General features: G+C 47.1%; 50 protein-coding genes (2 of these 50 cut by a window edge). 17 read left to right on the top strand and 33 right to left on the bottom strand.

Going from position 1 to position 57,671, the window contains the following annotated elements; all coding sequences use genetic code 11:
* Positions 1 to 543, bottom strand: the 5' portion of a protein-coding gene (locus ICN27_RS09105; protein ID WP_046330786.1) for a response regulator transcription factor. The gene continues 81 nt to the left of window position 1, outside the view; only the first 543 of its 624 coding nucleotides appear in the window; it begins with the start codon at positions 541 to 543; its stop codon lies beyond the left edge, outside the window.
* Positions 543 to 1,370: a diguanylate phosphodiesterase gene (locus ICN27_RS09100; RefSeq protein WP_216269802.1), complete on the bottom strand. Its 828-nt coding sequence runs from the start codon at positions 1,368 to 1,370 to the stop codon at positions 543 to 545. The genes ICN27_RS09105 and ICN27_RS09100 overlap by 1 nt, the downstream gene beginning before the upstream one ends.
* Positions 1,371 to 1,688: 318 nt before the next feature.
* Between ICN27_RS09100 and ICN27_RS09095 the strand changes: the two genes are divergently transcribed.
* Together ICN27_RS09095 and groL are read left to right on the top strand one after the other, a co-directional pair.
* Complete coding sequence (locus ICN27_RS09095; protein WP_215308403.1) at positions 1,689 to 1,979, top strand: co-chaperone GroES; 291 nt, start codon at positions 1,689 to 1,691, stop codon at positions 1,977 to 1,979.
* 26 nt (positions 1,980 to 2,005) lie between these two features.
* Entirely contained in the window at positions 2,006 to 3,658 is a 1,653-nt protein-coding gene (gene groL / locus ICN27_RS09090; protein WP_216269801.1) for a chaperonin GroEL, read from the top strand.
* Positions 3,659 to 3,744: 86 nt separating this feature from the next.
* Here groL and ICN27_RS09085 read toward each other — a convergent pair whose 3' ends face one another.
* From ICN27_RS09085 to ICN27_RS09070, 4 genes are all read right to left on the bottom strand, one after another.
* Entirely contained in the window at positions 3,745 to 4,710 is a 966-nt protein-coding gene (locus ICN27_RS09085; protein WP_216269800.1) for a tripartite tricarboxylate transporter substrate binding protein, read from the bottom strand.
* A gap of 109 nt (positions 4,711 to 4,819) precedes the next feature.
* Complete coding sequence (locus tag ICN27_RS09080) at positions 4,820 to 6,187, bottom strand: NAD(P)(+) transhydrogenase (Re/Si-specific) subunit beta (RefSeq protein ID WP_215308400.1); 1,368 nt, start codon at positions 6,185 to 6,187, stop codon at positions 4,820 to 4,822.
* A gap of 34 nt (positions 6,188 to 6,221) precedes the next feature.
* Positions 6,222 to 6,560 carry a proton-translocating transhydrogenase family protein gene (locus tag ICN27_RS09075; RefSeq protein WP_215305241.1) on the bottom strand — a complete coding sequence of 113 codons (339 nt, stop codon included), beginning with the start codon at positions 6,558 to 6,560 and terminating at the stop codon, positions 6,222 to 6,224.
* Between the two features lie 24 nt (positions 6,561 to 6,584).
* Positions 6,585 to 7,715: a Re/Si-specific NAD(P)(+) transhydrogenase subunit alpha gene (locus ICN27_RS09070; protein ID WP_216269799.1), complete on the bottom strand. Its 1,131-nt coding sequence runs from the start codon at positions 7,713 to 7,715 to the stop codon at positions 6,585 to 6,587.
* A gap of 173 nt (positions 7,716 to 7,888) precedes the next feature.
* Between ICN27_RS09070 and mnmA the strand changes: the two genes are divergently transcribed.
* Positions 7,889 to 9,004 (top strand): tRNA 2-thiouridine(34) synthase MnmA, encoded by a 1,116-nt coding sequence (mnmA, locus tag ICN27_RS09065; protein WP_216269798.1) that lies wholly within the window; start codon positions 7,889 to 7,891, stop codon positions 9,002 to 9,004.
* A gap of 24 nt (positions 9,005 to 9,028) precedes the next feature.
* Here the strand turns inward: mnmA and ICN27_RS09060 are convergent, their stop codons facing one another.
* On the bottom strand, positions 9,029 to 9,643 hold the full coding sequence (locus ICN27_RS09060) for a glutathione S-transferase N-terminal domain-containing protein (protein WP_216269797.1): 615 nt from the start codon (positions 9,641 to 9,643) through the stop codon (positions 9,029 to 9,031).
* 93 nt (positions 9,644 to 9,736) lie between these two features.
* On the opposite strand from ICN27_RS09060, the gene purB reads away from it, so the two are divergent.
* Complete coding sequence (gene purB / locus ICN27_RS09055; RefSeq protein WP_216269796.1) at positions 9,737 to 11,116, top strand: adenylosuccinate lyase; 1,380 nt, start codon at positions 9,737 to 9,739, stop codon at positions 11,114 to 11,116.
* 2 nt (positions 11,117 to 11,118) lie between these two features.
* On the top strand, positions 11,119 to 12,483 hold the full coding sequence (locus tag ICN27_RS09050; RefSeq protein WP_216861278.1) for a 3-deoxy-D-manno-octulosonic acid transferase: 1,365 nt from the start codon (positions 11,119 to 11,121) through the stop codon (positions 12,481 to 12,483).
* A 14-nt stretch (positions 12,484 to 12,497) separates the two neighbouring features.
* Here ICN27_RS09050 and secF read toward each other — a convergent pair whose 3' ends face one another.
* The 5 genes from secF to queA form a co-directional block, all read right to left on the bottom strand.
* Positions 12,498 to 13,472: a protein translocase subunit SecF gene (secF, locus tag ICN27_RS09045; RefSeq protein ID WP_216269795.1), complete on the bottom strand. Its 975-nt coding sequence runs from the start codon at positions 13,470 to 13,472 to the stop codon at positions 12,498 to 12,500.
* Between the two features lie 3 nt (positions 13,473 to 13,475).
* The gene (gene secD, locus ICN27_RS09040) at positions 13,476 to 15,335 is read right to left on the bottom strand and encodes a protein translocase subunit SecD (protein WP_216269794.1); all 1,860 of its coding nucleotides are present in this window, start codon (positions 15,333 to 15,335) and stop codon (positions 13,476 to 13,478) included.
* A 25-nt stretch (positions 15,336 to 15,360) separates the two neighbouring features.
* Positions 15,361 to 15,687 (bottom strand): preprotein translocase subunit YajC, encoded by a 327-nt coding sequence (yajC, locus tag ICN27_RS09035; RefSeq protein WP_215308394.1) that lies wholly within the window; start codon positions 15,685 to 15,687, stop codon positions 15,361 to 15,363.
* Between the two features lie 133 nt (positions 15,688 to 15,820).
* A complete protein-coding gene (gene tgt / locus ICN27_RS09030) occupies positions 15,821 to 16,978 on the bottom strand; it encodes a tRNA guanosine(34) transglycosylase Tgt (protein WP_216269793.1) in 1,158 nt (385 codons plus the stop codon).
* An 8-nt stretch (positions 16,979 to 16,986) separates the two neighbouring features.
* Complete coding sequence (gene queA / locus ICN27_RS09025; RefSeq protein ID WP_216269792.1) at positions 16,987 to 18,021, bottom strand: tRNA preQ1(34) S-adenosylmethionine ribosyltransferase-isomerase QueA; 1,035 nt, start codon at positions 18,019 to 18,021, stop codon at positions 16,987 to 16,989.
* 30 nt (positions 18,022 to 18,051) lie between these two features.
* Between queA and recG the strand changes: the two genes are divergently transcribed.
* Together recG and ubiA are read left to right on the top strand one after the other, a co-directional pair.
* The gene (gene recG / locus ICN27_RS09020; protein ID WP_216269791.1) at positions 18,052 to 20,139 is read left to right on the top strand and encodes an ATP-dependent DNA helicase RecG; all 2,088 of its coding nucleotides are present in this window, start codon (positions 18,052 to 18,054) and stop codon (positions 20,137 to 20,139) included.
* Between the two features lie 48 nt (positions 20,140 to 20,187).
* Positions 20,188 to 21,039 (top strand): 4-hydroxybenzoate octaprenyltransferase, encoded by an 852-nt coding sequence (gene ubiA / locus ICN27_RS09015; protein WP_216269790.1) that lies wholly within the window; start codon positions 20,188 to 20,190, stop codon positions 21,037 to 21,039.
* Here the strand turns inward: ubiA and proC are convergent.
* From proC to ICN27_RS08990, 5 genes are read right to left on the bottom strand one after another with little or no spacing between them, the layout of a single operon-like run.
* Positions 21,022 to 21,885 (bottom strand): pyrroline-5-carboxylate reductase, encoded by an 864-nt coding sequence (proC, locus tag ICN27_RS09010; protein WP_216269789.1) that lies wholly within the window; start codon positions 21,883 to 21,885, stop codon positions 21,022 to 21,024. The genes ubiA and proC overlap by 18 nt on opposite strands.
* Entirely contained in the window at positions 21,882 to 22,607 is a 726-nt protein-coding gene (locus ICN27_RS09005) for a YggS family pyridoxal phosphate-dependent enzyme (RefSeq protein WP_216269788.1), read from the bottom strand. The genes proC and ICN27_RS09005 overlap by 4 nt, the downstream gene beginning before the upstream one ends.
* Positions 22,607 to 23,884 carry a glycolate oxidase subunit GlcF gene (gene glcF, locus ICN27_RS09000; protein WP_216269787.1) on the bottom strand — a complete coding sequence of 426 codons (1,278 nt, stop codon included), beginning with the start codon at positions 23,882 to 23,884 and terminating at the stop codon, positions 22,607 to 22,609. Before glcF ends, ICN27_RS09005 begins: the two co-directional genes overlap by 1 nt.
* A 20-nt stretch (positions 23,885 to 23,904) precedes the next feature.
* The gene (glcE, locus tag ICN27_RS08995; RefSeq protein WP_216269786.1) at positions 23,905 to 25,053 is read right to left on the bottom strand and encodes a glycolate oxidase subunit GlcE; all 1,149 of its coding nucleotides are present in this window, start codon (positions 25,051 to 25,053) and stop codon (positions 23,905 to 23,907) included.
* Positions 25,053 to 26,543, bottom strand: a complete 1,491-nt coding sequence (locus ICN27_RS08990; RefSeq protein ID WP_251370956.1) for an FAD-linked oxidase C-terminal domain-containing protein — start codon at positions 26,541 to 26,543, stop codon at positions 25,053 to 25,055. The genes glcE and ICN27_RS08990 overlap by 1 nt, the downstream gene beginning before the upstream one ends.
* A gap of 42 nt (positions 26,544 to 26,585) precedes the next feature.
* Between ICN27_RS08990 and ICN27_RS08985 the strand changes: the two genes are divergently transcribed.
* Entirely contained in the window at positions 26,586 to 27,155 is a 570-nt protein-coding gene (locus ICN27_RS08985) for a cob(I)yrinic acid a,c-diamide adenosyltransferase (RefSeq protein ID WP_216269785.1), read from the top strand.
* A gap of 52 nt (positions 27,156 to 27,207) precedes the next feature.
* Here the strand turns inward: ICN27_RS08985 and ICN27_RS08980 are convergent, their stop codons facing one another.
* The 4 genes from ICN27_RS08980 to ICN27_RS08965 are packed head-to-tail and all read right to left on the bottom strand — an operon-like array spanning position 27,208 to position 34,874.
* On the bottom strand, positions 27,208 to 28,332 hold the full coding sequence (locus ICN27_RS08980) for a 3-deoxy-7-phosphoheptulonate synthase (protein ID WP_216269784.1): 1,125 nt from the start codon (positions 28,330 to 28,332) through the stop codon (positions 27,208 to 27,210).
* Between the two features lie 19 nt (positions 28,333 to 28,351).
* Complete coding sequence (tldD, locus tag ICN27_RS08975; RefSeq protein WP_251370830.1) at positions 28,352 to 29,842, bottom strand: metalloprotease TldD; 1,491 nt, start codon at positions 29,840 to 29,842, stop codon at positions 28,352 to 28,354.
* A 24-nt stretch (positions 29,843 to 29,866) separates the two neighbouring features.
* On the bottom strand, positions 29,867 to 30,700 hold the full coding sequence (locus ICN27_RS08970) for a carbon-nitrogen hydrolase family protein (protein ID WP_215308382.1): 834 nt from the start codon (positions 30,698 to 30,700) through the stop codon (positions 29,867 to 29,869).
* A 4-nt stretch (positions 30,701 to 30,704) separates the two neighbouring features.
* Positions 30,705 to 34,874 (bottom strand): YhdP family protein, encoded by a 4,170-nt coding sequence (locus ICN27_RS08965; RefSeq protein WP_216861277.1) that lies wholly within the window; start codon positions 34,872 to 34,874, stop codon positions 30,705 to 30,707.
* Positions 34,875 to 34,953: 79 nt separating this feature from the next.
* Between ICN27_RS08965 and glnE the strand changes: the two genes are divergently transcribed.
* Positions 34,954 to 37,779 (top strand): bifunctional [glutamate--ammonia ligase]-adenylyl-L-tyrosine phosphorylase/[glutamate--ammonia-ligase] adenylyltransferase, encoded by a 2,826-nt coding sequence (gene glnE / locus ICN27_RS08960; protein ID WP_216269783.1) that lies wholly within the window; start codon positions 34,954 to 34,956, stop codon positions 37,777 to 37,779.
* Here glnE and recN read toward each other — a convergent pair.
* Entirely contained in the window at positions 37,776 to 39,446 is a 1,671-nt protein-coding gene (gene recN / locus ICN27_RS08955; protein WP_216269782.1) for a DNA repair protein RecN, read from the bottom strand. The two genes, glnE and recN, sit on opposite strands and share 4 nt — an antisense overlap.
* A gap of 26 nt (positions 39,447 to 39,472) precedes the next feature.
* Complete coding sequence (locus tag ICN27_RS08950) at positions 39,473 to 40,378, bottom strand: NAD kinase (RefSeq protein WP_216269781.1); 906 nt, start codon at positions 40,376 to 40,378, stop codon at positions 39,473 to 39,475.
* A 37-nt stretch (positions 40,379 to 40,415) separates the two neighbouring features.
* Here ICN27_RS08950 and hrcA point away from each other — a divergent pair, with 37 nt between their 5' ends.
* The 5 genes from hrcA (at position 40,416) to dnaJ (ending at position 46,561) form a co-directional block, all read left to right on the top strand.
* The gene (gene hrcA / locus ICN27_RS08945) at positions 40,416 to 41,438 is read left to right on the top strand and encodes a heat-inducible transcriptional repressor HrcA (RefSeq protein WP_216269780.1); all 1,023 of its coding nucleotides are present in this window, start codon (positions 40,416 to 40,418) and stop codon (positions 41,436 to 41,438) included.
* Between the two features lie 51 nt (positions 41,439 to 41,489).
* Entirely contained in the window at positions 41,490 to 42,584 is a 1,095-nt protein-coding gene (gene hemH, locus ICN27_RS08940) for a ferrochelatase (RefSeq protein ID WP_216269779.1), read from the top strand.
* Between the two features lie 82 nt (positions 42,585 to 42,666).
* On the top strand, positions 42,667 to 43,227 hold the full coding sequence (gene grpE / locus ICN27_RS08935) for a nucleotide exchange factor GrpE (protein WP_216269778.1): 561 nt from the start codon (positions 42,667 to 42,669) through the stop codon (positions 43,225 to 43,227).
* Positions 43,228 to 43,399: 172 nt separating this feature from the next.
* Positions 43,400 to 45,331, top strand: a complete 1,932-nt coding sequence (dnaK, locus tag ICN27_RS08930) for a molecular chaperone DnaK (protein WP_216269777.1) — start codon at positions 43,400 to 43,402, stop codon at positions 45,329 to 45,331.
* Positions 45,332 to 45,430: 99 nt separating this feature from the next.
* Positions 45,431 to 46,561 carry a molecular chaperone DnaJ gene (gene dnaJ, locus ICN27_RS08925; RefSeq protein ID WP_216269776.1) on the top strand — a complete coding sequence of 377 codons (1,131 nt, stop codon included), beginning with the start codon at positions 45,431 to 45,433 and terminating at the stop codon, positions 46,559 to 46,561.
* A gap of 14 nt (positions 46,562 to 46,575) precedes the next feature.
* Here the strand turns inward: dnaJ and panB are convergent, their stop codons facing one another.
* The 6 genes from panB to ICN27_RS08895 form a co-directional block, all read right to left on the bottom strand.
* Entirely contained in the window at positions 46,576 to 47,391 is an 816-nt protein-coding gene (panB, locus tag ICN27_RS08920) for a 3-methyl-2-oxobutanoate hydroxymethyltransferase (RefSeq protein ID WP_216269775.1), read from the bottom strand.
* Positions 47,392 to 47,408: 17 nt separating this feature from the next.
* Positions 47,409 to 47,936 (bottom strand): 2-amino-4-hydroxy-6-hydroxymethyldihydropteridine diphosphokinase, encoded by a 528-nt coding sequence (folK, locus tag ICN27_RS08915; protein WP_216269774.1) that lies wholly within the window; start codon positions 47,934 to 47,936, stop codon positions 47,409 to 47,411.
* 71 nt (positions 47,937 to 48,007) lie between these two features.
* Entirely contained in the window at positions 48,008 to 49,408 is a 1,401-nt protein-coding gene (gene pcnB, locus ICN27_RS08910) for a polynucleotide adenylyltransferase PcnB (RefSeq protein WP_216269773.1), read from the bottom strand.
* Positions 49,405 to 50,085, bottom strand: coding sequence for an HAD family phosphatase (locus ICN27_RS08905; protein WP_216269772.1), 681 nt, complete (start codon positions 50,083 to 50,085; stop codon positions 49,405 to 49,407). The genes pcnB and ICN27_RS08905 overlap by 4 nt, the downstream gene beginning before the upstream one ends.
* A gap of 6 nt (positions 50,086 to 50,091) precedes the next feature.
* A complete protein-coding gene (hda, locus tag ICN27_RS08900) occupies positions 50,092 to 50,850 on the bottom strand; it encodes a DnaA regulatory inactivator Hda (RefSeq protein WP_215308369.1) in 759 nt (252 codons plus the stop codon).
* Between the two features lie 12 nt (positions 50,851 to 50,862).
* Positions 50,863 to 51,852 carry an AI-2E family transporter gene (locus ICN27_RS08895; RefSeq protein WP_215308368.1) on the bottom strand — a complete coding sequence of 330 codons (990 nt, stop codon included), beginning with the start codon at positions 51,850 to 51,852 and terminating at the stop codon, positions 50,863 to 50,865.
* 73 nt (positions 51,853 to 51,925) lie between these two features.
* Between ICN27_RS08895 and purM the strand changes: the two genes are divergently transcribed.
* Positions 51,926 to 52,978, top strand: coding sequence for a phosphoribosylformylglycinamidine cyclo-ligase (gene purM / locus ICN27_RS08890; RefSeq protein WP_216861276.1), 1,053 nt, complete (start codon positions 51,926 to 51,928; stop codon positions 52,976 to 52,978).
* A gap of 14 nt (positions 52,979 to 52,992) precedes the next feature.
* Here purM and miaA read toward each other — a convergent pair whose 3' ends face one another.
* Complete coding sequence (gene miaA, locus ICN27_RS08885) at positions 52,993 to 53,997, bottom strand: tRNA (adenosine(37)-N6)-dimethylallyltransferase MiaA (protein ID WP_216269771.1); 1,005 nt, start codon at positions 53,995 to 53,997, stop codon at positions 52,993 to 52,995.
* 67 nt (positions 53,998 to 54,064) lie between these two features.
* On the opposite strand from miaA, the gene ICN27_RS08880 reads away from it, so the two are divergent.
* Entirely contained in the window at positions 54,065 to 54,724 is a 660-nt protein-coding gene (locus tag ICN27_RS08880; RefSeq protein ID WP_216269770.1) for a DedA family protein, read from the top strand.
* Positions 54,725 to 54,743: 19 nt separating this feature from the next.
* Here the strand turns inward: ICN27_RS08880 and ICN27_RS08875 are convergent, their stop codons facing one another.
* Positions 54,744 to 55,586 (bottom strand): SirB1 family protein, encoded by an 843-nt coding sequence (locus tag ICN27_RS08875; protein ID WP_215308365.1) that lies wholly within the window; start codon positions 55,584 to 55,586, stop codon positions 54,744 to 54,746.
* Positions 55,587 to 55,591: 5 nt separating this feature from the next.
* The gene (gene murJ / locus ICN27_RS08870; protein WP_216269769.1) at positions 55,592 to 57,145 is read right to left on the bottom strand and encodes a murein biosynthesis integral membrane protein MurJ; all 1,554 of its coding nucleotides are present in this window, start codon (positions 57,143 to 57,145) and stop codon (positions 55,592 to 55,594) included.
* A 153-nt stretch (positions 57,146 to 57,298) separates the two neighbouring features.
* On the opposite strand from murJ, the gene rpsT reads away from it, so the two are divergent.
* Positions 57,299 to 57,565: a 30S ribosomal protein S20 gene (rpsT, locus tag ICN27_RS08865; RefSeq protein WP_046330744.1), complete on the top strand. Its 267-nt coding sequence runs from the start codon at positions 57,299 to 57,301 to the stop codon at positions 57,563 to 57,565.
* Between the two features lie 75 nt (positions 57,566 to 57,640).
* Here the strand turns inward: rpsT and ICN27_RS08860 are convergent, their stop codons facing one another.
* A protein-coding gene (locus ICN27_RS08860) for a DUF3579 domain-containing protein (RefSeq protein ID WP_215308363.1) crosses the window boundary here: on the bottom strand, positions 57,641 to 57,671 show its 3' end. The gene runs 284 nt beyond the window's last position; 31 of the gene's 315 nt are visible here — the last part of the coding sequence; the start codon falls outside the window, past its right edge; it ends in the stop codon at positions 57,641 to 57,643.

Genomic DNA, 57,671 nt, shown 5'->3' with positions numbered 1-57,671 from the left:
AGTCTTGTAGGTTGCTACTGTCTTATTACTGATGTGCAGTAGGTCTGATATCTGCTGGTTAGTATTACCTTTGCCGAGATACTTCATAACTTGTAGCTCACGATCGGATATCAATGCCAATTTATCGTTGTCGCTCAGAGAGGTGTTGCCATTCTTCCCATGTGTGAAGAAGGTATATCCCTGTGAGATGGCAACGCAGGCAGCCAAAATGACATCGGCTCCAGCAGTCTTATTCACGAAACCATGTGCACCCAAGGACCGTACTCGGCCACCATAGACTGCTTCATCTAGGCTAGACAACACCAAAATACGAACTTCTGGATGCATCAAGCCAATCCGACGGATCACATCAAAACCATCCGTCTTGGGCATATCCAAATCTAAGATGACCATATTAGGATTGACTTCTTTGATTGAGCGTAGGCACTCTTCACCATGCTGCGCCTGTCCTGCGATCTCAAAAAGCAATTGATCTTGCAACATACTTTTTAATGCCATCAGCATAGCTGGATGGTCATCTACCAACATCACGCGTTTTCTCATTACTTGTCTCCGTTTTGGGTTTTATGAGGGTGCAGCGAAAAAATGGCCTTAGCGATACGGCTATCGCTCATGTGTAGCATTTGATGTCGGCTCACCGGCGGCATCATGAGTCCGCCATAGCTATGGTGTGCTCCCATTGCTATGACATTTTCTAAATCCTTTACTAGGGCGATGTTGCTGGCATAGATTAGGGTATGGAATTTCTGGCCAAGGGAACTCATTTCGCTTGGTAAGCCATCAGCTCGAAATTGCCCCATCTCAATATGAATGCCTTCAGGCTCGATCTTCTCTACCCAGCGGATTTGCGCATGCGCTCCAGAAAAATCCAGAAGATGGATCAGGACGCCGAGACGACGCATACGCAATAATCCTTCCAGGCTAGATTCCATGGAGTCAGCATCCTTGAGTTTGTGTATTCCTAGGCTCACTAGACCAACTGGGAGTCGTGAGTTCAGAATGAGGTCGCTTAAAGCATCTATAAAACTGCTGGATGCTAGATGTTGCGCTGGCATCGGTAAGATGCCAGGAATGAAGCGTCCGCTACGGTACCAATACGTAATGGTGTCTAGGCCCTCCATGAATAATCTGAGGAGCTGCGTGTCGGTGGCGGTCAGTAATGGTCTAAATAAAGAGCTCGTCAGCTTAGTTCCTTGGCTATTAAAGATGGGTTCGTTACTAATCGCTTGTCGCTTGGACCAGGATTGGTGTTCTTCTAGCGCTTCGCCGCTAAGACCAAGCCAAGGCTGGCCGCAGGCATCGCGTACTTCTTGGAAGGGTTTGTTCTTCCAAGCCTTTACAAGCGTGTACAGCCGGGATTTCGGGCTCATCAGCATTCTCCAATCATTGAACAGTCAGTCTAGGCAGGACAGATTGGAGGAGTAAGGGCTTAAGGCTTATTTGTGTGTAGGAATCTACCTACTTGCCTGCCCTCATTATAGAAAGAGCAGGAGGCTCATTTGAAATTTAAGGTGAATTTGCCCTTGAAATCCCTAGAAACAGACCTATATAATCAGCACTCCCTACACGCGAGTGCTAAAACAGGCTTATTCAGCTGAAAAGCTTGTTTTCTGCGTGTTAAGAGAATGCAACATATTGATTTATATTGGTTTTTTAATTAGTTAACACTTACTAACATAGGAGAAGGAATGAATCTACGTCCTTTACATGATCGCGTAATCATCAAACGTTTAGATCAAGAATCAAAAACTGCCTCTGGAATCATCATTCCGGATGCTGCTGCTGAAAAGCCGGATCAAGGCGAAGTATTGGCAGTTGGCCCGGGCAAACGTGATGACAGCGGTAAGTTGAATGCACCAGACGTCAAAGTTGGCGATCGCGTGTTATTTGGCAAATATGCAGGTCAAACAGTTAAGGTCGGCACTGACGAGCTTCTCGTCATGCGCGAAGAAGACATCATGGCTGTTGTACAGAAGTAATTAGTACCTAAGAAAGGAATTCAATCATGGCAGCAAAAGACGTTGTATTTGGAGATAACGCCCGTACCAAGATGGTAGAAGGCGTAAATATTCTTGCTAACGCAGTAAAAGTAACTTTAGGACCAAAAGGTCGTAATGTAGTTATCGAGCGTTCATTTGGCGGCCCAATCATCACCAAAGATGGTGTATCCGTAGCAAAAGAAATCGAACTTAAAGACAAGCTCCAGAACATGGGCGCTCAGATGGTGAAGGAAGTTGCTTCCAAAACCAATGACATCGCTGGTGACGGTACGACTACCGCTACTGTATTGGCTCAGTCTATCGTTCGCGAAGGCATGAAATACGTAGTATCAGGCCACAATCCAATGGACTTGAAGCGTGGTATCGACAAAGCAGTTACAGCGGCACTCGAAGAGCTCAAGAAAATTAGCAAGCCTTGCACAACTACTAAAGAAATCGCTCAAGTTGGCTCTATCTCTGCTAATAGCGACCAAAGTATTGGTCAGCGTATTGCTGAAGCAATGGAAAAAGTAGGTAAAGAAGGCGTTATCACTGTTGAAGATGGTAAGTCATTGGAAGATGAGCTTGAAGTAGTTGAAGGTATGCAGTTTGACCGCGGTTATCTGTCCCCATACTTCATTAACCAACCTGAAAAGCAAGTTGCCGTATTAGAAACCCCATACGTACTCTTGTTTGACAAGAAAGTTAGCAACATCCGTGATTTGCTCCCAGTACTCGAGCAAGTAGCGAAGTCTGGCCGTCCATTGTTGATCATTGCAGAAGATGTTGAAGGCGAAGCCTTAGCAACTTTAGTCGTGAATAACATTCGCGGCATCATCAAAACTTGCGCCGTTAAGGCTCCAGGCTTTGGTGACCGTCGTAAGGCTATGTTGGAAGACATCGCAATTTTGACTGGCGGTACTGTGATTGCTGAGGAAATCGGCCTCACACTTGAGAAAACAACTCTTGAGCACTTAGGTCAAGCTAAGCGTATCGAAATTGGCAAAGAAAACACCATCATCATTGACGGTGCTGGCGATGCTAAAGCAATCGAAGCACGTGTGAAGAACATCCGTGTTCAGATCGAAGAAGCGACTAGCGACTACGACAAAGAGAAGTTGCAAGAGCGCGTTGCTAAGTTGGCAGGCGGTGTTGCAGTGATTCGTGTTGGTGCTGCTACTGAAGTAGAAATGAAAGAAAAGAAAGACCGCGTTGACGATGCATTACACGCAACTCGTGCAGCAGTTGAAGAGGGTATTGTTCCTGGCGGTGGCGTTGCTTTATTACGCGCGATGCAGGGTATCAAGGGCTTGAAGGGTGATAATCCTGATCAAGACGCTGGTATCAGTATCGTATTGCGTGCAATGGAAGAGCCAATTCGCATCATCGTTTCTAACGCAGGCGACGAAGCTAGCGTAGTTGTTAATGCAGTATTGGCTAGCAAAGGCAATAATGGTTACAACGCAGCAACTGGTGAATATGGTGACCTCGTAGCTCAAGGTGTAATCGATCCGACTAAGGTAACAAAAACTGCATTGGTTAATGCTGCTTCTGTTGCGGCCTTATTGTTGACTACTGATTGCGCAATCAGCGAAGCACCAAAGGATGATGCCGCTGGTGGTGGCATGTCTGATATGGGCGGCATGGGCGGCATGGGTGGAATGGGCGGCATGATGTAATTGCTGTTAATTCCTCAGCTATCTAGCTGTAGAAACTAAAACGCCTGGTTCAAAAGACCAGGCGTTTTTTATTGGTGTATTAGAAATTAATCCGGCTGAATGCCGCCATCTTTGATAACTTTTTTCATCTTCACTAAGCCTTGTGCAATCATTTCTTTTAAATGATCCGGTCCCAAAGGTACAAATTCAAAACCTTGCTGTATTAACTGATCCCGCAACTTCTGATCTTTTAATGCTAAAGCCAATGAATCATTGAGTTTACTAACGACAGCTGGTGTTACACCCTTGGGGGCGACAATCGCACCCCAGGTAGAGAACTCGTAACCTTTAACACTCTCGCTCACAGTCGGCGCATTTGGTAGTAAAGGTGAACGCGTTTTGCTAGTGATACCTAACACCTTTAGTTTCCCTGCTCGAATATGTGGAAGGACAACAGATAAAGCACTAATCATCACAGGCACCTGTCCCGCCATGACGTCGGTTACTGCTGCTGCCGCTCCACGATAGGGGATATGCACTAATGGCGCACCCGTATACTGGCGAAAGATTTCCATACCAATATGCTGAGGTGAGCCATTGCCACCTGAGGCGTAATCAATTTTTCCTGGATTTTCTTTAGCAATCCGAATTAAGTCTGCCGCTGTGTTTCCCGGAAATGACGGGTTTGCTACCATGACGAAAGTGATTGCAGCTACTTCGGAGACTGGAGCAAAACTTTGAATGGGATCGTAGTCAATTTTCTTGTGCAGATTGGGTAGCATTGTTAAGATGCTGTCATTAAATGCACCTAGTACATAGCCCTCTGCATTAGCCTGAGCTACCTTGGTGGCTCCGATTAAACCGGCGCCACCAGGAAGGTTTTCAATCGTAATTACCTGTCCCAAGTTCTCACTCATTTTTTGTGCAATGGGTCGCATCAAAATATCGACACCACTTCCGGCCTGCAATGGCATGATCATCTGAATCGGTCTATTAGGGTAGGTATTTTGAGCTTGGACGGATGTAATCCAAATTAAACCCATTACTAAAAGCAAATGTTTTTTAATATTCATTGTTTGTCTCGTATTAATATGATTTTTAGTGCTCTAGGGGCGTTCGTATATATCTTAACGCAATAAAAAAAACCGCCCAAAGGCGGTTCTTGATTGAGAAGTGTTTGATTTAACTTACTGACTTCACCATGTCTTCTACAACCTTCTTCGCATCACCGAAGACCATCATTGTTTTATCCATGTAGAAGAGTTCGTTATCTAGACCAGCGTAACCTGCTGCCATAGAGCGCTTGTTGACAATAATGGTTTTGGCTTTATAGGCTTCCAAAATTGGCATGCCAAAGATTGGACTACCTGGCGTACGAGCGGCAGGGTTTACCACATCGTTTGCACCAAGTACTAGCACCACGTCAGCCTGACCAAAATCACTGTTAATGTCTTCCATCTCAAACACTTGGTCGTATGGAACTTCAGCTTCAGCCAAGAGTACGTTCATGTGACCGGGCATACGACCTGCCACTGGGTGAATCGCATACTTTACGGTCACGCCATGATGAGTCAGTTTTTCTGTTAACTCTTTAAGTGCATGCTGAGCACGGGCAACTGCGAGGCCGTAGCCAGGAACAATCACGACTGTGTCGGCATTCTCCATGAGGAAGGCAGCATCTTCTGGTGAACCAGTTTTGTAGTTCTTTGGACCGCCATCATCAGCGCCACCAGCAGCAGCCTCGGCACCGAAGCCACCTAGCAAGACTGCCAGGATTGAGCGGTTCATTGCCTTACACATGATGTAAGACAAAATCGCACCAGAGGAGCCTACGCAAGCACCAGCAATAATCAATACTGGGTTGTTTAATGTGAAGCCAATGCCTGCAGCCGCCCATCCAGAGTAACTGTTGAGCATCGATACAACCACAGGCATATCTGCGCCACCGATGGGGATGATCAAGGTCACGCCTAATACCAAAGCAATCGCACACATTACTAAAAATGCTTCGTGGCTACCGGTCATGAAGTACATGACTCCACCAGCAACCATGACAATTGCGAGAATCAGGTTGAGCAAGTGCTGACCAGCAAAAGTGACTGATTTACCACTGACTTTGCCAGACAATTTACCAAAAGCAATAATAGAAGCAGTAAAGGTGATGGCGCCAATAAATGCACCGATAAAGAGCTCAATCTTTTGCGCACCAGTATGGTCTTGGGCTGGATTAAACACTGCCGCAATCGCAATCAATACTGCTGACAAGCCAACAAAAGAGTGCATCAGCGCTACGAGCTCTGGCATCTTGGTCATTTGCACACGTTTAGCAGCAAGTATTCCAATGATTGCACCAGCAACAATCGCACCAATAATCAATGAGAAGACTGGCTTAAAGTCAGGAATCATGAAGGTGGTGATTACGGCAAGCAACATGCCGATCATGCCAAAGGTATTGCCTTGACGTGATGTAGTTGGTGAAGACAATCCACGCAAGGCGAGGATGAAAAGCACCGATGAAATGAGGTAGGAAATCGCGGTTATATTTGACATGTTTGTGGTCTCTATATAGATCTTGTTCTAGTTTTTATTTAGTTCCAGTCGCATCAGCTTTAGGGGCTTTTTTCTTGAACATTTCAAGCATGCGACGGGTGACCATAAAGCCACCAAAAATATTAATTGATGCTAAGAAGACGGCTACTGCACCAATGATGCTAGTGAGAGTAATCTCATCGCCACCAATGACCTCAGTTTGAAGTAGGGCGCCAACAATGATGATTCCAGAGATAGCGTTGGTAACTGCCATGAGTGGAGTATGTAATGCAGGGGTGACGTTCCAAACTACTTGATAGCCAACAAAAATGGCCAAAACAAACACGGTGATGTTTTGGACTGTGAGGATGCTTTGAAAAGCAGCGAGATCCATGATGTTTCCTTTGAATATTCTGTATTAGTTTTTACGGATAGCCTGGCCATCACGACACATGAGGCAGGCAGTAACGATGTCGTCGTCGGTTGGGATAGCTAACTTCGCTTCTGGGTCAACGATGAGCTTCATGAAATCGAGCAAGTTGCGTGCGTATAGGGCAGAAGCATCCGCAGCTACCATACTGGCGAGATTACTGTAACCAATAATCTTCACACCATTTTTCTCAACAATCTTGTCTTCTTGGGTCAATGGGCAGTTACCTGATCCATTGTCACCACGACCGGCAGCTAAGTCGATCACGATCGAACCGGGTTTCATATTGGCAACGGTGTCGCTGTGCAATAAGACGGGTGGCTTACGACCGGGAATTAAGGCGGTTGTGATGACGATATCAGCTTGTTGAGCACGTTCTGCAACCAATGCTGCTTGACGCTTCATCCAAGATTCAGGCATAGGGCGCGCATAACCGCCAACGCCTTTAGCGATTTCGCGCTCTTCATCTGTCTCGTAAGGAACGTCAACAAACTTGGCGCCAAGAGATTCAATTTGTTCCTTGGCAGCAGGGCGCACGTCAGATGCCTCAATGACGGCACCTAAACGCTTTGCAGTTGCAATGGCTTGGAGGCCAGCAACACCAGCACCCAAGATCAGTACGCGTGCTGCTTTAACGGTTCCGGCTGCAGTCATGAGCATAGGCATAAAGCGCTGATACTCATTGGCGGCAACCATCACTGCTTTATAGCCTGCGATGTTGGCTTGCGAAGATAAGACATCCATGCTTTGTGCACGAGTAGTACGTGGTGCAGCCTCTAATGAGAATGCAGTTACGCCTTGGGCAGCCATTGCGGCGATATTATTATTATCAAATGGATCGAGCATGCCAATGAGCACGCTGCCAGATTGAATTTGTTTGAGCTCTGCCGCTTCAGGTGCACGCACCTTGAGAACGATCTCTGCACTTAAAGCGTCTGCTGCGCTACCAATCGTGGCGCCAACAGCTTCATAGGCGGAATCAGGCTGGCTGGCTGTAAGGCCCGCATCTTTTTGAATAACAACTGTATGGCCTTGACCAATCAGTTTCTTAACGGTTTCCGGTGTGGCGGCAACTCGAGTTTCCCCGAGTCTGATTTCCAGCGGTACTCCTATGCGCATGGCATGTCTCCAAAAGCAAATTTTTCAAAAAAATCTATTTTAGTTAGTTAGGCGAAAATCTACCTATCTATTTCCCTTAATGCCATTTATTTGGTTTTGCCACAAATCTCGTAAATTTGGAGCAAGACTTCTACAATGGGTTTTTAGCTGATAACGAATTCTCGCATTTTTTGATGATCCCCCTCAATTCTGTCGCAATACCTGCTTCAAAACCCTCCAAAGTCGTGGTTGGGATGTCTGGAGGGGTAGATTCGTCTGTTGCAGCCTGGATGCTCAAGCAGCAAGGCTATGAAGTGATCGGCCTTTTCATGAAAAACTGGGAGGATGATGATAGCGACGAATATTGCTCTGCACGTCAGGATTGGCTAGATGTAGTTTCTGTAGCCGACCTCATTGGGATTGATGTCGAGGCTGTTAATTTTGCCGCTGAGTACCGTGAGCGTGTTTTTGCGGAGTTTTTGCGTGAATATGCTGCCGGCAGGACGCCCAACCCGGATGTATTGTGCAATGCAGAAATTAAATTTAAAGCCTTTTTGGATCACGCCATCAGTTTGGGTGCAGATGCCATTGCAACAGGTCACTATGCACGGGTTCGTCATGAGGATGGCCGTGTTCAGCTATTAAAGGCATTGGATGCCAGTAAAGACCAAAGTTATTTCTTACATCGCTTAACCCAAAGTCAATTGGCAAATGTACTTTTTCCTTTGGGGGAGACTCCAAAGACGGAGGTACGTAAGATTGCCGAACAAATCGGCTTGCATAATGCCGCCAAAAAAGACTCCACAGGGATTTGCTTTATTGGTGAGCGCCCCTTCCGCGAATTCTTAAACCGCTATTTACCACGCGCTCCTGGCCCCATTAAAACCCCAGAAGGTAAAACAGTGGGGGAGCATATGGGTCTTGCCTTTTTCACCCTAGGGCAGCGCAAGGGCATTGGTTTGGGTGGCAGCCAGGACGGCAATGGTGATGCATGGTACGTCGCTCGTAAGGATGTGGCCAATAACACCCTATACGTCGCCCAGGGTCATGATCATCCATGGCTACTGGCCAATCAGCTTTCTACAATTGATGCTAGTTGGATTGCTGGAGTTGCACCTACTCCGGGGCAGTACTCTGCAAAAACCCGCTATCGCCAAGCAGACTCACTATGCACGCTTGCTACTGGAGCCGCGGGACCTTTGAGTTTTGAATTGGCCTTTCCAGAGGCCCAATGGGCCGTTACTCCAGGCCAGTCTGCCGTTTTGTACGACGGAGATATTTGCTTGGGCGGCGGCATTATTTCCGCCTAAGGCTTCCAGCTCTAGCGCCCTGATTTAGGCGGCTGGGGGTGCTGTTTCTGTGAAGGAAGGCCTTTGCATCAACTTTTGATATAGGGCATCTAAATTAGGATATTGCGCTTGCCAAGCGATATTGGGGAAGCGAAACAGTAGGTAACCCAAAGCGCAGCCAACAGCAATGTCAGCCAAAGTCATCTGGTTGCCGTGGCACCAGGCGTTTTCACCTAATACACGGGACATTTGGGCAAGAGAGGTATTCATCTTACCCATTTGACGCTCAACCCAAGCGGGGCTCTGCTGCTCAGGTGGACGTAAGGTCGCCTCTAAACGAGCCAAAATTCCTGCATCTGCCACCCCGTCAGCCAAGGTTTCCCAAGTTTTGACAGTAGCGCGTTCACGACTACCTGTCGGGATCAGTTTGCCCACCGGGCTCAATGTATCTGCGTACTCAGCAATCACGCGCGAATCATAGATGACCTCACCGTCATCTAAAACAAGACAAGGCACTTTGCCTAAGGGGTTGTTGAGGGCTATTTTGGTGTCTGCAGCCCAGACATTCTCTAGTTCGAGGTCTAAATCCACCTTTTTTTCTAAAAAAACAATGCGTACCTTACGTACGTAAGGGCTAGTGAGGGATCCGATGAGTTTCATGTCCTTAGTATAGCGATCTCAATCAAACTGAATTGCTCCTAAGAGCGATTAAAATTAGGTTTTATTGAAACAATCAATGTAAAGGCAATATTCGTGAGTCAGCCGATTTCTACTCTTAATGCACTATCCCCTTTAGATGGTCGCTATGCAGGCAAGCTAGACGCCTTGAGGCCCTGGTTATCCGAAGCCGCATTTATGCGGCAGCGCGTGTTTGTAGAGATTCATTGGTTATTGGCTTTGGCCTCAGCGGGCCTGCCAGATGTGCCAAAAATTAGTTCAGCAGATGAAGCCTTCCTATTATCTTTGCCAGAAAACTTCTCTGATGCCGATGCGCAACGCATTAAAGATATCGAGGCGGTCACCAATCACGATGTCAAAGCAGTAGAGTATTTTTTAAAAGAAAAAGTAGCCGGTCGCCCTGATCTCTTAAAGGCAAGTGAATTTATTCATTTTGCATGTACTTCTGAAGATATCAACAATACTTCGCATGGTTTGATGTTGCGTGGCGCTCGTGATGAAGTTTTGTTGCCGCAACTTAGAAGAATACTTTCCGTATTAACGGATTTGGCAATTGAGAATGCAAAAGTGCCTATGTTGTCACGCACTCATGGTCAACCTGCTTCTCCAAGTACATTAGGTAAAGAGTTAGCCAATATCGCTAAACGTTTAGAGCGTGCGATTGCAGCAATTGCAGCAGTCCCTTTATTAGGAAAAATGAATGGTGCAGTGGGTAACTACAACGCGCATTTATCTGCTTATCCTAATTTTGATTGGGAAAACTTTTCTAAGAATGTCGTTGAGAAACGCTTAGGCCTTACCTTTAATCCTTACACGATTCAAATTGAGCCACATGATGGCATGGCTGAATTGTTTGATGCAATTGCTCGCGCCAACACAATCTTGTTGGACATGGATCGTGATTTCTGGGCGTATATTTCTATTGCTTACTTTAAGCAACGTACTAAAGCGGGTGAGATTGGTTCTTCAACTATGCCGCATAAAGTCAACCCAATTGACTTTGAAAATTCCGAGGGGAACTTGGGGGTAGCAAATGCGCTATTGCGTCATCTTGCAGAGAAGTTGCCAATTTCTCGCTGGCAGCGCGATCTAACTGATTCAACTGTCTTGCGTAATTTAGGCCCAGCCTTTGGCCACAGCGTTTTAGCTTATGACAGCGCCTTGCGTGGTTTAGGAAAATTAGAGGTGAACCATGCGGCGATTGCTGCTGATCTAGATGCGTGCTGGGAAGTATTGGCAGAGCCAGTACAAACTGTGATGCGTCGTTATGGCATTGAGAATCCGTATGAGCAACTCAAAGAACTCACTCGTGGCAAAGGCATCAACCAGGCTGATTTACAAACCTTCATTCGTGGCCTAAAGATTCCAGATGATGCAAAAACCTTATTACTCGAGATGACCCCATCTTCTTATTTAGGTAAGGCGGTCGAATTGACCGAACGTCTGAAAAAGTGAGTTTGACTCCAAGCCTTGGGCCCGCATCACAGGATTTGGAATACGGTGCTCGCCCTAAGATCTGGTTTGCTGTTTATCAACTGCTTTGGCATCTGCTTCTGCCTTTTGCATTTTTTCGCCTAGCCTGGCGCACACGTCACTCCTCTGAATATTTAAGTCACTTCTCTGAGCGCTTGGGTTTTGCTGATGGCAAAACAACTACGCAGGGATCTGTATGGATTCATGCGGTATCTGTTGGTGAGACTAGGGCGGCTCAACCTTTGGTTGAAGCTTATCTAGCTCGTGGTGAGACGATTCTGTTGACGCATATGACACTGAATGGTCGCCGTACTGGCGCCGCTCTATTTGAGCGAGCGATTGCTACAGGTCAATTGCATCAGGTTTATCTACCCTACGACCTCTGCTGGTCTGTTGCTAATTTCATTCGTACATTTAAACCGAAGTTCGGTTTGTTTATGGAAACCGAGGCTTGGCCAACCATTGTGTTTTATTGCGCAGAAATTGGGCTGCCATTATTTTTAGTAAACGCACGCCTATCTGAACGAAGTGCTCGTCGCATCAATCGATTTGGTAATGCCGGCAGATCTTTATTTCAGGCATTTTCAGGTATCTTGGCTCAAACACAATTAGATGCTGATCGGTATCGTAGTCTTGGCGTTAAAAAAGTGAAGATTGTTGGCAATCTGAAGTTTGATGTACCGCTTGATCCCAATCTAGTTCTGCAAGGTCAATTTTGGAAGCAAGATCTACATGGCAAACAACGATTGATGGTCTGCGCTGCCAGTACTCGCGATGGCGAAGAGGTAATTATCCTGAAGGCTTGGAAAGATCTTTTACTTGGCAACACTTTTGAGATTGCCCCGCTGCTTTGTATAGTTCCCCGTCATCCTGAGCGCTTTTCTGAAGTAGCCAATCAAATTCAAGATGCTGGTCTGAAATTTCGATGCCGTACAGAATGGATTGAGACGCCAAAGAGCGATGCTGGCGTGGATGTGATTCTGGGAGACTCCATGGGTGAGATGCCAATGTATTACAGCGCTGCTGACTTAGTGGTCATGGGTGGCAGTCTACTTCCGTTTGGCGGGCAAAATCTGATTGAGGCTTGTGCTGCCGGTTGTCCAGTGTTGCTCGGTGAGCATACCTATAACTTCCAGCAAGCCGCCCTAGATGCCATTGAGATGGGCGCTGCCAAGCGCATCCAGGGTGAGCTCATCTTGAGTGAGCCCATTGTTCTCATGGAAACTTTAAAAGAGTTGCTATTAAATACTGCCGAACTGGCAAAGATGTCGAGCGCTGCAAAGTCGTATGCACTCGAACATCAAGGTGCGACCCAAAAGATTATGGCCGCCCTTGAGGATATCAATTAACTCCGATTGGGAGATTAAACCTGAGCCCCAAAGTTGGGATCATCGTTGCGCGCAACATCATCTGGTTTTTTATCGCCCTTCACTAAATCTTCGCGCGTCACACCAAGCCACATGGCCAAAGCCGCTGCCACGAACACGGACGAGTAGATGCCAAACAAAATACCAATGGTGAGGGCTAAGGCAAAGTAGAAGAGGGTAGGACCACCAAAAATCAACATCGCCAAAACCATCATTTCAGTACTGCCGTGGGTAATTACGGTACGACTGATTGTGCTAGTGATAGCGTTATCAATAATTTCGCGGGTATTCATCTTGCGGTATTTGCGGAAGTTTTCGCGAATACGGTCAAAGATCACCACAGACTCGTTTACTGAGTAGCCCAATACCGCCAATACCGCAGCCAAAACAGACAGAGAGAACTCCCACTGGAAGAAGGCAAAGAAGCCCAGAATAATCACGATGTCATGTAGGTTGGCAATAATGCCGGCAACAGCAAATTTCCACTCAAAGCGGAAAGAGAGATAAACCACGATGCCGATAATCACAAATAGTAGTGCCATCAATCCATCTATTGCTAGCTCACGTCCAACCTGTGGACCAACAAACTCAACACGCTGTAACTTGACGCCTGAGTTGGCTGGCTCAAGTGCTTGCATAACCGCTGCACTTTGGTCCGCAGAAGAAATTATTTTGCCTTCGGCATCTTTTTGCAATGGCAGGCGAATCATCACATCACGCGAACTGCCAAAGTTCTGAATCTGGGTATCGGCATAGCCCAGTTTTTCTACCTTTGATCTGATTGAATCTAGAGGGGCTGTTTGTGGATAAGAAACTTCCATCACTGTACCGCCAGTGAACTCGATAGATAAGTGAAGACCGTTTTGCCAGAGGAAGAAAACGGCCGCAAAGAAGGTAATTAGAGAAACTGCATTCAGCGCCAATGCATGGCGCATAAAGGGAATATCTTTTTTAATTCGGAAAAATTCCATGACTTATTTCTCCTGTGAGCGCCAAACTTGGCCGATAGCGAGTTTCTGGACTTTTTTTCCTCTGCCATACCAGAGGTTAACTAGGCCACGTGAGAAAAAGACTGCTGAAAACATAGAAGTCAAAATACCAAGGCAATGCACTACTGCAAAGCCTTTAATTGGACCAGAGCCAAATGCGAGTAATGCAAGACCAGCAATTAAGGTGGTGACGTTTGAATCCAAGATCGTTGCCCAAGCTTTGTCAAAGCCAACAGCAATTGCCGTTTGCGGTGCGGCGCCGTTACGCAGCTCCTCACGAATACGTTCGTTGATCAACACATTGGAGTCAATAGCCATACCCAGTGCCAAGGCCATTGCAGCAATACCTGGCAATGTTAGGGTGGCTTGTAGCATTGACAACACCGAGATCAAGAGTAACAAGTTGACTGCTAGAGCCACTACTGAGAATGTGCCAAACAAGAGGTAGTAGGCAATCATGAAAATCGAGATTGCAACAAAACCCATGATGAGAGATTTAAAGCCCTTCTCAATATTTTCAGCACCTAAGCTTGGTCCAATCGTACGCTCTTCAATGATTTCCATCGGCGCTGCTAATGAGCCTGCGCGTAACAAGAGCGCCAAGTCATTTGCACTCTCGGTAGTTGGTTGGCCAGTAATTTGAAACTTAGAGCCAAACTCACCTTGAATCGTGGCAATCGTGAGGACCTCACCTTTACCTTTTTCAAACAAGATCATGCCCATCGGTTTGCCGATGTTTTCACGGGTCACTTCTTGCATCACACGCCCACCAGCAGCATCCAAAGAGATATTTACCGCAGGTCGTTGGTTTTGATCAAAGCCGGCACTTGCATCGGTAATGCGATCACCACTAAAGATGACCGATTTTTTGAATACACCTTGGCGAGTTTCGCCAAAACGGAAAACATCCATGCCTGGAGGTGGAGTCTCACCAATGGCGATAGTTGAAACGATTGGGTCGGCTAACCTAGACTCCAGAGTTGCGGTACGACCAATGATGTCCTTAGCGCGCGCAGTATCTTGCACGCCTGGAAGCTGCACAACAATTCGCTCAGCACCTTGTTGTTGAATGACTGGCTCTTTCACGGCTAACTCATTGACGCGCTTATTGAGCGTGACGATATTTTGTTTTACTGCGTTATCTTGAATTTCTTTCAGGGCGGTCGGTTTAAATTCGCCAACCAGTTTTGGAGATAGGCCGGTAGGCTTAACTTGCCAGATCAGATCAGGCTGACTCGTCATCAAGACGGTGCGCGCCTTCTCAGCATCTTCGGTGCTGCCAAATGTTAGGGTGATGGAGTCTTGGCCACGCTCTATACCTTGCTGGCGAATGGATTTGTCACGCAGCTGACTACGAATATCTGTTGCCAAAGAAGTAACCTTCTTTTGAACGGCGCCTTTCATATCCACTTGTAGCAAGAAGTACACGCCACCACGCAAATCAAGGCCAAGAGGCATCGGTAAAGCATTGAGTGCGTTTAACCAGCTCGGTGTGTTGGAGAGTAGGTTTAATGCCACGGTGAAATTAGGTTCGTTTTGATCGATGTTCAATTTCTGTTGCAGCAAGTCGCGGGCACGAAGTTGGATGTCGGTATTGTTAAAACGAATTTTGATTGAACCTACGCTACCTGTAGATTCAAAGAAGATGCCAGTGTTACTGATGTTGTCATCAGTCAAAATCTTTTCTACTCGAGACTGTGTCGCCAAATCAACCTTGATGGTTGGCTTGGCGGACGAGACTTGAACCGCTGGCGCCTCTCCAAAGAAATTGGGCAATGAATATAGCCCTCCAATCAATAAGGCAAAGAGGATGACTATGTATTTCCAGAGAGGGTAGCGATTCATATTGAGATACTTTTAAACAAGCTTATTAAGCAGACTTCATTGAGCCTTTTGGCAGTACTGTTGTGATGGCGCCTTTTTGCATTTGCACTTCAGTGCCACTAGCAATTTCAACAGTCACCACTTGGTCTTTTAATGCAGTTACTTTGCCCATGATGCCGCCAACAGTCACTACCTCGTCGCCAACAGAAAGAGACTCCAGCATTGCTTTAGTTTCTTTTTGACGCTTCATTTGTGGGCGAATCATGATGAAGTACAACACTGCAAACATCAACAGCAAGGGAAGAAAGCTCATCAAGCCGCCAGAATCTGCACCCGCGGCTGGAGCCTGGGCAAAAGCGTTACTAATCCACATACAAAACCTCCATTAATTACCAGTTGAAAACTGCTTAAGGAACTGCTTCAGTTTTAGGCTTTTAAAGCGAAGCCGTAAACCCGCAATTCTAAACTGTATGGGGCTTTAGGGCTGATTTAGTGCCCTGGGCCTATTAATCCTGTCCGGGTTCCACGCCGCGTTGGCGATTCCGATGAAATTCCTCTCGATAGGCACTAAAACGGTCTTTAGCTAAAGATTCTCGAACCTCTTCCATTAGCTGTAGGTAATAAGAGAGGTTGTGGATGGTATTGAGCTGCGACCCCAGAATCTCATTCGCCTTTTGGAGGTGATTTAAATAGGACCTGGTGAAGTTTTTACAGGTATAACAAGCACAGCTAGGGTCGACAGGGCGATCATCATCCTTGTACCCTGAGTTACGAAGCTTGAGGTCACCAAAGCGGGTAAAGAGCCAGCCATTACGGGCATTACGAGTCGGCATGACGCAGTCAAACATATCAATGCCGAGACTGACGCCTAGCATCAAGTCTTCAGGTGTTCCAACCCCCATAAGGTAATGGGGCATGTGCTCTGGCAACTTAGGGGCTGTGAAATTAAGAATGCGCTCAAACTCAGGCTTTGGCTCCCCAACGGAGAGACCGCCAATTGCGATCCCATCAAAGCCCTGCTGACTGACGGCATCTAGGGAGAATTCACGGAGGTTTTCAAACATGCCGCCTTGGACGATGCCAAAAAGGCCATTGCCAGTCTCGAGTTCGCGAAAGCGTTTTAGGGAGCGATCACCCCAGCGCAGCGACATTTCCAATGAGGCGCGCGCAGTTTTTTCTGAGGTTGCCTGCCCCTTGATTTCGTAAGGGGTGCATTCATCAAACTGCATCGCAATATCGCTATTCAGTACCGCCTGAATTTCCATAGACACTTCTGGTGACATAAATAACTTATCGCCATTGATCGGGGACGCAAATGTAACGCCTTCCTCAGAAATTTTTCTCAGTGCTCCCAAGCTAAAGACCTGAAAGCCACCAGAATCAGTCAGAATCGGCTTATCCCAGCCCATGAAGCGGTGTAAGCCACCATGCTTCTTCACAACATCTAAACCAGGCCGCAGCCACAAATGAAAGGTATTGCCTAAGATAATTTGGGCTTTAGCCTCATGCAGATCCCGTGGGGTCATCGCCTTTACGGTGCCATAAGTGCCCACCGGCATAAAGATTGGTGTTTGAACGCTGCCGTGAGGAAGGTCAAGCTGACCAAGGCGTGCAGGGCTAGCAGAGTCACGCGCGAGGATATTAAAGTGAACAGGTTTTGTCATGGGCTGGTTTAGTTAAGACGGCTTAAGAACATCGCATCGCCGTAGCTAAAAAAGCGATATTGATTCTGAATGGCATGTTGATAGGCATTGCGGATATTTTCTACACCAGCAAAGGCACTCACCAACATCAGTAGGGTTGATTTTGGTAGATGAAAGTTAGTCAGTAGGCAGTCTACCGTTTTGAATGTGTAACCAGGCGTAATAAATAAATTCGTTTCTCCACTAGCCTGCTGGGTTTGGGCCTGACTCTCTAGGGCACGCAGGCTCGTCGTCCCCACTGCAATGACTCTACCGCCCGACTGCTGGGTGGCCGTAATTGCTGCAAGTGTTTCTACAGGAATTGAAAACCACTCGTAATGCATCTTGTGTTTAGTAAGATCTTCTTCGCGAACTGGTGTGAAAGTGCCTGCGCCCACATGTAGAGTGACAGCGGCCTGTTTAACGCCGAGCTCGCTCAGTTGCTGAAGGATGGCTTCATCAAAGTGTAAGCCTGCTGTAGGAGCTGCTACAGCACCAGGATTCTTGGCAACGACAGTTTGATAACGATTGGCATCCTCTTGATCTGGCTGATGCTCAATGTAGGGTGGCAGGGGTAATTCACCGAAGCGCTCTAGTAAATCAAATACATTCTCGGGAAAGCGAACTTCATAGAATCGGCCGTCATGGCCAATCATTTCAACGGGGAAAGTTTCACCAGCCTGATTGTGCACATGAACAATGCTGCCAGTTTTAGGGACCTTGGAGGCTCTGATTTGTACCCAAGCTTGTTTATCTCCGCTGATGCGTTCAATCAGGAGCTCAACATTGCCGCCCGTCTCCTTTTTGCCATGTAGGCGAGCAGGAATCACTTTGGTGTCATTAAAGACTAGTAAATCGCCGGGTTTGATCAGCTTAAGGATGTCTGGGAACTGTCTATCAAGCAATCGGGCGACATTACCCCCCTCTATATTCAGCTCTAAGAGGCGGCTATCCGTTCTATTTGCTAGCGGGTGCTGGGCAATTAGTTCGGGCGGAAGGTCGTAATTGAAGTCGGAAAGTTGCATAGCATTACCATCAGGTATTGGATTTTAACGATGACGACTAAGCGACCGCCAACTGCACTCGAAAAGATGGGTTTAAACAGCCCTATGGCACTTGCTTTGCACCTGCCATCTCGTTACGAGGATGAGACAGAGCTCTTCACCATTGAGGAAGCTTTGGGCTTGGGGAGATTTCATTCAATTCAGACTCAGGGCGTCGTGATTCGTAATCAGGCGACGTTTCGCCCCAGAAGACAGCTATTGGTCACGATCGAGGACGATACTGCTTCGCTGCAACTCCGTTTCCTCAATTTCTACCCAAGCCAGCAAAAGCAAATGGCAGTCGGAAGTCATATCCGAGTGCGGGGCGAAATTCGAGAGGGCTATCAAGGTGCAGAGATAGTTCACCCTACTGTTCGTGCAGTTATTCCAGAGGCACCGTTGCCTGAGAGCTTGACCCCTGTCTATCCAGCAAGTGCTGGTATCTCGCAAACCATGATTCGTAAGGCAGTGCTGAAAGCTTTGCAGGATGCTAGCCTCAAAGAGAGTTTGGCGGAATTTTTACCCACCAAGCTAATGGCAGAAATTCTGCCAACAAATGATTGGCCACAGCTACAAGATGCTATTACCTATTTGCATCAACCACCTGCTGACGCTGACACCCAATCACTTTTAGAGCGCACTCACCCTGCTTGGCGGCGTGTACAGTTTGAAGAATTACTCGCCCAGCAGATTTCATTAAAGCGGGCGCACGCCATTCGTAGAGAAAGGCGAGCTCCTAGCTTTGTCAAGGATCAGCAAGCAATTAATGAAATCAAAAAAAATGCCAGCATTGAGGAAAGCTTACTCAAAGTTTTGCCCTTCGAGCTAACTGGTGCCCAAGCTCGTGTCTGGTCAGAGATCGGATCCGATCTATCAAATACCTTTCCAATGAATCGCTTGCTACAAGGTGATGTGGGTAGCGGGAAAACAGTGATTGCAGCATTGGCTGCTGCGCGTGCTATAGATCATGGTTATCAAGCTGCCATCATGGCGCCGACAGAAATTCTGGCAGAACAACACTATCTCAAAATGCAGGAGTGGTTTGAGCCTGTAGGGGTAAAAATTGCATGGCTCTCTGGCAGCTTGAAAGCTAAGGAAAAACGACTCGCACAAGAAATGATTGAGAGTGGTGAGGCTCAACTCATTATTGGCACACATGCACTCATTCAGGATAAAGTCAGTTTTGCGAAGTTGGGTTTAGCAGTCATTGATGAGCAACATCGATTTGGTGTAAGACAGCGTTTAGAGATTCAGCAGCGGATTGGCTCTGAACTTTTTTATTGCCATCAGCTCATGATGTCAGCGACTCCTATCCCACGTACCTTAGCGATGACCTATTACGCCGATCTGGATGTTTCTGTAATTGATGAATTGCCTCCCGGCAGAAAACCGATCGCTACTAAGGTAGTCAAGGCAGCTCGTAGAGATGAGGTGATTAGCGGTCTGCATGATTGGCTGGTAAAAGGGTTGCAAGCCTATTGGGTTTGTCCTTTGATTGAAGAGTCAGAAGTACTGCAGTTGCAAACAGCAGTTGAGAGTTTTGAGCAACTCACGCAAGCATTGCCAACTTTCAAAGTTGGTCTAGTGCATGGCCGTTTAAAGAGTGAAGAGAAAGCTGCGGTGATGGCCGCATTTAAGGCTAATCAAATTCAATTACTAGTGGCAACTACTGTGATTGAGGTGGGCGTGGATGTACCAAATGCAGCGCTGATGGTGATCGAGCATGCTGAACGTTTTGGCTATGCACAGATTCATCAGTTGCGTGGACGTGTTGGGCGCGGTTCTGCTGATTCAGTCTGTATCTTGATGTATGCGGAGCCGCTATCCATGGCTGCTAAAGAGCGCCTACAAACTTTACGAGAAACGGCAGACGGATTCGTAATAGCAGAGCGCGACTTGTCGCTTCGTGGCCCAGGTGAATTATTGGGAGCCAAGCAGTCTGGGGATGCGATGTTGCGATTTGTCGACCTTCAGCGAGATGCATGGCTGATTGAGTTGGCTCAGACGGCAGCAGAGCGTCTCTTAGCTGAGCATAGCGACTTAGTGGAAAGACATCTTGAGCGCTGGCTTGGCTCTCGCACTGAATTTCTAAAAGCTTGATAATTGCATCATGACTATGATTGCTATTAAAGAAAGACTAATTATCTGATGCGCGATCGTATTGTTGCTTACGCTTACCTGATCCGTCTGGATAAACCAATCGGAACGCTACTTCTATTGTGGCCAACTTTGTGGGCACTTTGGTTGGCAAGTGGCGGTTTTCCTGAATGGCATCTGTTGATTATTTTTACCTTAGGCACATTTTTAATGCGTAGTGCCGGGTGCGCTGTTAATGATTATGCGGATCAAGATTTTGATCGTCATGTATTGAGAACCAAAGAGCGCCCTATTACAAGTGGAAAAATTTCTGGAAAAGAAGCATTAGCCGTAGCGGCCACTTTGGCCTTGATAGCCTTCTTACTCATTCAACCCCTGAATGCTTTAACTCAAGAGCTCTCTTTTTTTGCCTTAGCGCTTGCGATTATTTATCCTTTTACCAAACGTTTTTTTGCTATTCCGCAAGCAGTCCTTGGTATTGCCTTTGGTTTTGGAATTCCGATGGCTTATGCCGCTGTATTGGATTTCATTCCAATGGAAGCTTGGGTTTTGTTTGTTGGCAATATCTTCTGGGCGATTGCTTACGATACAGCTTATGCCATGGTTGATCGTGATGATGATTTACGTTTGGGTTTGCGCACCTCGGCCATTACCTTTGGTCAGTTTGATGTTTTAGCGATTGCTCTGAGTTACGGCATGCTATTTCTGAGTCAGATTTGGGTCGCTCAACTAGCAAACCTGAATAATTACTTTTGGATGGGTTGGTGCCTCGCTATAGCTTGCGCTGCGTATCATCTGAAATTGATATCTACTCGCAAGCGGGAGGATTGCTTTAAAGCTTTTAGGCACAACAATTGGTTGGGTGGATTCTTATTTTTGGGAATCCTATTGGGTCTTACCTAACTCATCACCCATGGCCCTGCCACGTTGATTAGCCGCGTCAATTGCTTTTTCAAGTGCACCATGCCAATCGAGTTGCTTGAGCATATCTAATGCGGCAGCAGTAGTTCCACCCTTGGAAGTGACTCGTTCACGCAGAACACCCGCATGCTCATCTGAGTTATGGGCTAATTGTGTAGCGCCCTCTAAAGTGGCGTAAGCAAGTTTGCGAGCGGTAGCCGAGTCCAGTCCAAGTTTCTCCCCACTCGATTGCATGGCTTCTAAGAAAGCAAAAACATAGGCAGGACCACTTCCAGAAACGGCGGTTACTGCATCCATGAGTTTTTCTTCATGCACCCAGACTGCTTGACCTACTGCATTGCAAATAGTTTCCGCTAGGGCACGGTCGGCGGTATTGACGGCAGCATCGGCGAACAGTCCAGTAATGCCTTTACCAATTAATGCTGGGGTATTAGGCATCGCACGCACACAACGCTCATGATCAAGCCAGCGACTCATGTCTTTGAGACGAATGCCAGCAGCAATACTGAGAATGAGTGGACCTGGTGCTGTCGCATGCTTGAGTTTTACACTTAAAGACTTGGCTACCACATTGAAGTCTTGGGGCTTAATTGCCATTACTACAACGTTGTTTTTAGAGAAGTCAAAAGTAATTTGATCCAAAGCGCTAATGATCTGCACACCAAAATCTTGATGCAATTGCAAGCCAGTACTAGCATTGGCCTCGACTACAGAAAGTTGATTGGTCTCAAAACCATTGTTTAGTAAGCCACTAATTAAAGCGCGGCCCATATTACCCCCGCCAATAAAGGTGATGTGGGCGTTTTGGTTTATTTGTTGTGTACTCATGTCTTGATCTTATCGCGCTTCCCAAAAATGGCACTACCTATACGTACCATGGTGCTACCTTCAGCGACTGCAGCCTCCAGATCATCAGACATCCCCATGGATAGCGTATCAAAGAAATCATACCCAACATCATTACTATGCTTTGCCTTAATCCCAACAAAGCACTCTCGAACGGCTGCAAAGGATTGACGTTGTTGGTTGATATCGTCGCTGGGCGCAGGGATGGCCATGAGTCCACGAAGAACTAAATTTGGTAATTTGGAAATCGCATCACAAAGAGCATCAACTTCTTCGAGAGGAATACCACTTTTACTAACTTCTTCGCTGACGTTAATTTGAACGCAAACTTGCAATGGGCCTAAGTTAGAAAATTCACCACGTTGACTAGAAAGACGTTCTGCAATTTTGAGGCGATCAATACTGTGTACCCAGTCAAAGTATTCTGCAACATCACGTGTCTTATTGCTTTGTAGTGGACCAATAAAATGCCACTCTAGCCAAGGGCGCAATTTGGATAGCTGCTGAATTTTGTCAACACCTTCTTGGACATAATTTTCACCAAAGGTAGTTTGCCCGGCATGCATAGCCTCCTCAACTGCTATGGCAGGAAAGGTTTTGCTCACAGCAAGTAGTTGTATGTCTTCGGGCTCACGTTTGGCTGCCAAAGCTGCCAACTCCAGTCGCTGCTTCACCATCATGAGCTTAGTGGTGACTTGACTCATTATTGGATTCGGCTTTGTTGGCTAATGAGTTGGTCAACAATCTCGATCCAATGAAGGACTGGAGTGTCATCTTGTTGAAGGTGGGTGATGCAGCCAATATTTCCGGAAACAATGACTTGTGCACCAGACTCTTCGCAGGCCGCATTGAGGTGAGTTAACTTGTTATGGCGTAACTGTGCTGAGAGTTCTGGCTGGGTTACTGAATAGGTTCCCGCAGAGCCACAGCAGAGATGGCTATCAGCACATAGGCGTACTCCAATGCCAATACTAGTCAAAAGACCTTCTACCTTGCCCCGAATTTGTTGACCATGTTGCAGTGTGCAGGGAGGGTGATACACCACACCAGGCTTTGGATCGGCGCCCACTAGCGCAACGAGTTCTTCCTGAAGCGCTGGCAATATTTCTGAAATATCTCTAGTGAGATCGGAGATAGTCTTGGCTTTAGCAGCATATTGAGGATCACTCGAAAATAGATGGCCGTAATCTTTGACCATCACGCCACAACCAGAAGCGGTCATCACAATAGCTTCAATACCTTGCTCAACTTGCGGCCACCAAGCATCGATATTTTGTTTAGCATTTTCTAGGCCACCAGCTTGATCGTTTAGGTGGTAACGCAATGCACCACAGCAAGTAGCATTGGGCGCAGCAATTAACTGAATCTTAAGGGCGTCTAAAACACGTGCCGTTGCTGAGTTGATGTTTGGCAGCATGCCAGGTTGAACGCAACCCTCGAGCAATAGCATCTTGCGTGAGTGGCTAGTCTGCGGCCTTGCATGGGGATCTGTATTTGAATTGAGTGCTTTATTTTTGGCTTCCGGAATCTTGCGTTGGATACCAGTCGGCATCAGTGGGCGAACCAAGCGACCAATCGCCATTGCGGAGTTAAATAACCTAGGACTGGTTAAACCCTCTTTTAAAGCCCAGCGGGTGAGGCGCTGACCAAGAGGGCGCTCGGGAGTATTTTCTTCTGCCCACTTGCGACCAATATCGACTAAGTTGCCATATTGCACACCGCTTGGACAAGTGCTCTCGCAATTACGGCAAGTGAGACAGCGATCTAAATGCAGACGTGTTTTTTCAGTGGGGGCTTGGCCTTCTGCCATTTGCTTGATGAGGTAGATGCGACCTCGAGGACCATCAAGCTCATCACCAAGTAATTGATAGGTGGGACAGGTGGCCGTGCAAAAGCCGCAGTGCACGCATTTTCCAAGAATTCTGGCGGCTTCAATGCCCTCAGGGGTATTGACGAATTGGGGGGCGAGTTGAGTTTGCATAAGGGCGCTAAAAAAGAAGCTTAAGGAAGGCGTGAAGTAGCAAATATGCCTGCAGGATCAAAGGCGGTTCTGAGGCGTGCTTGCACTGCCTCTAAAGCAGTTGAGTGCACTTGCTCACTCAAAAGGGTAAAGCGTTGCTTGCCTGGATCAATATTGTCGCCATGCTTAAAACGGGTTGCATGCCCGCCATGAGCACTAGCTAAGGCCTTGATGGATGCATAAGTAGCATCATCGCCCAGCGCCTTTAACCAACGTTGCTGGCCATGCCATTCCAAAGCAATATCACCACTGATATTTTCAAGAGTGAGCGGTCCGCAGGCAGCTGGAAGCGCGAGACGATACAAAGTCTCATCACTATTAAGATTTGAAAATACGGCTAATTGCTGTTCGCGCAAGGCGGTCCAAAATTCCGTAGCAACTTGAGGGTCTAATTCGCTAGCATTGACAGCTGCGCCCATGATCGGAATCGCTGCTTTAACTGCAGCAGCGGCACCGCTCAAGCGAATGGTGAGTTCACCGTCGCCGCCTATTGGGCTGCCGATCCAGCAACTTGCTGAGAGCGGTAAAGGCTGCCCTGCCCACTCATTTACGAGTCGTAATGCACGTACTTGCGTAATCTTGCAACGAAGAGATATTGTGGCAGCTGGTCGCGGTAATACTTTTACAGAGGCCTCTAACAACAGCGACAAGGTCCCCAATGATCCGGGTAATAAGCGCGAGACATCATATCCCGCAACGTTCTTCATCACCTTGCCACCAAAGGAGAGGTCTTGGCCCTTACCATCAAGAATGCGAACGCCTAGAACAAAATCACGTAAATTACCCGCACTAATGCGTCCTGGGCCTGCTAAGCCTGCGGCAATCGCTCCACCAAAAGTTGTGCCCTCACCAAAGTGGGGCGGCTCAAATGCCAGCATTTGATTTTTTTCAGCTAGAGCAGCTTCAATTTCTTTTAGTGGTGTACCCGCGCATGCAGTTATCACTAGCTCTTCAGGCTGGTATTCCAGAATCCCAGAGTAAATACGGGTATCTAACTTGGTATAAGAATTGGAGTTCCCATACCAAGACTTTGTGCCACCACCTTCAATCGATAAAGGCGTTTTATTTTTAACTGCTGCCAGAATTTGCTCGTGAAATAAGTCAATATTTGCATTGCTAGTTGTGGACATTAAAAGCGCTCCAACTCAGGATGCGGTAGATTGCCACCACTAATCCGCATGCGACCATACTCAGCGCAGCGATTCAAAGTAGGAATAGCTTTATCGGGATTTAATAAGCGCTCTGGATCAAATGCAGATTTAACGCCCCAAAATGATTCACGTTCACCTTCACCAAATTGAATGCACATGGAGTTAATTTTTTCAATACCAACGCCGTGTTCACCGGTGATCGTGCCATCAAGCTCAACACAGGCCTCTAAAATTTCAGTACCAAATTCTTCAGCGCGGTGCCACTCTTCTTGATCGGCGCCGTTAAATAAAATGAGGGGATGCATGTTGCCGTCACCCGCATGAAATACATTTAAGCAGGCAAGGCCATATTTCTTTTCCATGCCTTGTATGCGTCTGAGTAGGGTGCCAATATTTCTGCGTGGGATAGTGCCATCCATGCAGTAGTAGTCGGCTGCCAAGCGACCGGCTGCTGGAAAGGCATTTTTACGACCGCTCCAAAACTTCAGGCGCTCCGCTTCATTTTGAGAAATCTGAATACCGCTAGCGCCTGCTTGCTCTAGAACTTTTGTCATGCGCTCAATTTCTTCTGCAACCTCTTCAGGCGTGCCATCGGATTCGCAGAGCAGAATGGTTTCTGCTTCAAGGTCATATCCCGCATGAACAAATTCTTCTACTGCGCGCGTGGTGGCTTTGTCCATCATCTCCAGGCCGGCTGGAATAATCCCGGCAGCAATGATGGCCGCAACTGCATCGGCACCCTTTTCGATATCGTCAAAGCTAGCCATGATGACGCGCGCCAGCTTGGGTTTAGCAACCAGCTTTACTGTGACTTCAGTCACTACAGCAAGCATGCCTTCGCTACCCATCACGATTGCTAATAAATCGAGTCCTGGGGAGTCAGGTGCAAGGCTGCCAAATTCTACAATCTCACCATTCATCAAAATGCCGCGCACTTTTAAAACGTTGTGAAGTGTTAGGCCGTATTTGAGACAGTGCACACCACCGGAGTTTTCATTGACATTTCCACCAATAGAGCAGGCGATCTGCGAGGAAGGGTCTGGGGCGTAATACAGTCCAAGATGGGCCACCGCTTCGGAGATTGCTAAATTACGAACGCCCGGCTGCACAACTGCAGTTCTGGTGAACGGATCAATGCTGATGATCTTTTTGAGTTTGGCTAGTGAAAGCACCAGGCCCTGGGAGATCGGCATGGCGCCACCCGATAGACCAGTACCAGATCCACGGGGGACGATGGGCACCTGCATCGCAAAGCAAATCTTCAGAATTTGAGCAACTTGCTCCTCGGTTTCTGGCAGAGCTACTGCTAAGGGCATGCGTCGATAGGCTGCTAGGCCATCGCATTCATAAGGAATCGTGTCCTCAGGTTCCCATAACAAGGCATATTCAGGGAGGATGGGGCGCAGGGCCGATACCAATTTGGATTGCAGGGCGGTAATAGCCGCGAGTTCGGGGGGTGGGGTCACCATATTCATAGGAATCATTTTAGCCATTTACCTATAATTAGTTTTATGGGAAATCGACTTTCAAAAATAGCCACCAGAACTGGTGATGCGGGTATGACCGGGCTTGGCGATGGTAGCCGGGTAGAAAAGGATCATTTGCGCATTTGCGCCATGGGTGATGTAGATGAATTGAACTCCGAAATCGGGGTTTTGATGACTGAATCGATCCCTGAGAGTCTTGCTGAGGAGCTCAAAGACCTATTTTTGCAAGTTCAGCATGATTTGTTTGACTTAGGTGGGGAGCTTTGCATTCCCAATTACACCCTACTCAAGCCAGAGCAAGTAGCCCGGCTGGATATTTGGCTGGAAAAATTCAATGCAACTTTACCTCCCCTGACTGAATTTATTCTTCCAGGTGGCACCCGCGCAGCTTCTCAGGCTCACGTCTGTCGCACAGTTTGCAGACGGGCAGAGAGATCAATTGTGCGTTTGGGCTGGGAGGAGCCTTTGTACGATGCTCCGCGTCAATACGTCAATCGTTTATCAGATCTATTATTTGTTTTAGCGCGGGTACTTAATCGTGCAGCGGGTGGTCAAGACGTTTTATGGAAGCACGAAAAAAAAGAGACTAATTAAATTAGTCTCTTTTAGGATTAATAAAGCAGTCTCACTTTATTTTCTTACCTCATTATCTCTTTGCTTTTCTGCGGTTCTTTACAGCTAAAGCCAAGCGTTGCAATACATTGACTGAGTCTTCCCAGTTAATGCAAGCATCCGTAATACTCTTGCCATATTCTAATTTGTTTGGATCATCTTTTCCAGGCGAGAATTTTTGTGCACCATCATGAAGGTGACTTTCAATCATGACGCCAAAAATTTGCTTTGAACCGGATTCAATTTGTTCGGCAATATTTTCTGCCACTACAATTTGACGCTCATGTTTTTTGCTGGAGTTAGCGTGCGATAAGTCAACCATCAAACTAGCTGGAAGCTTGGCTGCTTCAAGCTCAGAGCAAGCTGATTGAACATATTTCGCTTCATAGTTAGGCTCTTTGCCACCACGTAAGATAACGTGACAGTCTTTATTACCTTTAGTTTCCACAATAGATACTTGACCATTCTTATGAACGGATAAGAAATGGTGTGGACGACTGGCTGCCTGAATAGCATCAGTAGCGATCTTGATGTTGCCATCAGTGCCATTCTTAAATCCAATTGGTGCAGAGAGGCCCGAGGCAAGTTCGCGGTGTACTTGGCTCTCGGTTGTGCGTGCACCAATAGCGCCCCAAGAAATCAGGTCTGCAATATATTGCGGGGAAATCACATCCAAAAATTCGCTACCTGCTGGCATGCCAAGGCGATTAATTTCCATCAATACTTGGCGAGCCATTCGCAAACCTTCTTCAATGCGATAGCTCTCATCTAGGTACGGGTCATTAATTAAACCCTTCCAGCCAACAGTTGTGCGTGGCTTTTCAAAATAGACGCGCATCACAATTTCGAGCTCACTCGAAAAGCGATCACGCTCTGCGAGTAGTCTTTGGCAGTACTCTAGTGCTGCACGGGGATCATGAATCGAGCAGGGTCCGATGATCACCAGCAGGCGATCATCTTTTCCATGAATGATGTCGCGAATCTTTTTACGTGTCTTGCTGATGAGTGCTTCTGTAGGTGTTCCAGCGATCGGGAAGAAGCGAATCAAATGCTCTGGTGGCGGCAGAACAGTAATATTGTGAATGCGTTGATCATCCGTATCTGACGTTTTATCAACGGCAGCGTACCAGTTTGCGGGATTCGTATTTTGTTGGCTCATCCGGCTATTTTAAGCCGTATTAAGCCGTTCCTCCGACAGTCAGGCTGTCAATACGTAAAGTTGGCTGTCCAACGCCCACAGGGACGCTCTGACCCTCCTTGCCGCAAACCCCGATACCGCCGTCTAATTTCAGGTCATTTCCAATCATAGAGACCTGTTTTAAGGACTCTGGGCCACTACCAATGATGGTTGCGCCTTTGACGGGATATTGAATTTTGCCATTTTCTACCCAATAGGCCTCTGAGGCTGAAAATACGAATTTACCGCTAGTAATATCAACTTGACCGCCTCCAAAGTTGACTGCATAAAGGCCGCGCTTAATGCTGGCTACGATTTCTTGAGGATCATCCTTGCCGGCCAGCATATAGGTATTGGTCATGCGGGGCATCGGCAAGGAAGCAAAACTCTCGCGCCGTCCATTGCCTGTGAGGGGCATATTCATGAGTCTGGCATTCAGGCTGTCCTGAATGTAACCCTTCAAAATGCCATCTTCGATCAAGGTGGTGCATTGGGTAGGCGTACCCTCATCATCGATATTGAGTGAGCCACGACGACCAGAAAGTGTTCCGTCATCAACTACGGTAACGCCCTTAGCAGCAACTCGCTGCCCAATACAGCCGGCAAAAGCTGAAGAGCCCTTCCGATTAAAGTCGCCTTCAAGGCCGTGACCTACTGCCTCGTGTAGTAATACTCCAGGCCATCCCGGCCCCATCACTACAGTCATTGGACCTGCTGGAGCAGGGCGAGAATCCAGATTAATCAGTGCGCCATCAACAGCCTCATCAACATATTGATTGATCAGTTCCGTATTGAAGTAGTGGTAATCATGACGAGCGCCACCTCCTGAAGACCCGGATTCGCGGCGACCATTTTGCTCGGCAATCACATGAACTGATACCCGTACTAGTGGGCGGACATCAGCTGCCAATAGGCCATCCGCTCGAACTACGAGCACCACATCAAACTCACCAGCCAAACTAGCCATCACTTGAATGATGCGCGGGTCACGTGCTTTTGCGCGACGCTCAATGCCCTCAAGTAAAGCAATCTTTTCTTGGGGAGCTAGTGAATCTAAGGGATTTAAGTCTGAATAGAGTCCGTTGGAAACTGGCGTAAAGATTTTGCTTGCAACCGCACGTGTGCCACCTTGGGGTCCAATCACTCGAGTAGATTTGGCTGCCTTATTCAGAGCCTCTAAATTAATTTCATCCGAGTAAGCAAAAGCGGTCTTATCCCCATAGATTGCGCGCACACCAACGCCTTGGTCAATGCTAAAGCTGCCGGATTTCACAATACCTTCTTCCAGGCTCCAGCTCTCGCTACGGGTATGTTGGAAATAAAGATCTGCATCATCAAGCTGATGGGTAAACATATTGCCAAAGGTGTGATGCAAATCTTGCTCAGAGAGGCCGGTTGGCTCAAGCAAAATGGATTTAGCCAGCTTGAGAAGGTCGGCCTGTTTCTTGGGCTGAGTCCAATCACTTGGAAATAATGCTTCTGGTGCTCTCATCTTAATTTTGCTGAACTTTCTGTATTAAAGCTTGCGGTGTTTTAGTGCAGGTAGCTTAGAGCGTACCTCTTTTAATTTATCTTTGCTGAGCCTGCCCTCTATAAAACCCTCACCTTCAGGAAGATTGCTCAATATCTCCCCCCATGGATCAATCAGCATACTCTCGCCCCAGGTGCGCCGTTGATTCAAGTGAATACCACCTTGTGCTGAAGCTAGGACATAGCATTGGTTTTCAATTGCACGAGCGCGCAGAAGAATTTCCCAATGATCTTTGCCGGTGGTGTAGGTGAACGCGGCTGGGATAATGTGGCAATCCACTTGGCCAAGGGCGCGGTATAGCTCTGGAAAACGTAAGTCATAACAAATACTTAAGCCAAAACGCCACTCCACTTCATTAAGCTGGATTACAAATTGGCCTGGTTGACTGCCCGCTGAAATCGTTTCAGATTCTTCGTAACGCTCTGTAGGAGTTTGAAAACCAAACAAATGAATTTTGTCGTAACGAGCGATTTGTTCGCCTTGAGGATTAAACACTAAGGAGGTATTGAGAACCTTATTGGATTCTTTAGCCTCTAGGGGAATAGTCCCTGCAACTAAATAGATATTATTTTCTTTTGCAATCGCGGCAAGACGCTCTTGAATTGGGCCAGACCCTGCCGCTTCGCGTGCATGCACCTTATCGGTGTCCCTCAATCCCATTAAGCAAAAATATTCCGGCAACACGGCAATTTGTACTCCGCAATCTGAAGCGGCTTTAATTAAGCGAGCTGCAGTCTCAAGATTTTCATTGAGATTGGGAGTCGACACCATTTGAATTGATGCTATGTTGAGTTCAGAAGCATTGCTTAGTGCGTTCATCTATTTAACCTGGCATTTGGGCGGGGGTGTTTTGGTTTGCGGGTGGACTTGCAGGAGCGGAATTAGGGGAGCTTGGTTTTGTTTGCTCTTTCAAAAGATTCTTCGTGCGAATCGTCTCTAAAGTTTTAGCATCGAGTGGTTGACCCTTTTGATCTAGCGGAACCACTTCCGGATTTTCCCATGAGCCCTGAACCAAATAATCTGTCTGCATGGTACGGTTAATTTGATTTGTGATGAGGTACTGCCCTAATACTGCTCCTAGGCCAATGATGGGGTTAATTGCAAATGCTGCTAGTGAGCCTGCAGTAGCGTCAATTGTGGGAAAGATGGTGATGCGGAGATCTTGAGTTTCTTTGGCGATATTGATTTGCCCCGTCATAGCAACTCGAGCTTGATCAAGAATCATGGTGAATTGTTTGCTTTGTGCAACTCCTTGCGCAATTTCAAAGTTACTAGCAATCGAATTAAAGGGCGTTCCCTTGGTTGCTAAATTTCCTAAACTACCTTTTAGATCAAAGGTTGCAAACCTAAAGAGACTTTGTAGGCTCAGAACATCCAGTAACTTGGCTCCATCTGAATTGACTTCTAGTAAGCGGCCTTTGGCAAGGTCTAGGCTAACTTTGCCAGCAAGAGAATCATAGACTGGAGAAAAGGGTGACCCAGACCATGAGAGTGAGGCATTGAGCTTTCCTTCACCACCTTCTACCGACTTAGAGTTACTCCAATGAGCAATAATCTGTCCCGCATCTTTAATATTCACGTCTGCTGTAAATGAGCTCAGTTCAGAATTATTTGGGGTGCGAGCCTGCCACTGACCTTTAATGATGGAATTGCCTTGAGGGTTATTAATTTGCATTGACTCAAGCTTCATGAGATCACGACTGGTTTTGGATTTGATCTTTACGGCACCAAGCTGCGCCTTTGTCCAACTCAAATCATCGATCGTTAAATCTAGACTGGGGATAGCATTTGGATCGACTGGGGTCTTGAGGGGAGCCGCTTTTTGTAGCGCACTTTCCCTAGCTGTTAAGTCTTGAGAAGTGCGTTGATCTGGAACTTTTAAGCGTGCAAGTCTTCCAGAAACAAATCCACTGGGGTGGTCACTACTGCTCGGTTGCCATTGCAGTTGTCCAGCAATCTGGGGTGAATTTAAGCGCAGTTGCCAAGCAATATTTTTTTTCTGAGACTGTATGCTGACATCAGCCCACTCGCGATCTAGGGCAATTAATTTCTTAACTTGAGCAGAGACTTGAATATCTTCCTCGGGAGTATTTGACGGATTGACTTCATTCGTTTTCCCTTTTGATTTTCCTGCTCCCAAAAACTCTACCCACTGATCAAGATCTAGTTCATTGCTTGCTAAGTGCAGTGAAATGCCTTGCTGTGGTAATGGCGTTGGAGACCCAAGGCCGACTGCATTTTTTACTTCATTAGCCGAATTGAGATTTCCCTGAAGGAAATATTGCCCCCCTAATTTTCCAGACCAATCTGCACGCACTAAACTATTTTTGCTGGCTGGGTAAATGTTTAGGCTGAGCTCTCCCAACATAGGAGTTCCTGCTAATTTCTTAGCGGGTGAGGGGGCAGAGCTTGCCCAATTGCGTAAATCAAAATTGAGTTTGGTTTGGCTGCCTGCTTTATTAAAGTTGATCAGGCCTTCGTATTTAGCCGATCCACTCATCGCAGTCAGGAGTGCTGGGTGTGCTCGAGATCTTAAATTTCCTGAAATGTAATCTTTGATGAAGCTAGCATTGATGTCGCCCCCGATACTAAAGCTAGTGTTACCTGCTGATGAGGGGGCACTGGTAATCTTGAGGTCGCCCCCCAAAAAGTTTGCAGTGACGTTATCAAACTCTGGGTTAATTTCAGTAATGCGAATCTTGCCCTTCAGATTTTCTAGGGGAGGAACCTGCCCCCATTGCGCTTGATTTCCGGGGAGATTAATTTTTGCATCGAAGTTGACATCATTACTTCCAGATAGCGGAATTTTTAAGTCAAGACCCACATTTACGGGGCCTTTAAGGGAGAGATTCTTGGCTAAGTTGGCTTGCGCAATTCCTACAGGTGATGCAAATAAGTATTCGAGGACTTCAGAGCCATCCCCCTGAATGGAGCCATTGATGAGTAAGGCTAGATTTTTAGCGCTGAGATCCGGAATTTGTGCTTTAACCTTGGTGATACCCACCGTTTTATAGCTTGCTTTATCAACATCAATATTCAAAACTGCTTGTTTCATATTGATACTGCCGCTGACATTGTTGAGTGCTGACCAAACCCCTTGGCTTTTTGGTAGAAGAGGAGCTGGCTTGAAGCTTGCTTTGGAGAAAGGTAGACTTAAATTGAGCTCTCCCGCGCTGCCTGCCGGGTAGGGCGCTTGATTAGGATCACCTTTAATGTGCAAAGTGCCATTTTGAATCTCCCCAGACTCAAAGGCTTTGCTTAAATATAGGCGGCTATCTTTATCCATTCCAACTGGCAGATAGCGATGCGCTGTTGCTAATTTGGCTTTAACAAACTCCATATCAAGTGTCATTTGGTCGGGTTGCTTGGGGGCACCGATCAGATAGCTAAGATCAAAATTGGTGGTGATTTCAGAGTTACTGAGCTGCAATTTCTTAGCATTAACTAGCCAGCCACCTTTTTGCTTGGACCAACTAATCTCACCTTTTGCGCTGTCCAATTGAATTTCAGAAGCGGATAAAAAATCGCTCATTTCTAACTCAAGATTTCTGGAGTCCAGTGTGAAGTTACCTTGCTTTTGATTGCTCACTAAGTTGCCAGACAAATGTGAAGCTGAGGGCATCGATTTATTAACCCCAGTGAAACTAATATCATTGAGCTTTGCACTAATAGTGAAGTCGAGTTTGTTGGAGGAAAACCAATTTCCTGGAATGGGTAAAGCAGATAGAGCGGATTGGCTTTCGGACCAATTCATATCTACATTCTGTAATTCACCATCTGCTTCAGAAATTTTGATCCATTGATGAATCTTTTTTGGCAGGGGAAGATTTAGCGCAAAGAGTGCAATATCTTCCAATTGAATTTTTGGTGATGAGAAGCCAAACTCTTTGATCTCACCGCCATCTTTTGGTGGACGCCAACGAAAAGTAATTGGGCTTAATTTTTCAAGTGGCGCAGTTTGTGGGCTATCGATATTGCGCCATGCCAAGGTTTTTGTTGTGAGGGAATTTAAGCCATCATCTGTGTCCTGGATTAGCTCTGTCTCTAGCCTGCCAAACTCAAGGGGATCCTCATCCTTATTTAGTTGCACTATGAGCTGATCAGCTATTAAGGACATTTGCCCGCCATTAGCATTGCCCCCATCAAGCTTCAGGCTGCCCTTAGAGTTGATTTTGCCACCCAGGTCATATATTGGAAGACTCAGGTCTTTGGAAATTTGACTGAGCCTGAGGTCAGCAAAATCCCATGAAACACTTCCGACCCAGTCGCGCCAATTACCCGCCTGGCCACCAAGGTGATGGACAAAGTCAGCTTCGAGTTTGATTGGACTTGGACTCCAAGGAGTTTTGGTGATGAGCTGGCCTTCATGACTGCGGATGCCGTTGATTAAGCGGAAGCTTTGAATATCAATGGCGGTTTTTAGCCTTCGACTTTGTTGGTCTTCCCAATAAATTTTGGCATTGTTAACTTGGATATTGTTTTGAGCGAGTAACCAGTTTCCGGTTGAAAAATTATCAGCATTGCCTTGAATTGGAATTCCGGCAATCGAAACGATGCCTTTTGCATCTCGCTGTGCGTATAGCTGCGCCTGATCAATAGTGATCTCGTGAAAATAGGGCGCTAAATAATAGAAAGAAAGCCAGCTTAGTTGCCCGCTAATATTTTCAATGAGCAAGGGCGGGGTGGAGGTACTTGCGTTATTGAATCGCAAACCTTGAATCACAAAGTTTGGTCGAATTCCAGTCCAGGATACTTGGACATCATCCATCGTGACATTGGTGCCCAAGCGAGCACTTATTAAGTGCTCTATGGTGGGCTTTGATTTCTCAATCTGTGGCCATAGAACAAAGCGTACCCCAAGATGTCCAAATACAAAAAAAGCCATAGTGACACCGGCAAGAATGAGGGCGCGCTTGCCCCAGCGACCACCAAAACCTGGAGGACGTTTTTGAAGCACGCTCTGCAGGCGAGTCCGGATGATATTTACAAGCATGGACTCTATTATCCGTCAGCTATTGGGTGATCGCCAAGCTTCTGCAGGTTTGAGTCTGGAGTCGGATTAAGATGGAGAAATGACTGATTTTGTCGCTCAAATTGAATTTCTAAAGCAGCACTCCAGCTACGCACAACGCTGGCTCAACTCCCACCCTGATTGGGTTGATTGGCTTCGGACTCAGGGCGCCCAAAAAGTAGATGTGATTGGAATTGAGGATCTATTGAGTCCTTGCCAAGATGCATTAGCCGCACCCGAGCAAGACGAGGCTCAGTTTATGACGGATCTCAGGCTGGCTAGGCAACGTCTCATGCTCTGGATTGCCTTCCGAGACCTCAATGGTATAGCCGATCTCAGTGAGGTAACTCATGCTCTGAGTCATTTTGCTGAGGCGGCAATTGCCCTCGCGATCGCCTACATTCGAGAGGATCAGCAGCGTCGTTTTGGCTTGCCTTGGAGTGAGGTCACAGATTCAGAGATGCCTTTAATGGTGGTGGGTATGGGTAAGTTAGGTGGGCTGGAGCTCAACCTATCTTCTGATATCGACTTAATCTTTTTGTATGAGCACGAAGGTGATACTCAGGGCGGACCTAAGAGTTTATCGTATCACGAGTGGTTTACGCGAATGGGTAAGCGTCTGATTAAATTGTTGGCCGAGCATGATGCCAATGGGTTTGTATTTCGGGTGGATATGCGCTTAAGGCCCAATGGAGACTCTGGGCCCCTAGTCTGCAGTCTCGATATGCTCGAGGAATATTTATTGGTACAGGGAAGAGAGTGGGAGCGCTACGCTTGGATTAAGGGCAGGTTAATCTCACCCTTACCTGACTCCCCCTCTTTTGCCTATTGCGAGCGCGAACTCGATCAGTTGATTCGTCCCTTCGTATATCGCCGCCATCTTGATTACGGTGTGATTGCGTCCATCCGTGAGCTGCATGCACAAATACAGCATGAGGCTGAGAAGCGCTCCTCCAGCCATCATGGTCGCTCTAGAGATATTAAGTTGGGTCGTGGTGGCATCCGTGAAATTGAGTTCTTGGCGCAAATGTTTCAGTTGATGCGAGGTGGCACCGATCCTCGCTTTCGTATCCGACCTACTCTGGAGGTATTGGAGCTGGTAAAGCAGCAAGGTATTTTGCCTGCCAAAGAAATTGATGATTTAAAGACGGCTTATATTTACTTGCGTCGCTTAGAGCATCGGATCCAAGTTTGGGAAGATCAGCAGACACACTATTTGCCCGAGGATGAGGGGCCTCGTACTCGTTTAGCAGTGAGTATGGCCGGTCCTAATCAGATTCAAGAGCAGACTCGTTTTTTATCTGAGCTTGATAAACACCAAACGGCAGTAGCTCAGTATTTTGAAAAAGCTTTTGTACTCGATGATGCTGCACGTTTAGACAATATCTCTTTGCCAGCAGGGTGGGAGCCTGACATCACGCTGTTCCCCGAGTCTGCAGCCCGCTGGCTGGCTTGGGCTGATAGCTCTAAGCAAAGACAGCTATCAGAAAAAAGCAGAATCATTTTCAATAACCTCATTCGCAAGGCTGCAGAGAATTTGCAATTGGATCAGCCTATTGTGATTAGCGCAGATCAAACCCTGCTACGTTTTTTTGATCTGTTAGAAGCGGTTGTAAGGCGTAGCGCTTATCTATCCATCTTGTCTGAATATCCTCAGGCACTATCGAATGTGTTGGCTTTACTCAAGACCTCTCAATGGGGTGCGGGATACCTAACCAGACATCCTCACCTCTTGGATTACTTGCTCAACTCGCGCACCGAGAAGGCGCTGATTGAATATCCTGAACAGTATTGGCAGGAAGTAAAAGCGACTTTAGATATGCGTCTTGATGACGTGATGGCGGATGGGGGTGGCTCAGAGCAGGCGATGGATATCTTGCGTATTACCCATCACACAGAAACCTTTATTACTTTGCTCGCAGATTTGGGAATTGGTATGGATCACGAGCTTTCAGTAGAGAAGGTGAGTGATCATCTATCTGCTTTGGCGGACTTAATATTGCAGACCACTTTTGAGCGGGTTTGGCCTAGCGTTGCCCAGAAGTTTGGATTACCGCTTGATACGACTGCACCATTCGCAGTAATTTCTTATGGCAAGTTAGGCGGTAAAGAGTTGGGATACGCCTCCGACTTGGACTTGGTTTTTTTGTATCAAGCTGAAGAAGCTGACTTTGCTGCCCAAGAAATTTATGCGCTACTCGCTAAGCGAATGATTAACTGGCTCACCGCCTATACATCAGCTGGCAACTTATTTGAAATCGACACACGTCTTCGCCCAAATGGCTCTGCCGGATTTTTAGTGACAAATGCCGATGCATTTAAGAAATACCAAATGCGGGAGGGTGATAATGCCGCATGGGTTTGGGAGCATCAAGCTCTAACACGAGCTAGATTCTCAGCGGGATCAAGAGTGGTTGGAGAATTCTTTGATAGTGTGCGATTTGATGTTTTAAGTCAGAAGCGTGATGTTATACAACTGCGTCATGAGATTTTAGAAATGCGTCGCAAGGTTCATGCGGGACATCCAAACCCCGGCTCTGACTTTGATTTGAAGCATGATGCCGGCGGTATGGTGGATATTGAATTTATCGTGCAATTTTTAGTCCTGGCATTCTCAAACGCCTATCCACAGCTGATTGGTAATCTAGGGAACATCGCTTTACTTCGGATTGCTGGAGAGGCGGGCTTAATTCAGGCTGCAATAGCGCAAGATGTGGGGGATGCCTATCGCTTGCTTCGGGCGCGTCAACATCGTTTGCGTTTGGATGGTGCAGAAAAGACGCGGGTAGATTTGGAGCTTGAACCACAACTGGTTCAAGCAAGAGAGGTAGTGCTGGCTTTGTGGCAGGAAATATTTCTAGCCCCTTCAGATGCTGAACTAACTTAGTTTTGCTCTAGTAGCTCGCGAGCATGTCGGCGCGTCGTGTCTGTAATCGTTGCTCCGCCCAGCATACGCGCAACCTCTTCTACTCGCTCAGATCTTCCAAGCGGCATGACCTGAGAGAGCGTTTTATCACCCGCCTGAGATTTACTGACTTTGAGGTGGTGATTACCTTGCGCAGCCACTTGTGGCAAATGGGTCACACACAGAATTTGATGTGACTCACCAAGTTGACGTAATAACTTCCCAACGGTTTCTGCAACAGCGCCGCCAATACCGGCATCGACTTCATCAAATATCAGCGTAGGTGTAAAGGATGCCTTGCTGGTGATGACGCTAATAGCTAGGCTGATACGGGCCAATTCACCGCCGGAAGCTACTTTTGCCAATGAGCGAGGGGTGCTTCCAGCATGCCCTGCAACGAGAAACTCAATTTGCTCAAGACCATGAGCGCCACCTTCAGCCAGCGGTAGCAAGGCAATCTCCAACTGCCCACCTGCCATCGATAGGTCCTGCATTGCAGCACTAACTTGCTTACCTAAATCTAGCGCAGCCTTGTTACGTTTTTGTGAGAGCTGCTTTGCTTGCTTGAGATAGGCAAGCTCTTCTTGCTTCACCCTCTCGCGCAAGGCTTCTATATTTTGCGAGGCAGTCAATGCCTCTAAGCGTTCGGTGGTATCCAAAAGAAGCTTTGGTAAGTCATCTGCTTCGGTGCGGTATTTTCTGGCTGCACCATGAAGCGCTTGCATACGCTCCTCAACTTCGCTGAGGCGTGCAGGATCTAAATCGAGTTTTTGCAAATAACGATTGAGGCCATGAACCGCTTCATCTATCTGAATTTGGGCTGACTCTAAGGCTTGGCTGATATCGCTGAGTGCAGAGTCATGTTCGGCTAAAGCGCTTATATTGGTGCTAGCCTTAGAGAGGGTAGATTCGACAGAGTTATCCGCATCGCTCAGAGCATCAATTGCTTCTTGGCACCCGCTGATAATTTTTGCACCATTTGCAAGGCGTGCATGCTCACTTTGAATAGCACTCCATTCGCCCTCTTGCGGAGAGAGTTCAGAGAGCTCCTCTAATTGCCATTCCAAACGCTCACGCTCGCGTTCAATATCTTGCCCGGCATTTTCAGCTTGCTCGAGTCTACGACGCGATTCATTTAGGGTTTTAAATAATTGGGAGACCTCAGTAATAAGATCTAGGTGATTGGCATGACGATCCAGTAGTTCCCGTTGCGCACCACCTTTGAGTAGTAATTGATGTGCATGTTGACCATGAATATCGACTAGCTGATCACCTGCTTCTCGCAGTTGTGCCAAGGTTGCTACGCTGCCATTAATGAAGGCACGGCTACGGCCATTAGCTTCTACAGTTCTTTTCAGTAAAAGACTTTTCCCATCGTCTTCAATTGGAAAGCCTTGTTCATCGAGCCATTGATTGAAATATTCAATTTGCTGTACATCAATCCGAAAGAGGGCGCTAATTTCTGCGCGGTTGCAGCCTTCACGAATTTGGCTGCTATCTGCACGCTCACCTAATACTAAGCTGAGAGCATCTAAGAGGATAGATTTACCGGCACCTGTTTCGCCAGTCAGGACTGTAAACCCAGAGGAAAAGTCTAGCTCCAGCTGATCAACAATGACAAAGTCGCGAAGCGATAGTGTTTGTAGCATGGTTTAGCGTACCAAAAAATTCGACATCAGAATGTCGATGGGTACTCATTCCAATGTAACTTCTCGCGCAAGGTTTTGTAATCACTATGGCTGCGAGGGTGAAGTAGGGTGATAGTTTTTTCAGATTGACTGACTTCAATGATGTCACCTGATTGCAAATGTGTTTGTGATTGCATGTCGAAGTTCACAATCACTTCTCTGCCATCAACCACTTCGATACTCACCACAATATCTTGCGGTAAGACAATGGGGCGATTAGATAAGGAGTGTGGTGCAATTGGCGCCAATAGAATTCCAGCGACCCGAGGATGCAGAATCGGTCCGCCAGCGGAGAGTGCGTAAGCTGTTGAGCCGGTAGGGGTAGACACGATCAAGCCATCTGAACGCTGGTTATACATAAATGAACCGTTGACGCGCACTGCAAGCTCTACCATCCCTGATATTCCGGAGCGATTGACTACTACATCATTTAAGGCGAGAGCTTGATTGATTTTTTGGCCATCACGCATCACGACTGCATCTAGCAGTGTTCTGCTGTCGGCTTCGTAGTCACCAGCAATCATTTGCGGCAAAACCGTTTGAACGTTCTGAATGGGGATGTCGGTCATATAGCCCAAGCGGCCCATATTAATGCCAACGAGGGGGACATTACTGCCAGCCAGTTGGCGCCCAATCCCCAGCATTGTTCCGTCACCACCTAAAACCACTGCTAAATCAATGGCTCCCGCAAACTCCTCTACTTTTTTGATCGGGTAGGCGGTTAGGCTTAAGTGGCTGGCAGTGGAACTCTCTACATAGACCTCACAGCCTTGCTGGCCGAGAAGTGCTGCCAGGTCCTTAAGACGCTCTTGCATGCCGTCAGCCTGATATTTGCCGACAAGCGCAACCCGGCTAAAGGCCTTTTTGCTGGAATTTGGGGATGGGCTTAACATATAACGATTAAACCATACGCATAAAATCCCTTCCACCATGGATGATCGTTCCCGCGCCTTACTGAAAACCCTCATCGAGCGCTATATCGAAGAGGGTCAGCCTATTGGCTCACGCACCCTATCTCGATTCTCGGGATTGGATCTTTCTGCGGCCACGATTCGCAATGTGATGGCTGATTTAGAGGAAATGGGCTTGGTAACTAGCCCCCACACCTCAGCAGGTCGTATCCCAACCCCAAGGGGCTATCGCCTCTTTGTGGATACGATGGTGACTGTTCGCCCTTTGGAGGAAATTGCGACCCGTGAGATGGAAAAAGGTCTGTTGCCAGATTCACCCCAAAGGGTGCTGAACTCCGCTGCACAAATTTTATCTAATTTGACCCATTTTGCCGGGGTGGTGATGACGCCCAAGCGAGCTCAGGTCTTTAAGCATATTGAATTCTTGAGGCTTGGTGAGGGCAAAATCCTCCTTATCATGGTTACGCCTGAGGGTGATGTGCAAAATCGTATCCTGCCTACCTCGCAAGACTACACCCCAAGTCAGCTAGTTGAGGCTGGAAATTACATCAATACTCAGTTTGCCGGCAAGAGTTTTGCAGAAGTGCGTGCACACCTTGCCTCTGATTTAGATAATTTGCGAAGCGATATCTCGGGGCTAATGGCTCTGGCATTGCATAGCGGCGTTAGTGATTACGGTATGGGTCAAGGCGATATGCTGCTATCAGGTGAGCGGCGCTTACTGAATGTTGGCGATCTCAGTACGAATTTGGATAAGCTGCGCAAGATGTTCGATATGCTCGAGCAAAAGTCGGTCCTCATGCAGTTGCTAGACGTGTCTAGTCATGCCGATGGTATTCAAATTTTCATTGGCGGTGAAAGTGATTTACTGCCTTATGAAGATTTAGCTGTCATCAGTGCGCCCTACAGTGTGGATGGTCAGATCGTTGGAACTCTTGGCGTGATTGGCCCTACTCGCATGGCATACGATCGGGTGATTCCAATTGTCGACATCACCTCTAAGTTGTTATCGGGTGCATTAAGTGCGCCAATAAGTTCTTAGTCATGTTTATGTTTATATCTTTTAGCTCTCCTTAATAAAGACGGATCTTCCTTGAATCAAAATCCTCACCTACGCCCCTCTAAGACAGCAGTGTTATTGCTCAACTTGGGCACTCCTTCCGCACCAACTGCTAAAGCAGTAAGGGCTTATCTCAAGGAATTTTTATCTGATCCCCGCGTTGTAGAAATCCCCCGCATTATTTGGTGGTGTATTTTGAATGGCATTATTTTGCCGATTCGTAGTGGTGCTTCTGCAAAGAAATACGCTTCCATTTGGTTGCCAAAATTGGGCTCCCCATTAATGCATTACTCGCGCTTGCAAGCAAAAGAGTTGGGTGAGAAATTCGCTAATCACGGTCAAGTAGTCCTGGTAGATTTAGCCATGCGCTATGGTGAACCTTCAACTCAGCAAGCCCTGGAAGCCCTGCAAGCACAGGGCATGGAGCGTTTATTGTTGCTGCCACTATACCCACAATATTCTGCGACAACCACTGCCTCCAGTTTTGATGAAGTGTTTCGCGTATTGGGTACTTGGCGCAATCAACCTGAGTTGCGTTTGGTTAAGTACTATCACGACAACCCTGCATATATTTCAGCATTACGTGACCAAGTACTCGGAGCATGGGATAAAGATGGTCGCCCAGATTTTGCTGCTGGTGATCGCCTTGTAATGTCTTTTCACGGCCTACCCAAGCGCAATTTAATGAAGGGCGATCCCTACCATTGTGAGTGCTTGAAAACCGGCCGCTTACTTGGTGAGTCATTAGGTCTAGAGCCTGGACAATACTTGGTGACTTTTCAATCTCGCTTTGGTAAGGCGGAGTGGCTCAAGCCTTATACGGCTCCCATGATTGAGGAGTTGGGTAGAGCAGGCTGTAAACGAGTCGATATTTTTTGCCCAGGATTTCCGGCAGATTGCCTGGAAACCTTAGAAGAGATTGCAATGGAGGCACGTGAGATCTTTTTGGAGCATGGCGGCAAAGACTACCGCTACATCCCTTGCTTAAATAGCAATCCAAAGTGGATCGATGCGATGTACGAAATTGCCCATCAGCATCTATCTGGCTGGAGTTTAGGGGTTGAGTCCGATGCGGTATTACAGGAGCGCAACCGTTTGGCTGAATTAGCTAAAACGAAGATTGCTTAAAGATGGGCACACTTGAAATTGCCTAAATCGGCCCCATATTGTTGAGAAGTAGCCATCCTGATAGAAAAGTGAATTTGTACCTATGACCCAAGAAAATCAAAATCCATCTCCTGAGCAAGAAAATACTGCTGCCGATCTTCAGGCTGCAGCTGGTGCACAAGCAGCTTCTGCGGATGCCGAAGTACAGACTCCTGAGCAAGAAATTGCCGAGTTAAATCAAAAGCTAACCGAGATGCAGGATAACTACCTTCGTGCTAAAGCCGAGGGCGAAAACATTCGTCGCCGTGCCGCCGAAGATATCTCAAAGGCACATAAGTTTGCGATTGAGAGTTTTGCTGAGCACCTCGTGCCAGTTACCGACAGTCTCTATGCGGCCCTGAACGCAGAGACTATAGATGCCAAAGCCTTTAAAGAGGGTCTAGAGATCACCCTAAAACAATTGCTATCCGCCTTTGAAAAAGGTCGCTTGACTGAGATTAATCCTGCTGTAGGTGATAAGTTTGACCCCCACCATCATCAGGCTATTGCTTCAGTTCCTTCGGACCAAGAGGCCAATACCGTAGTTTCAGTGCTCCAGAGGGGTTATTCCATAGCTGATCGGATTTTGCGTCCTGCTTTAGTAACCGTGAGCGCACCCAAATAAGGTATTGAAAGCCCCTAAATGGGGTTTTCTGGGTCAAAAAAGATATAAAAGGCAGAAATCTGCCTTTTTTGCTTTTTAACCCTTGAATTTCTCTGCTTCGACCCCATTTATTCCTTATTGAATTATTCGCAGTTTGACGAAATTACACGTAACTTAATTTTTTGGAGCCATTATGGGAAAGATTATCGGAATTGACTTAGGAACCACGAACTCGTGCGTTTCTGTTGTTGAAAACAATGCACCTAAAGTTGTCGAGAACGCAGAAGGCGGTCGCACAACTCCTTCCATCATCGCTTATGTTGAAGACGGTGAAGTATTGGTTGGCGCACCTGCAAAACGCCAATCCGTAACCAATCCTAAAAACACCATCTACGCAGTAAAGCGTTTGATGGGTCGTAAGTTTACTGATGCGGAAGTGCAAAAAGACATCGGTTTGATGCCCTACAAAATTGTTCAGGCGGATAACGGCGATGCTTGGGTGGAAGCGCGCGACAAAAAAATGGCACCACAACAAGTTTCAGCAGAAATTCTGCGCAAAATGAAAAAGACAGCCGAAGATTATCTCGGTGAAGAAGTGACTGAGGCGGTGATTACGGTTCCTGCTTACTTCAATGACAGCCAACGTCAAGCTACTAAAGATGCGGGTCGAATCGCTGGTTTAGATGTAAAGCGCATCATTAATGAGCCAACTGCCGCGGCATTAGCCTTCGGCCTGGACAAGCAGGACAAGGTTGATCGCAAGATTGCCGTATATGACTTGGGCGGCGGTACATTCGACGTTTCCATTATTGAGATTGCTAACGTGGATGGCGAGAAGCAGTTCGAAGTGCTCTCTACCAACGGTGATACCTTCTTGGGCGGTGAAGATTTTGACCAGCGCATCATTGACTGGATTATTGCTGAGTTCAAGAAAGAACAAGGCGTAGATTTGAGTAAAGACGTATTGGCATTGCAGCGCTTGAAAGATGCTGCTGAGAAAGCCAAGATCGAATTGTCATCTGCGCAACAAACTGAAATCAATTTGCCATACGTGACTGCTGATGCAGGCGGTCCCAAGCATTTGAACTTGAAGTTGACCCGAGCTAAGCTAGAGTCGTTGGTCGAGGAGTTGATCAACCGTACAGCTGGTCCTTGCTTGACTGCAATTAAAGACGCTGGCGTAAATCCCGCTGATATCGATGATGTGATTCTGGTCGGCGGTCAAACTCGTATGCCTGCTGTTCAGGATAAGGTAAAAGAAATTTTCGGTAAAGAGCCGCGTAAAGATGTAAACCCAGATGAAGCGGTTGCAGTTGGTGCTGCGATTCAGGGATCGGTATTGTCGGGTGATCGAAAAGACGTATTGCTCCTGGACGTAACCCCCTTGTCTTTGGGTATCGAAACCTTGGGCGGTGTGATGACTAAGATGATTCCGAAGAACACGACTATTCCGACGAAGCATTCGCAGGTTTACTCTACAGCGGAAGATAACCAGCCTGCGGTAACCATTAAGTGCTTCCAAGGTGAGCGTGAAATGGCTGCTGCCAACAAATTGCTCGGTGAGTTCAATTTGGAAGGTATTGCTCCGGCGCAACGTGGTATGCCACAAATTGAAGTGACTTTTGATATTGATGCCAATGGTATTTTGCATGTAACCGCAAAAGATAAAACGACTGGCAAAGAGAACAAGATCACCATCAAGGCAAACTCAGGTTTGACTGAGGAGGAAATTTTACGCATGGTGAAAGATGCTGAAGCGAATGCCGATGAAGATAAAAAAGCATTGGAATTAGTAACAGCACGTAACACTGCTGATGCTTTGGCTCACTCCACTAAGAAAGCCCTAGAAGAGCACGGTTCTGCTTTGGAGGCTTCTGAAAAAGAAGCTATCGAAGCCGCTTTGAAAGAATTGGACGAAGCCATCAAAGGTAGTGATAAAGCTGCCATTGAGGTTAAGACTGAGGCTTTGGGTAAAGCAAGTCAGAAGCTCGGTGAAAAAGCCATGGCTGCAGAACAGGCTAAGGCTGGTGGCGCTCCTGGCGCAGCGCCTAGTGGTGCACCAGGTGCAGCCCCCGATGCTGATGTAGTGGATGCGGATTTCAAAGAAGTGAATGACAAGAAGTAATTTCGGAGATTGAAAGCCATTTAACGTAGTTTAGAAGTACTTAAATAACAAGTCGGCCACGTGCCGACTTGTGTCATTCAGGTTGTTGAGAGGAATTTTGTGTCTACAAGTAAACGCGATTATTACGAGGTCCTTGGAGTTGCCAAAGGCGCTAGCGAAGATGAGCTAAAAAAAGCCTATCGAAAAATGGCGATGAAGCATCACCCTGATCGTAATCCCGATAGCAAAACGGCAGAAGCGCAATTTAAAGAAGTTAAAGAGGCTTACGAAACTTTAACGGACCCAAATAAGCGTGCCGCATATGATCAGTATGGTCACGCTGGTCTCGATCAATCTGGTGGTTTTGGCGGTGGCGGATTTGGCGGTGGCGGTTTTGCCGATGCTTTTGGCGACATCTTCGGCGATATTTTTGGTCAAGGTGGCGGGCGTCAGTCGGGACCGCAGGTATATAAAGGTGCTGATTTACGTTACAACATGGAGATCACTCTTGAGCAAGCTGCCGAGGGTTACACGACTCAAATTCGGGTGCCAAGTTGGAGTAATTGCAAGCCATGTCATGGCACTGGCGCTGAACCTGGTAGCAAAGCCGAGAGATGTACTACTTGCGGCGGTCATGGCCAAGTCCGTGTCCAGCAAGGCTTCTTCTCCATGCAGCAAACTTGCCCTAAGTGTCGTGGCACAGGCGAATATATTCCTAAGCCATGTAAGACTTGCCATGGCAGCGGTAAACATAAAGAACAAAAGACGCTGGAAATCAAAATCCCAGCGGGTATTGATGATGGTATGCGTGTGCGCTCCGTCGGCAATGGCGAGCCTGGCGTCAATGGTGGACCATCCGGCGATCTTTATGTAGAGGTGAGAGTCAAGCCCCATAAGGTATTTGAGCGTGATGGCAGTGATCTGCATGTCCAAATGCCGATCTCCTTTGCAACTGCAACGATTGGCGGGGATATTGAAGTCCCAACGCTTTCAGGGCGTGTGGAGTTTCCGATTCCTGAGGGTACGCAAACTGGAAAAACATTCCGTTTGCGTAACAAGGGTATTAAAGGTTTGCGCTCAACTATGGTGGGCGATCTCTTTGTCCACGTTGCTGTCGAGACTCCAGTGAAGTTAACTGATGAACAGAAAAAATTACTGCAGAGTTTTGACGATAGCCTGAAATCAGGTGGCGACAAACATAACCCCCATCAAAAGGGTTGGTTTGATGGAGTAAAGAGCTTTTTTAGTTAACTGGTAGCTTGAATTTATCCAGCAAAGCCGTGTTCGGGTCCGGGGAACTTTCCGGATTTAACCTCTCGGACATAGGCTTTGACTGCTGCTTCAATTGAGTTGTGGCCATCCATAAAGTTTTTAACAAACTTTGGCGGCTTCCCGGGGCTGATGCCTAGCATATCTTGCAATACTAATACTTGACCTGAGCAATTCGTACCTGCACCGATTCCAATGGTAGGAATGGTGAGCGATTCGGTAATGAGCTTGCCCAATGAGGATGGAATGGCTTCGAGCACAATCATTTGCGCGCCAGCTTGTTCGCAAGCAATTGCCTGCTCAAGCATGAGGCTTGCAGCATCTTTCGATTTACCTTGAACCTTATAACCACCCAAGATGTGAACAGACTGGGGTAATAGTCCAAGATGAGCGCAAACAGGAACACTACGTTCTACTAAATACTGAATGATGTCGATTTGCCAATCACCACCTTCAAGTTTGACCATGTCGGCACCAGCGCGCATGAGCTCTGCTGCTGAATCTAAAGCTTGAACAGGATCACCATAGCTCGCAAAAGGTAGGTCGGCAATGATGAATGCATGGGTGTTAGCTCGAGCGACACATTCAGTGTGATAAGCCACATGCTCAACAGTTACCGGTGTTGTGCTGGAGTGACCTTGAATCACATTACCTAAGGAGTCCCCAATCAGAATGGTTTCTACTCCACTGCGATTTAACAAGGCTGACATTGTGGAATCGTATGCCGTCAGCATCGTAATTTTTTCACCCTCGGCATGCATGGTGAGGAGTTTAGAGATCGTAATTGGCTTTTCGCCTTGCAAGTAACCCATGGCGTGAGTTTAATGAATTAATGCGCTGATCGGCTATAAACCTGTTTTTCACCACAATTACAGTTGCGGCAAGAGAGTTTTTCAATGCGCTGATCGGCTACCTTAGGCAAATAGGCCTTGAGCTCGCCCAAATTGGGCAAAAAGAAATCTGGGGCAATTTCCAGTAAAGGAAGTAGAACAAACGAGCGTTCAATGATTCTAGGGTGGGGGATGGTGAGTTCCGTATCTGTTTGAGAAACACCCTCAAAGGATAGGATATCTAGATCAATCGTCCGAGGTGCGTTAGCGTAAGGACGCTCACGCCCAAATTCTTGTTCGACTGCTTGGCAGACGTGCAAAAGGCCGTAAGGGCTTAATTGCGTTTCAATTTCAATGACTGCATTGATGTAGTCCCCGCCGGTAGCTTCAAAGGGCGCGCTTTGGTAAAAACAGCTTTTAGCTAGTATTTGGAGCTCGCAACGTTGTGCAAGGCACACAATTGCATCAGTAATAAGCTGACGTGTGTCACCGATATTGCCGCCAAATCCAATAAAAGCTCGAGCCATGCTCATTCCAAACAAAAGAAGGGTGCAGAGAAACTACTGAAACTACTTTACTGAATTTTTCTCAAGTCTGCTTAGTCTGCTGCACTTTCAGTGGGCGAGGACACTTTGGCTTTTCTACGGCGACGTCGTTTTGTGGGAGAGTCGCTGTTGCCAGTCTCATTTTTGACGCTCGCCATCAGGGCCTCTTGCCCAGTTGGGGCACTTTCAATAAAGCTTGTCCACCATTCGCCCAGAGCTGAATTCTTCTCTCCCGTGGCACAGCGCAGGAGCATAAAGTCATAACCCGCTCTAAAACGTGGAGATTCAATCAGGCGATAAGGATAGCGTCCAACACGCTTTTCAAAGCGAGGTTGCATTGACCAGATTTCCCGCATATCGCTCTCGAAGCGACGTTGAATTACCATGCCGCTGCTTTGACTGGCGATAGTCTCATCCATCGCATCATGTAGTGCAGGAATATTAGAAATCCCTTTGGCGATATTCTTTTTCCAATTGCTCAGGAGGTCTGGCCAGAGCAAAGTGGCGAACAAGAATCCAGCTGAGACACTTTTGCCAGATTGAATGCGTTGATCGGTATTGGCCAGGGCAGTGCGAACAAAATCATTGGCTTCTTTGGAGTCTGCACTCTGATCCAGGATGTGATCTAGCAAGGGCAGTAGGCCATGATGGAGCCCCGCGTCCTTGAGGCCTTGAATCGCAGCCCATGAGTAACCAGACATGAGTAGCTTGAGAATTTCATCAAAGAGACGAGCAGACGGAACATCATGAATCAATTTACCTAATTTAGCGATAGGTGCGCGAGTTGCTGCGTCTAAGGTAAAGCCTGTCTTGGCCGCAAAGCGAATGGCGCGCAACATGCGAATCGGATCTTCACGATAGCGCTTCGCCGGGTCACCAATCATGCGCAATGTCTTCTTCTGCATGTCGGCCATACCGCCGTGATAGTCGAGTACGGTTTCAGTAGCAGGGTCATAGTACATCGCATTGATGCTGAAATCTCTGCGTGCAGCATCTTCATGCTGGCTGCCCCAGACGTTATCGCGCAAGATGCGACCATTTTCTGCTACATGCTCGCCAGCGTTCTCCAATAGAGCTCTAAAGGTAGATACCTCAATAATTTCAGGTTGGCCTTTACCAAAGAAAGTGACATGCACAATCTGAAAGCGACGACCAATGAGGCGTGCTTTGCGAAATAGTTTTTGTACTTGCTCTGGGGTGGCATTGGTTGCCACATCAAAGTCTTTGGGGCCAATGCCTAAAGCTAAATCTCTTACAGCGCCACCCACAATAAAAGCATCATAGCCAGCCTGCTGCAGTGTCTGAGTTACCTTCACGGCATTTTTAGAGAGTAAGTCTGGGTCAATACGGTGAGTTTTTTTAGGTACTCGTTTCGGCGCACCAGAGGTATGGGCTGCAGTATGTCGGATCATGGGATCGCGACGCAAAATACGTTTAATAAATTTGGTAATCATGCAAACAGTTCAAGTATGGGCCAGTGACGTTTTAAGGCTTCATCACGTAGGCGAACATCCGGATTAGTAGCAACAGGATTGCTCACTTTTTCCAGCAGAGGTAAATCGTTCATCGAGTCTGAATAAAAATAACTTTGTGGCATTTCATTCAATGCGAGCTTTTGAGTGGCAAGCCAATCATGAACTCGTTGAATTTTGCCCTCCCGAAAACTCGGAATCCCCTTAACTTCACCTGTGAAATCAGCAAAAGGTTGATCTCCCACGGTGGCGGGTTCAGTAGCTACTAGATGTTCGATGCCAAAACTTTCTACGATGGGGCGAGTAACAAAGCTATTGGTTGCAGTCACAACACAGCAAAGATCGCCAGCATCTTGGTGGCGCTTCACAAGATCAAGCGCCTGTTGACGGAGTTGGCCTGTAATGACCTCTTGCATAAAGGCCTCATGCCATTCTTTAAGCTGTGTGCGGGAGTGTTCGGAGAGTGGCTTTAATGCAAAGCGAAGAAACTCTTGGATATTGAGCTTTCCATCTTTGTAATCTTGATAAAAGCGTTCATTTTGCTGTGCATAGTATTTACTATCGACTACACCAATACGCGCCAAGAACTGACCCCATTCGTAATCGCTATCGCAGGGGAGAAGAGTGTGATCTAAATCGAACAGTGCTAATTGAGTCATGAATATTTATTTAGGCTGCAAGAGCTCTCTAACGAGGGGCAAGGTGACAGCGCGTTTTGTTTCTAGTGAGTAAGCATCCAAAGCATCAATTAATGCCATCAGACTGGGCATATCCCGATAAAAGCGATTTAACAACCAAGGTAATACATCTGACGATAAAACTAAGCCGCGTGCTTGTGCTGCTTGTTGTAAGGCTTCTATTTTCTCATCATCGCTCAAAAGATGAGTTTGAAAGATCAAACCCCATCCTAGGCGGGTGCGCAAGTCTTCTCGAAGTCTTAGTACGGCAGGGGCAGCATTACCCGCCATGAAAATATGCATTGCTTCGCTACCCTGTATAGCATTCAGAATGCGAAACAAGGAGGCTACTAGGCGCTCATCAAGTCGATCCACATCATCAACAGTAATGACTGAGGGTGTCACGCTGGAGCATAGGGCAGGCAGGCTTTCCTCCAGACTCACCCAGGAAATGGGTTCATGAGGGGTTAGGGGGAAGTATTCCAAGTCTAATTGCTGAGCAGCATTGCCGATGGCGCCAAGTAAGTGGCTGCGACCAGAGCCTTCTGGGCCCCACCAATAAATCCAGCGTTGATTGAGAGGATTCTCACTATCTAATCTTGGCGCATTCATTTCCCAGGATTTAGCTATTGCCTGCAAGGTAGAGTGCAGCGCTAGATTTTCTCCGGCTAAAAAATTACTGAAGCTGGGTTTGGGTGTGTGGCCAATGTCGAGTGCAAACTGCCTTGGTAGTGAGGGACTATTCATTGCTGCAGTAATTTACTTTTGGTACCACGGACTTTGAATATAGCGTGTCCAACCATACTGCAAGAGTACTAAACCCACAGCGCTGATAGGTAATGCGAGTAGGACACCAAAGAAGCCAAATAACTTTCCAAATAACAATAAGGCAAAGAGCACGGCAACGGGGTGTAAGCCAATTCGCTCACCTACGAGGCGTGGCGTGAGAAAGAAGCCCTCAATGAATTGGCCTAATCCGTACAGGACGAGGACTCCAATAATTGCGCTACCAGGCCCAAACTGCAAAAGAGCTGCAAGGACGGCTAGAGTAAAACCCAGGGTGATGCCAATATAGGGAATCACAATCATGAGTGCAGTAAAGACGCCTAAGGCTGCCGCACCTTTAATGCCAATCAGACTTAATCCTACGCTGTAGAAAACGGACATGATCGAAATCACAATCAGCATACCCCGGAGGTATTGCGAGAGTAAGCCATCGGCATGCATTGCGAGGTGGTGAATCGTCTCTTGTGCGCGGACCGGAACAATCGTTCTAATGAGTTTAAAAAAATGAGTCCAGTCGATTAATAAATAAAACATGACAAACAAGATCAGAACCGCATTAACGAATCCTGCGATTACCGAACTGCCTGACATCAGCACGGTCTCCAAGGTGGAGGACATGAGTGCATCAGAGTTGTCGTTGAGGTGCGTAGTAATTTTTTGAGTCGCACTGGATTTCAGAGTGCCCCAATCTACATCAATATGAAATTCACTCAACTTAGGCCCAAGCCAGGATTGGGTGTTTTGGATCCAAGTCGGAAACTGAGCCTTAATTAGGGGAATTTCGGTTTTGATGAGGGTAATAAAGAGGGTCAAGATTAAAAATACGACTGCAAGGCCAATAATCATGGCAATCCCGGCGGCCGCTGCGCGGGGCAGGCGCTGCCTCTCAAGCCACAAGCAAACTGGGCGCAGGGCATAAGCCAGAATAAATGCAGTCAGAAAAGGGGTAAAAATTTCAGCCATCGTCCTCGAATCCTCTAGAATTCAATGATTCTACCGACCAAGTAGCGTTTCTTACTAATCTTCTATCTCTGCCATGAACTCACCTACCAATTCTTCCTCAAAAGGCCTTTCCTACCGTGATGCAGGTGTCGATATCGATGCCGGGGATGATTTGGTGGATCGCATTAAGCCTTTGGCCAAGAAAACCATGCGTGAAGGCGTGCTGGCTGGGATTGGTGGCTTTGGCGCCCTTTTTGAGGTTCCAAAGCGCTACAAAGAGCCAGTTTTGGTGTCCGGTACTGATGGGGTTGGTACAAAGCTCAGATTGGCCTTTGAGTGGAATCGTCACGATACGATCGGCCAGGATTTGGTGGCGATGAGCGTGAACGACATTTTGGTTCAGGGTGCTGAGCCCCTCTTTTTCTTGGATTACTTTGCTTGCGGCAAGCTTACTGTGGATACTGCTGCCACAGTCGTTGGTGGTATTGCGAAAGGTTGTGAGTTATCTGGTTGCGCACTCATCGGCGGTGAAACTGCTGAGATGCCTGGTATGTATCCTCCAGGCGAATACGACCTAGCCGGTTTTGCTGTTGGTGCAGTTGAAAAATCCAAAATTATTACTGGTGCAACGATTACCCCAGGCGATGTCGTTTTAGCGATTGCTTCGAGCGGCGCACATTCCAATGGCTATTCACTAGTTCGTAAAATTATTGAACGTGCCGGTGCTAAGCCGACTGATGATTTGGGTGGCCGACCTTTAGGCGATGTAGTCATGGCCCCTACACAAATTTATGTAAAGCCATTACTGAAGTTGATCAATGAAATGAATGTGAAGGGCATGGCTCACATCACTGGCGGCGGTTTAGTGGACAACGTACCACGAGTACTCCCGGAAAATACTCAAGCGGTACTGCATCGCGATAGCTGGCAAATGCCAGAGCTGTTTCGCTGGTTGCAAATGAAGGGTGGCGTAGCCGATGCAGAAATGGTGCGCGTATTTAACTGCGGCATTGGTATGGTGGTCATTGTGTCTGCCGATCAAGCTGACACTGCAATCCAATCTCTCAAGGCTGAAGGTTTATATGCTTGGACGGTTGGCGAGGTTGTAGAGCGTCCTGCTGGCGCACCACAAACTATCGTTATTTAATACTCAGTAAAAGCCTATTTAACTAGACTTTGCTTGCAGTACTCTAGGGCCGCGTTTAACTCAGTTGGGTTGAACGGGTCAAATGTCTTTCTTCCAGCAATCGCGCGCAACCAAGTTAACTGCCGTTTGCCAAGCTGCCTAGTGGCTGCTAGCGCCTTGTAGCGCATTTCGGCTTGATCCACTTCACCAGATAAATATTCCCAGATTTGACGGTAACCCACTGAGCGAATGGCCGGCAGGTCACCATGCAGAGCTGGATTTTTTCTCAACAGCTCAACCTCTTCTAATAATCCTCCGCTCAGCATTTCATCAAAACGCTTTTCTAAGTTCTGATGTAAGCGGGAGCGATCGCTTGGCTCTAATGAAATGAGATCAATCCATTCTGGAATAGTCGACCCTTCTCTACCATCTTCGCTTGGTGAATCTGCCAACAGTGCCGACATCGGCTTGCCCGTAATTTCATAAACTTCTAAAGCACGTTGTACACGTTGAGAATCATTAGGCTGTAAACGCGCAGCAGTCATAGGGTCAGCTTGAGCTAATTTAGCGTGCATCGCAGGCCAGCCAATAGCTTTACCTTGCTCATCAAGGCGGGCGCGGATTTCTGGATCTGCTGGCGGTAGAGATGAGAGGCCATATGCCCAGGCCCGCCAGTACAACATCGTGCCACCCACTACAACGGGAATATTTCCACGATCACGAATTTCTTTACTGAGCTGCTTGGCGTCATTTGCAAAGCGCGCGGCTGAATAAGATTCGGTGGGTTCCAAAATATCGATGAGGTGATGCTGAACAGCAGCTCGCTCAGCCTGAGTAGGTTTAGCGCTGCCAATATCTAAGCCGCGATAGACCAGAGCGGAGTCCATGCTGATTAATTCAACGGTTTGACCTATGGATTTAGCATGCTCAGCCAATGACATCGCAAGATGAGTTTTGCCTGCGCCTGTAGGGCCAACAATACAGAGTATGGGTGGCTGATGAGGTGAATGCGTAGGCTGAATGTGAGGTTCAGTTTGCATAACCCATTATAAGAATGAAATGCCCCACTCTGTATTGCTAGCCTGTTAATATCCTTGCAACGAATACATGGAGCACGATTTGATCGATACCTTATTGCAGTTAGGCGACTTACTATTGCACATTGATCGTCATTTAGACGTAGTGATTCAGCAATACGGTTATTGGGCTTATGGCTTACTCTTTGCGATCGTATTTGCCGAGACTGGTCTAGTGGTGGCTCCCTTTTTGCCCGGGGATTCATTATTGTTTATTGCTGGAGCCTATTGCGCTACCGAGCACTTTAATCTGTGGACACTCTGTATTGGATTGTTGATTGCTGCAATTGCTGGTAATACAGTGAACTACTTTATTGGTCGGTGGATTGGCGAACGAATTTTTAGCAGCGAATCACGTTGGATCGATCAAGCAGCTTTGCGCAAAACCCATTCTTTTTATGAGAAGCATGGCGGCAAGACAATTATTGTGGCGCGCTTTTTGCCGATCATTCGTACCTTTGCACCATTTGTTGCTGGAGTTTCAGTAATGAACTTTTCTCGCTTCCAGTTTTTCAATGTGACTGGCGCGCTCTTGTGGGTCTTTGGTTTGGTTATTGCTGGATACTTCTTCGGCAATATCCCGATCATTCGCCAAAACCTCAACGTGATCGTATTGATTGGCATAGGTGCAGCAGCGATTCCGATTGTGTTGGCTGCTATCTATAAATTATTTCAACGTAAAAAGAATTAAGAACGCTCAATAGAGCCGCTTAATGCAGTTTAGTTTGACTCTCTAGCGTCGCGATGTGCTCACGAATATCTGCCGCATCTTCTGCGCCAGGCATTTCGCTTAAGTAGTGATGCAGATCAGCTATCGCAGGTCGTACATACTCTAGTTGTGCAAAGATCAAGCCGCGATCACGAACCTCTTCCGCTGAATCTGACAGCAAAATTACTAGACGTTCTTGGATGCCCAGTAAGCGCTCCCAACGCTCATCTTCCGAATAAATCATTTTGAGATTTCTCATAAAGCGCGAAAGAATTTCTCGAGAGCTAGAGGCTCGCAAGAAAATATTGAGTGGCAGACTGAGCTCACCACGATAGCCTTTAGCATCGAGATAGGGATCGAGCATTTCTTGTAACTGATTTTTGGAGAGGGATTCGCCATTCAATGGATCCATGATGATTTCGCCTTGTTGCAACGAAATGCGCATCATGAAATGATTTGGAAAAGATACTCCGCGAATATTTAAACCAATTTGCTGACCAAGCTCCATCATTAAGATCGCCAATGAGATTGGAATACCGCGACGATTCTCAATGATTTGGTGGAGGTAAGAATTCTCGGGGGCGTAGAAGTCATTCTGGTTTGGGCCAAAGCCTAACTCGTTATAAAAGAAATGTTTGAGCAACTGCAGGCGCTGAATCGGTGGCGTGTCAGGAGTAATACGCTGCTTGATTTTGTTGCCCCACTGATCAATCTGATCAAGTACGCCCTGAACATCGAGATCTGGGTAGGCGTGTTGTGCAACTGCCACCGCTGCCTCAGTTAAGGGAAAGTGCTCGTCTTCGGCTACGAGGGATGTGAAATAGTCGAGTTGTTGTGTAGGCATAAAGGCTATTTTGCATGACGTAGGAATTTTTGCCAGCGGATTCCGACAAGCCATAGGGCTGCGAAATACACCACAGCAGCAGCGGCTAGCCAGGCAGCCAGTAAGCCAACTCGAATCCAGGGGCTCGATTGCATTGCAATCCAATCATGTGCAGTCGCGGCGTAATACAAGAGGAATGCAAAAGGAATTAAGGCAAGTAATAGCTGCCCCAAATACTTTAACCACGCAAAGCCAGGTAGGGCGCCCCGTCGATGCAGGCCTACCCAAAGTAATGCGGCATTTAAGCAGGCGCCAGCGCCAACCGATAGCGCAAGGCCGGCATGACCCAACCAGGGAACAAAAACTAAATTGGCTAATTGGGTTGCCACCAACACCAGCAAGCCAATCTTTACTGGTGTGCGGATATCTTGGCGGGAATAAAAGCCGGGAGCCAAGATCTTCACCAGAATGAGGCCAATGAGCCCAACACCATAAGCTGCCAGAGCGCGCTGCGTCATCAAGACGTCTAATGCGTTGAACTTACCATAGTGATACAAAACTGCTGCTAGCGGTTCTCCAAAAATAAAGAGGGCAATCGCGCAAGGCGCAGCGAGCAAAAAGGTGAGTTGCAATCCCCAAATTAAGAGTTCGCCTGCATGTACCAAATCATTTTTTGCGTTTGCTTTGCTCAGGCTTGGGAGTAAGACTGTTCCCAGCGCTACTCCCAAAAGCGCTGTTGGAAATTCCATGAGGCGATCAGCATAGGAGAGCCAAGATACGCTACCTGTTTGTAAACGAGAGGCAATATTGGTATTAATAATGAGAGAAATTTGGGCGACTGAAACTGCAAACACGGCAGGCCCCATTAATTTCATGACGCGACGGGCATCTGGATTTTGAACTGCTGCTTTAATTGCTCCGGGTAGAAAACCTACTCTAGGCAGCAAGCCCAAATGAGCGAGGGCCGGAACTTGAATGGCCAACTGCAAGACACCACCTAAGAGCACACCGATACTCAGAGCATAAATCGGCTGGTCCAGGTGGGGCGCCAAAAAGATGGCGCTGCTAATGAGGGCTAAATTGAGCAAAACTGGTGTAAATGCTGGAATGGCAAAGCGGCCAAAGGTATTGAGAATCCCTGCAGAGAGAGAAACCATCGAAATCAGACCGATATAGGGAAACATGATGCGTGTCATGACTACGCTTGCCTCATAGGCTGGACTGCCCTCAAAGCCTGTAGCAATAGCCAGAATCAGCAGGGGGGCGCCAATCACACCTAGGAGTACCGTAAGCAGCAAAGCCCAAAATAAGAGCGTAGCGACTGCATTGACGAGGATTTGGGACTGTTTTACGTCTCCTTGACTTGAGATTTCTCCCAAAATAGGTACAAATGCCTGAGAAAAGGCCCCCTCAGCAAAGAGTCTACGGAGCAAATTGGGTAGTCTGAAGGCTACATTAAAGGCGTCAGTCCACTCTGAAGCCCCAAAACTACGGGCAATTAGGGTCTCCCGGAGTAGTCCGGTAATCCTAGAGAGCATGGTGAGGGAGCTGACCTTTGCGGCAGCTGAAAGCAGATTCATGGGCTAATTTTCCCCTATTTATCAAGCGGCTGGGCTTTTTTAGTCCTTTAATGTAAAATCTTGGGTTTTGGTGAGTCAGCTTACAAATTTGGCGAACCCACACAGAATTTTAGTTAACCGTATTTTGTATTTTTTATATAGCAAGGTTTAAAGATGGCCAATACCGCACAAGCGCGTAAACGCGCACGGCAGGCAGTAAAACAGAATGAACACAACTCTAGCTTGCGTTCAAAGCTTCGCACTTCCATCAAGGCAGTTCGCAAAGCAATTGAAACTGGCGACAAGGACGCTGCTGCTAAAGTATTTGCAGCAACTCAGTCCACAATCGACAAGATTGCTGATAAAAAGATCGCTCACAAAAATACGGCATCACGTCAGAAGTCACGTTTGTCTGCAGCTATTAAGGCGATGGCAGCGTAAGACTTTTATAGATTTAGGCAGACTTTAGAGTAATCTGGGTCTTAGCCCGCTCCTTATCAGAGCGGGTTTTTGTTTTTAGGGCTGGGATTGTGGATTCGGTTCGAAT

Source organism: Polynucleobacter sp. Nonnen-W13 (genome assembly GCF_018881735.1).
In the GTDB taxonomy this organism is placed as follows: domain Bacteria; phylum Pseudomonadota; class Gammaproteobacteria; order Burkholderiales; family Burkholderiaceae; genus Polynucleobacter.
This window is presented reverse-complemented; position numbering and strand designations above follow the sequence as displayed.

Coding starts and splice junctions, on each gene's coding strand:
- ICN27_RS08965 (WP_216861277.1), bottom strand. CDS start 34,874: ATGCTTGTAAATATCATCCGGACTCGCCTGCAGAGCGTGCTTCAAAAA.
- ICN27_RS09005 (WP_216269788.1), bottom strand. CDS start 22,607: ATGAGTCAAGTCACCACTAAGCTCATGATGGTGAAGCAGCGACTGGAG.
- ICN27_RS08905 (WP_216269772.1), bottom strand. CDS start 50,085: ATGACTCAATTAGCACTGTTCGATTTAGATCACACTCTTCTCCCCTGC.
- ICN27_RS08985 (WP_216269785.1), top strand. CDS start 26,586: ATGGGAAATCGACTTTCAAAAATAGCCACCAGAACTGGTGATGCGGGT.
- yajC (WP_215308394.1), bottom strand. CDS start 15,687: ATGTGGATTAGTAACGCTTTTGCCCAGGCTCCAGCCGCGGGTGCAGAT.
- secF (WP_216269795.1), bottom strand. CDS start 13,472: ATGGAATTTTTCCGAATTAAAAAAGATATTCCCTTTATGCGCCATGCA.
- tgt (WP_216269793.1), bottom strand. CDS start 16,978: ATGACAAAACCTGTTCACTTTAATATCCTCGCGCGTGACTCTGCTAGC.
- folK (WP_216269774.1), bottom strand. CDS start 47,936: ATGGCTCGAGCTTTTATTGGATTTGGCGGCAATATCGGTGACACACGT.
- glcF (WP_216269787.1), bottom strand. CDS start 23,884: ATGCAAACTCAACTCGCCCCCCAATTCGTCAATACCCCTGAGGGCATT.
- ICN27_RS09060 (WP_216269797.1), bottom strand. CDS start 9,643: ATGAAACTCATCGGATCCCTCACTAGCCCTTACGTACGTAAGGTACGC.
- tldD (WP_251370830.1), bottom strand. CDS start 29,842: ATGAGAGCACCAGAAGCATTATTTCCAAGTGATTGGACTCAGCCCAAG.
- recG (WP_216269791.1), top strand. CDS start 18,052: ATGACGACTAAGCGACCGCCAACTGCACTCGAAAAGATGGGTTTAAAC.
- recN (WP_216269782.1), bottom strand. CDS start 39,446: ATGCTACAAACACTATCGCTTCGCGACTTTGTCATTGTTGATCAGCTG.
- ICN27_RS09070 (WP_216269799.1), bottom strand. CDS start 7,715: ATGCGCATAGGAGTACCGCTGGAAATCAGACTCGGGGAAACTCGAGTT.
- ICN27_RS09095 (WP_215308403.1), top strand. CDS start 1,689: ATGAATCTACGTCCTTTACATGATCGCGTAATCATCAAACGTTTAGAT.
- ICN27_RS08895 (WP_215308368.1), bottom strand. CDS start 51,852: ATGGCTGAAATTTTTACCCCTTTTCTGACTGCATTTATTCTGGCTTAT.
- ICN27_RS08950 (WP_216269781.1), bottom strand. CDS start 40,378: ATGTTAAGCCCATCCCCAAATTCCAGCAAAAAGGCCTTTAGCCGGGTT.
- murJ (WP_216269769.1), bottom strand. CDS start 57,145: ATGAATCTGCTTTCAGCTGCCGCAAAGGTCAGCTCCCTCACCATGCTC.
- ICN27_RS08970 (WP_215308382.1), bottom strand. CDS start 30,700: ATGAACGCACTAAGCAATGCTTCTGAACTCAACATAGCATCAATTCAA.
- secD (WP_216269794.1), bottom strand. CDS start 15,335: ATGAATCGCTACCCTCTCTGGAAATACATAGTCATCCTCTTTGCCTTA.
- ICN27_RS09085 (WP_216269800.1), bottom strand. CDS start 4,710: ATGAATATTAAAAAACATTTGCTTTTAGTAATGGGTTTAATTTGGATT.
- glnE (WP_216269783.1), top strand. CDS start 34,954: ATGACTGATTTTGTCGCTCAAATTGAATTTCTAAAGCAGCACTCCAGC.
- queA (WP_216269792.1), bottom strand. CDS start 18,021: ATGCAACTTTCCGACTTCAATTACGACCTTCCGCCCGAACTAATTGCC.
- ICN27_RS09100 (WP_216269802.1), bottom strand. CDS start 1,370: ATGAGCCCGAAATCCCGGCTGTACACGCTTGTAAAGGCTTGGAAGAAC.
- panB (WP_216269775.1), bottom strand. CDS start 47,391: ATGGGTTACTTGCAAGGCGAAAAGCCAATTACGATCTCTAAACTCCTC.
- miaA (WP_216269771.1), bottom strand. CDS start 53,997: ATGCAAACTGAACCTCACATTCAGCCTACGCATTCACCTCATCAGCCA.
- ICN27_RS09080 (WP_215308400.1), bottom strand. CDS start 6,187: ATGTCAAATATAACCGCGATTTCCTACCTCATTTCATCGGTGCTTTTC.
- ubiA (WP_216269790.1), top strand. CDS start 20,188: ATGCGCGATCGTATTGTTGCTTACGCTTACCTGATCCGTCTGGATAAA.
- grpE (WP_216269778.1), top strand. CDS start 42,667: ATGACCCAAGAAAATCAAAATCCATCTCCTGAGCAAGAAAATACTGCT.
- ICN27_RS09075 (WP_215305241.1), bottom strand. CDS start 6,560: ATGGATCTCGCTGCTTTTCAAAGCATCCTCACAGTCCAAAACATCACC.
- rpsT (WP_046330744.1), top strand. CDS start 57,299: ATGGCCAATACCGCACAAGCGCGTAAACGCGCACGGCAGGCAGTAAAA.
- proC (WP_216269789.1), bottom strand. CDS start 21,885: ATGAGTACACAACAAATAAACCAAAACGCCCACATCACCTTTATTGGC.
- ICN27_RS08990 (WP_251370956.1), bottom strand. CDS start 26,543: ATGGTGACCCCACCCCCCGAACTCGCGGCTATTACCGCCCTGCAATCC.
- groL (WP_216269801.1), top strand. CDS start 2,006: ATGGCAGCAAAAGACGTTGTATTTGGAGATAACGCCCGTACCAAGATG.
- pcnB (WP_216269773.1), bottom strand. CDS start 49,408: ATGATTACCAAATTTATTAAACGTATTTTGCGTCGCGATCCCATGATC.
- ICN27_RS08880 (WP_216269770.1), top strand. CDS start 54,065: ATGGAGCACGATTTGATCGATACCTTATTGCAGTTAGGCGACTTACTA.
- ICN27_RS08875 (WP_215308365.1), bottom strand. CDS start 55,586: ATGCCTACACAACAACTCGACTATTTCACATCCCTCGTAGCCGAAGAC.
- dnaK (WP_216269777.1), top strand. CDS start 43,400: ATGGGAAAGATTATCGGAATTGACTTAGGAACCACGAACTCGTGCGTT.
- ICN27_RS08980 (WP_216269784.1), bottom strand. CDS start 28,332: ATGAGCCAACAAAATACGAATCCCGCAAACTGGTACGCTGCCGTTGAT.
- mnmA (WP_216269798.1), top strand. CDS start 7,889: ATGATCCCCCTCAATTCTGTCGCAATACCTGCTTCAAAACCCTCCAAA.
- glcE (WP_216269786.1), bottom strand. CDS start 25,053: ATGTCCACAACTAGCAATGCAAATATTGACTTATTTCACGAGCAAATT.
- purM (WP_216861276.1), top strand. CDS start 51,926: ATGAACTCACCTACCAATTCTTCCTCAAAAGGCCTTTCCTACCGTGAT.
- hda (WP_215308369.1), bottom strand. CDS start 50,850: ATGAATAGTCCCTCACTACCAAGGCAGTTTGCACTCGACATTGGCCAC.
- hrcA (WP_216269780.1), top strand. CDS start 40,416: ATGGATGATCGTTCCCGCGCCTTACTGAAAACCCTCATCGAGCGCTAT.